The following is a 56,496-nucleotide window of genomic DNA, read 5'->3' on the forward strand; positions in this document are numbered from 1 at the left end:
CGCCCGCCGTACGGCTCCTACAACCAGACGACGCACGAGGTCCTCGGCAGACTGAGAATGCTGTCGGTGCTGTGGTCGGTCGACAGCCAGGACTACACGAAGCCGGGCGTCGACGCGATCGTCAACAACGTCGTCTCGGCGATCCACCCGGGCGCGATCGTGCTGATGCACGACGGCGGCGGCGACCGCACGCAGACGATCGCCGCGGTCAAGCGGATCATCCCCGAGCTGCGCAGACAGGGCTACAGATTCGTGACCGTGCCGCGGCTGCTGCTGGACGATCCGCCGGTCGCCGACGAGCAGGGCCTGCCGTCCGGCTTCAACCCCACCGGCGCCGGCTGAGCCACACGCCGGTCGAGGGGCTACCCTCGAACAGGTGTCCGTGCACGTCGGCGATCTCGACGCCCTTCTCTCAGGTCTCAACGAACCGCAGCGCGACGCCGTCGTCCACGGCGAAGGCCCGCTGCTGATCCTCGCCGGCGCCGGCTCCGGCAAGACGCGCGTGCTGACGCACCGGATCGCCTACCTCGTCGGCACCGGCCAGGCGCGCCCGGACGAGATCCTCGCGATCACCTTCACCAACAAGGCCGCGCAGGAGATGCGCGAGCGCGTCGAGCTGCTCGTCGGCCGCCGCACGCGCGCGATGTGGGTGATGACCTTCCACGCCGCCTGCGCGCGGATGCTGCGCGCCGACGCCCACCGGCTCGGCTACACGCGCCAGTTCACGATCTACGACCAGTCGGACGCGCGCCGGCTCGTCAAGCGCTGCATCGACGAGCTGGACATCGACCCCAAGCGCTTCACGCCGGGCGCGATCCACCACGAGATCTCCGACGCGAAGAACAAGCTGCGTGACGCGGAGGCCTACGCGAGACTGGTCGGCTCCTTCTTCGAGCAGACCGTCGCCGACGTCTACAAGCTCTACGAGGCCGAGCTGCATCGCATGAACGCGATGGACTTCGACGACCTGCTCGTCCGCGCGGTCAACCTGATGGAGCTGTTCCCGGAGGTGCGCGAGCGCTACCAGCGCGCCTTCCGCTGGGTGCTCGTCGACGAGTACCAGGACACCAACCACGTCCAGTACCGCTGGCTGCAGCTGATCGCGGGCGAGCACAGAAACCTCGCCGTCGTCGGCGACGACTCGCAGTCGATCTACGGCTTCCGCGGCGCCGACATCCGCAACATCCTCGACTTCGAGGACGACTATCCGGACGCGAAGGTCGTCAAGCTGGAGCAGAACTACCGCTCGACGCAGACGATCCTCGACGCCGCCAACGCCGTCATCCGCAACAACCGCGGGCAGCGCGAGAAGGAGCTGTGGACCGACCTCGGCGCCGGCGACCCGATCAAGGTGCGCGAGCTGGAGGACGAGCACGCCGAGGCGCGCTTCGTCGCCGGCGAGATCGAGCGGATCGTCGACGAGGGCGTCTCGCGCAACGAGATCGCCGTCTTCTACCGCACCAACTCGCAGTCGCGGGTGCTGGAGGACACGCTCGTGCGGGCGCAGATCGGCTACCAGGTGATCGGCGGCACGAAGTTCTACGAGCGCGCCGAGATCAAGGACGCGATCGCCTACCTGACGCTGCTCGTCAACCCGCAGGACGTCGTCGCCTTCACGCGGATCGCCAACTCGCCGCGGCGCGGGATCGGCCAGACCTCGCTCTCGCGCGTGATCTCGTGGGCCAACACGGCCGGCATCACGATCTGGGAGGCCGCGCTCGACCCGGACGCGATCCCCGCGCTCGGCACCGCCGCCAGAAAGGCCTTCCACCGCTTCATGGGCTCGATGCGGATCCTCAGAGAGCGGCTGGAGAGCGAGCCGCCGGTCGGCGAGCTGCTGAGAGAGGTGCTGGCCGAGTCCGGCTACCTCGACGCGCTGGAGGCCGAGAGGACGATCGAGGCGCAGGGGCGGATCGAGAACCTCGAGGAGCTCGTCAACGTCGCCGTCGAGTACGACCAGACGGTCGACCTGCGCGAGGAGCCGCCGTCGCTGGCCGGCTTCCTGCAGCAGATCGCGCTCGTCGCCGACGCCGACGGCCGCAGAGACGACGAGGGCCTCGTCACGCTGATGACGCTCCACAACGCGAAGGGCCTCGAGTACCCGATCGTCTTCCTGCTCGGGATGGAGGAGGGCGTCTTCCCGCATCAGCGCTCGATCGAGGAGGGCGGCCTGGAGGAGGAGCGGCGGCTCGCCTACGTCGGCATCACCCGCGCGATGCGCGACCTCTACCTGACCTACGCCCGCACCCGCGCCGTCTTCGGCTCGCGCTCCTTCGGCGCCCGCAGCCGCTTCGTCGACGAGGTGCCGATCGGCCTGACCGACCGCAACGAGCGGCCCGCGCTCGGCGTCGGCAACGTGCGTGCGCGGGCGACCTCGTGGGGCGCCCCGTCGCCGAACCTGTCGCCGCTGGGTTCGGGGCCGATCCCCGGCGGGGGTTGGAACAGCGGCGCCGGCGCGGGCGGCAGCGGCGGCTCCGACTACCGCCTCGGCGACGACGTCGTCCACGCGGCCTTCGGCGAGGGCGTCGTCGTCGGCGTCGAGGCCGGCGGGATCGTCGTGATCCGCTTCGCGAGAGACCACTCCGAGCGCAAGCTCGTTGCGGACCTCGCACCGATCGAAAAGCGGTAAATCGGCCGACCGGGCGCGGGTCGCGTCGGCGGCGGCGCGTTCGCGAGGACCGCACGGCCGTGCGCCGCGCGCGGCGCTAGCATCCGCCGCCTATGGCAGCCACTCTCATCGACGGCAGAGCGGTCGCGCGCAAGGTGCGCGACGAGGTCGCTGCCCAGGTCGCAGCGTTCACCGCCGAGACGGGCGTTACGCCCGGCCTCGCGACCGTGCTCGTCGGCGAGGACCCGGCCTCCGCGGTCTACGTCGCGAACAAGCGCAGAGCCTCAGTCGAGGCCGGCATCGCCGATCTCCACCGCCACCTGCCCGCCGACGTCTCGCAGGACGAGCTGGTCGCGCAGCTGCAGGAGCTGAACGCCGACCCGTCGGTCAGCGGCATCCTGCTGCAGCTGCCGGTCCCCAAGCAGCTCGACGAGAACCTGCTGATCGGGCTGATCTCGCCCGACAAGGACGTCGACGGCCTCACCGCCGTCAGCGCCGGCCGCCTCGTCCAGGGCGAGCCGGGCCTGCGTCCCTGCACGCCGTCGGGCGTGATCGAGCTGCTCGACCACCACGAGGTGCCGCTGGAGGGCGCCGAGGTCGTCGTCGTCGGCCGCTCGCTGCTGGTCGGCAAGCCGGTCGCGCAACTGCTGCTGGAGCGCAACGCGACCGTCACGATCTGCCATTCGCGCACCCGCGACCTGCCGGCCGTCTGCCGCCGCGCCGACGTGCTGATCGCCGCCGTCGGCGTGCCGAAGCTGGTCGGCGCCGACCACGTCAAGCCCGGCGCGACCGTGATCGACGTCGGCATCAACCGCACCGACGAGGGCCTCGTCGGCGACGTCGACTTCGACGCCGTCAAGGAGGTCGCCGGCCTGCTGACGCCGGTCCCCGGCGGCGTCGGGCCGATGACGATCGCCCTGCTGATGCGCAACACGCTGATCGCCGCGCGCCTGCAGCGCGGGGTGTAGGGTCGCCGCCATGTCGTTCGACGTCGACCGTCTGCGCACGCCCGAGTGGCTCGTCGGGGCCGGTGCGCTCGTGCTGTTCATATCGCTCTTCCTGCTCGACTGGTACTCGGTCTCGTTCAGGTTCAGCGATGCGATGAGCAGCGAGAGCTTCCACGCGAGCGTCGACGGCTGGCACGGACACACGATCCTGCGCTGGTTCGTGCTGATCGTCGTCGCCGGCGGCGTCGCGCTGTTCGTCGCGACGCTCGTCAGCGAGACGCCGGCGATCCCGTCGGCGATCGCGCCGCCGCTGACGGCCTTCGCGCTGCTGACGACCGTCCTGCTCGCCTACCGCGTGCTGCTCAACGAGCCCGGCCCGAACAAGCTGGTCGACGTCGACTTCGGCGCCTATCTCGGGCTGCTGGCGGCGATCGCGACGACCGCCGGCGCGTGGTGGTCGCTGCGCCGCGAGGGCGGCCCGCTGCCGGACGTGCCGGTGACCGTGCGCGAGCTGCACGAGCCGTCCGCGCCGGCCGCCTGAGCGCCGCGCGGGCCTCCGCGCCGGTCATCTAGACTCCGGCGCCGAATGATCGATCGAGCCCAGGTACTCCACGTCGCCCGGCTCGCCCGCCTCGAACTGACCGACGACGAGGTCGGGACGATGTCGCGCGAGCTGTCCGCAGTCCTCGACCACATCGAGAAGATCGGCGAGCTGCAGCTCGACGACGTGCCGGCCACGTCGCACGTGATCGACGTCGTCAACGCGCTGCGCCCCGACGAGCCGGTCCCGTCGCTGCCGCGCGAGCAGGCGCTCGCGAACGCCCCTGAGGTCGTCGACGACGGCTTCGGCGTGCCGAGCCCGGGAGCCGCGTGATGTCCGCCGACCTGATCGCCCTGTCCGCGCGCGACGCCGCCGAGCAGATCCGCCACGGCCGCATCTCGGCCGACGAGCTGTTCGCCGCCTACCGCGAGCGCGCCGCCGCCGACGCCGCCAAGGGCGAGGACGGCCTCAACGCCTACACCTGGGTCGCCGACGTGACCCCGTCCGCGCCCGCCGCGTCCGACGCGGCGCCGCTGGCCGGCGTGCCGCTCGCCGTCAAGGACCTCTTCTGCACCGAGGGCGTGCCGAGCCAGTCGGGCTCGAAGATCCTCGCCGGCTACCGCCCGCCGTACAACGCGACGGTCGTCGACAAGCTCGCGTCCGCCGGCACGACGCTGCTCGGCAAGACCAACCAGGACGAGTTCGCGATGGGCTCCTCCAACGAGAACTCGGCCTTCGGCGCCGTCCGCAACCCGTGGGACGCCAGCCGCGTCCCCGGCGGCTCCTCCGGCGGCAGCGCCGCGGCCGTCGCGGCTGGGCTCGCCCCGTGGGCGCTGGGCACCGACACCGGCGGCTCGATCCGTCAGCCGGCCGCGCTGTGCGGGATCGTCGGCCTCAAGCCGACCTACGGCTCGGTCTCCCGCTACGGGATGATCGCCTTCGCCTCCTCGCTGGACCAGGCCGGCCCGTTCGCGCGCGACGTGACCGACACCGCGCTGCTCTACCGCCACATGGTCGGCCGCGACGGCCGCGACTCGACCTCGCTCCAGCACCCGGACGAGATCGCGCTGCCGAAGGGCGTCGACCTCAAGGGCATCCGCCTCGGCGTGCCGGAGGAGCTGATCGGCGAGGGCGTCGAGTCGGGCGTGCGCGAGGCCTTCAACCAGACGCTGGCGCTCGCCGAGCAGCTCGGCGCGACGGTCGAGACGACCCACCTGCCGCACGCGCCGCACGCGCTCTCGGCCTACTACCTGATCGCGCCGGCCGAGGCCTCCTCGAACCTCGCGCGCTTCGACGGCGTTCGCTACGGGCTGCGCGCCGACGCCGACGACCTGCTGTCCATGTACACGCGTACACGGGCCGAGGGCTTCGGCCCTGAGGTCAAGCGCCGCATCATGCTCGGCACCTACGCGCTGTCGAGCGGCTACTACGACGCCTACTACGGCCGCGCGCAGAAGGTCCGCACGAAGATCGCGGAGGACTTCAGAAGCGCGTTCGACAGCTTCGACTTCATCGTCACGCCGTCGGCGCCGACGGTCGCCTTCAAGCTCGGCGAGAAGACGGCCGACCCGCTGGAGATGTACCTGCAGGACTTCTGCACGATCCCGATGTCGCTGGCCGGGATCCCCGCGATCTCGATCCCCAACGGCCTCAGCGACGGCCTGCCGGTCGGCTTCCAGATCGCCGGCCCGGCGTTCAGCGAGAACCGCCTGCTCGACGCGGCGTACGTGCTGGAGCAGGCACTCGGCTTCGACGGATCGAAGGTGCGCGCATGAGCGACGGCAGCGGCTACGAGCCCGTCATCGGGCTGGAGATCCACGTCCAGCTGAAGACGAACACGAAGATGTTCTGCGGCTGCGAGCTGTCGTTCGGCGACCCGCCGAACGTGCACACCTGCCCGGTCTGCCTCGGCCTGCCGGGCGCGCTCCCGGTCGTCAACGCGAGAGCGATCCACTACGCGCTGATGGTCGGCATGGCGCTCGGCTGCGAGCTGGCGCCGCGCTCGATCTTCCACCGCAAGAACTACTTCTATCCCGACCTGCCGAAGGGCTACCAGATCTCCCAGTACGACATCCCGATCTGCTCGGGCGGTCGTCTCGGGGACGTGCGGATCCACCGCGCGCACCTGGAGGAGGACGCGGCGAAGCTCGTCCACGTCGGCGCCTCGGGCCGCATCCACGGCGCCGACGCCTCGGTCGTCGACTACAACCGCGGCGGCACGCCGCTGGTCGAGATCGTCACCGAGCCGGACGTCAGATCGGCGGCGCAGGCGCGCGAGTGGCTGACGCTGCTGCGCGAGACGCTGCGCCAGCTCGGCGTCTCCGACGTGAACATGGAGGAGGGCTCGCTGCGCTGCGACGCCAACGTCTCCATCCGCCCGGTCGGCAGCGACGTGCTCGGCACCAAGACCGAGCTGAAGAACATGAATTCCTTCCGCTACCTGGAGCGCGGCGTCGAAGCCGAGATCGCGCGCCAGATCGCGCTCGTGCAGAGCGGCGAGGAAGTCGTGCAGGAGACGCTCCACTACGACCCCGTATCCGGCTCGATCTCGTCGCTGCGCTCGAAGGAGGAGGCGCACGACTACCGCTACTTCCCCGAGCCCGACCTCGTCCCGGTCGTTCTGACCGAGACGATGATCGAGGGCGCGAGAGCGGAGCTGCCGGAGCTGCCGGCGGCGCGCGCGGAGCGCTACGAGTCGGCGCTCGGCCTCAGCGCCGACAGCGCCCGCCTGCTCGCCTTCCGGCCGGAGCTGGGGGCGTACTTCGAGGCCGCGCTGGCCGTCGACGGGGAGTCGCCGCAGGTGCTGGCGAACTGGATCTCCGGCGAGCTGGTCGCGCGCATCGGCGACGAGGACCCGGCCGCCTCCAAGGTCACGCCGGCCGCGATCGCGCAGCTGGTCGCGCTCGTGCGCGGCAGAGCGGTCACGCAGGGCGCGGCCAAGACGGTGCTCGACAGACTCGTGGCAGACGGCGGCGAGCCGCAGGCGATCGTCGACGCCGAGGGCCTCGGCGCGATCGGCGGCGGCGACGAGCTGACCGAGGTCGTCAAGCGCGCGCTGGAGTCCGACCCGGCCGCCGTCGAGAAGCTGAAGGGCGGCAACATGAAGGCGATCGGCCCGATCGTCGGCTTCGTGATGCGCGAGACGAAGGGCCGCGCCGACGGCGGCGAGGTCACCCGCCTCGTGCGCGAGCAGCTCGGGCTCTGACGGACCGCGACCGCTCGCGGCGCAAACAGGCCAGGTAGCACCACCGTCGCGAGCGGTAGCATTGGAGCATGTCCACTCAAGGCAGTGAGAAGAGCGGTCCGTCGCTCGTGCAGAAGGCGATCGCGGCGCTGGTCCTGATCGTCGTCGTCCTGTTCGCGGCGAAGGTCATCTTCAGCTTTCTCGCGGGCATCCTCTGGCTCGTCATCGCCGTCGTCGTGATCGGAGCGCTGCTGTGGGCGCTCAACACGTTGTTGTAGACCCGAGCCGCTGATGGCGTTCCTCGTCATCCTCCTCTGCTTCGGGCTCGCGGGTGGGGTCGTCGGCCGGATCAAGGGCAGCTCGTTCTTCATCTGGTTCCTGGTCTCGTTTTGCATCCCGTTCATAGGGCTCGCGTGCGCGCTGCTCTACCGCTGGGACAACGACGAGCTGCGGCGCGAATGCCCCGGCTGCGGCAAGGTCGTCAAGCTGCACGACGCGATCTGCACCAGCTGCGGCACCGAGCTGGACTTCCCGGAGACGGCGATCGCCTCCGAGGCGCAGGTCCACGCCGCGCGCGCCGAGCGCGCGGCTGCCGCCCGCGCGCACGCCGAACAGCGTTAGGGGCTGCCAGGCGACGGTGCGCGTCCGGCTCGACGCCCGCGCCCGCCGCGCGCTCGCGCGGAGCGGCCGGCTGAAGGTGACGCTGCGGGCGACGCCGCGCGGCGGCGGCGAGGCCGTGGCGCGGACGCTGACGTTGCGGGGGCGCGCTACGATCAGATGATCCCGCGCGCGCCCATTCGACCGGGCGCGCGTTCCAGTTTCCGAGCCCCTTGAGAGGAGGCGAGCGCAGATGCGTGCAGTCGACGCCCTGATGGAGTGTTTGAAAGCGGAGGGTGTCGAGGTCGTATTCGGCCTGCCCGGCGGCGCGAACCTCCCGACCTACGACGCCTTCTACGACGCGGGGATACGCCACATCCTCGTCCGTCACGAGGCCGGCGGCGGCCACGCCGCCGAGGGCTATGCGAAGGCGACCGGCAAGGTCGGCGTCGCCTTCGGCACCAGCGGCCCCGGCGCGACCAACCTGATCACGCCGATCGCCGACGCGATGATGGACTCGGTCCCGGTCGTCTTCATCACCGGCCAGGTCCGCACCGAGCTGATCGGCACCGACGGCTTCCAGGAGGCGGACATGCTCGGCATGACGCTTCCGATCGTGAAGCACTCGTTCATGATCCAGCACCCGCTGGAGATCCCGCGCGCGATCCACGAGGCGTTCCACATCGCCCGCACCGGCCGTCCCGGCCCTGTGCTGGTCGACATCCCGCAGGACCTTAGCCGCGCCGACATCCCGTACGAGCCGGTCAGAGACGTGCGCCTGCCGGGCTACCAGCCCAACGTCGAGGGCAACCAGAAGCAGATCCGCCTCGCCGCGAAGGCGCTCGCGAACGCGCGCCGGCCGGTCCTCTACGTCGGCGGCGGCGTCGTCGCCGCGGGCGCGTCGGAGGAGCTGCGCGCGCTCGCGCTGACCGACCGCTTCCCCGTCACCAGCACGCTGATGGCGCTCGGCGCCTTCCCGGCGCCGCACCACCAGTGGCTCGGGATGCTCGGCATGCACGGCACGCGCGCCGCCAACTACGCGATGGACGAGGCCGACCTGATCGTCGCGATCGGCGCCCGCTTCGACGACCGCATCACCGGCAAGCTGTCGGAGTTCGCCCCGCGCGCGAAGTTCATCCACATCGACATCGATCCGGCCGAGATCTCCAAGAACGTGCCGGCGCACATCCCGATCGTCGGCGACGCGAAGAACGTGCTCGCGAAGCTGACGACCGAGTACGCCACGCTGACGCCCGACGGCGGGCGCCTGGAGGAGTGGTGGGCGCGGATCGACGGCTGGCGCAGAACGTACCCGCTCGGCTACGAGGACTCGGCCGACACCGAGATCGCGCCGCAGTTCGCCGTCCAGGCGGTCTGGCAGGCGACCGGGGGCGAGGCGATCGTCACCTCCGACGTCGGCCAGCACCAGATGTGGTCGGCGCAGTACTACGACTTCCCGGAGCCGCGCCGCTGGATCAACTCCGGCGGCCTCGGCACGATGGGCTTCGGCGTCCCGGCCGCGATGGGCGCCGCCGTCGGCGTCCCGGACCGCACGGTCGTCGCGATCTGCGGCGACGGCTCGGTGCAGATGAACGCCCAGGAGCTGGCGACCTGCGCGCAGAACAGAATCCCGATCAAGGTGATCATCCTCAACAACGGCTTCCTCGGCATGGTGCGCCAGTGGCAGGAGCTGTTCTGGGACAACCGCTACTCGCAGGTCGACCTCGGGCAGTACCCCGACTTCGTCAAGCTGGCGGAGGCGTACGGCGCCACCGGCATCCGCCTGACGGACAAGACGACGCTGGTCGAGGACCTCAGAGCGGCGATCGCGACCGACGGCCCCGTGGTCGTCGACGTGCGCGTCACGAGAGAGGCGAACGTGTACCCGATGATCGCGCCCGGCCAGGCTGCGCGCGACATGGTCGGCTAGGTGAGTGTCATGGGTGAACCCGGAACGCAGGAACTGATCAGCCTCGACGAGCTGGAGGCCGCGGGCGGTCTGATGACCGGCCGCAAGCACATCCTCTCGATCCTGGTCGAGAACAAGCCGGGCGTGCTGACGCGCGTCGCCGGCCTGTTCGCGCGCCGCGCCTTCAACATCGACACGCTCGCCGTCGGCCCGACCGACGACCCGACCGTCTCGCGCATCACGTTGACGCTCGACGGCGCGGTCCATCCGATCGACCAGGTCACCAAGCAGCTGCACAAGCTCGTCAACGTGCTGAAGATCCGCGACCTCGAGCCGGGCGAGACGCTCGCGCGCGAGCTGGCGCTCTTCAAGCTGTCGGCCGACGGCGCCGCGCGCGCCGAGGTGCTGCAGATCTGCGAGATCTTCCGCGCGAAGATCGTCGACGTCGCGAAGCGCTCGGTGGTCGTCGAGATCACCGGCACGACCGACAAGATCGAGGCGTTCGAGCGGCTCGTGCGCCCGTTCGGGCTGATCGAGATGGCCCGCACCGGCGAGATCGCGATCTCCCGCGGCCGCAGCGAGACCTGATCCGCGACGAGAACGGGTAGCCCCGCTTCATGAGGTCCAGCATGCGTGTCCGGCCGGCCAGCCCCCAGTGGCTCGACCGACCGGCACGCGAGCTGCTGGCGCAGCGCCTGCAGGAGGCGGTCCGGCGCGCCCGCGCCGGTGCCGGCACCCGCGGTGGCGCATCCGCCACGGGGGAGGCGCTGGCGGCGGTGACGGTCGGTGTCGCGCGCGGGATCGACCCGACCGCGGTCGTCGTCGCCTCGCGCGACGCCGACGAGCCGTGGTACGCGCTCGAGCAGCCCGACCGCGATGGCACCGCGCTCGCGACGCTCGGCTGCGTGCGCGCGCTGGAGGCGTCCGGGCCAGACCGCTTCGAGACGGTCGCGAGCGCCTGGAGGATGCTCGCCGCGGACGCGGTCAGCGACCCGCCCGAAGGGCCCGCCGGGGCCGGTCTCGTCGCCGTCGGCGGCTTCGCCTTCGCGCCCGGGGGCGGCACCTCGCCGGTCTGGTCGGGTTTCGCGCCGGCCTCGCTGCACGTGCCGCGGATCGCGTTCGCGCGGCGCGGGCGAGACGTGCGGCTGACGGTCGCCGCGCTCTGCACGCCGGACGACGATCCCGACCAGCTGCTGGCGGCGATCGAGGCGCGCCTGGAACGGCTCGTCGCCGCGCCGGCGCTGCCGCTGCTGGACCCGGCGCCGGCCGGCAGATACCGCGTCGTCAGCGCGATGCCGCCGGAGCACTACGAGGGCGCCGTCGCGCGCGCGACCGAGCGGATCAGGGCCGGCGAGCTGGAGAAGGTCGTGCTCGCGCGCGAGGTGCAGGTGCACGCGCCGGTCGCGCACGACGCGGGCGCCGTCTTCGGCGCGCTGCGCGAGGGCTTCCCCGGCTGCTACGTCTACGCCGTCGGCCGCGGCGAGGCGACCTTCCTCGGCGCCACGCCGGAGCTGCTGGTGCGGCGTGAGGGCGAGCGCGCCTCGACCGTCGCGCTCGCCGGCTCGACCCGCCGCAGTGCCGACCCGGCCGTCGACGACCATCTCGGCGAGGCGCTGCTGCGCTCCGACAAGGACCGCGGCGAGCAGGCGATCGTCACGCGCCGGATCGCCCGCGCGCTGCGCCCGCACTCGGTCTGGGTGACGGCCGCGCCGGAGCCGGTCGTCGTCCGCGTCGCCAACATCCAGCACCTCGCGACGCCGATCCGCGCGCAGCTGTCGAAGCCGCTGGCGGCCGTCAGACTGGTCGACCTGCTGCACCCGACGCCGGCCGTCGGCGGCGAGCCGTTCGCGACCGCGGAGCGGCTGATCCCGCAGCTGGAGGGCTTCGACCGCGGCTGGTACGCCGGCCCCGTCGGCTGGATCGACACCGGCGGCGACGGCGAGTTCTGCGTCGCGCTGCGCTGCGCGCTGCTACGCGGCCCGATCGCGCACCTGTACGCGGGCGTCGGCGTCGTGCGCGACTCCGACCCGGCCAGCGAGCTGGCCGAGACGGAGATCAAGCTGCAGGCGCTGCTGCCGGTGCTCGCGGGCTAGCGTCGCCCGCGCGCCGCGTCAGCGCCCGAACGCTCTGTTGGCGTCGTCGCGCTGTCTGTCGTAGTCCGGCGAGCGCGGCGGCGTCCACGGCTTGCTCGGCTGCTCGGGCGCTCCGCCCGACGGCGCCTCCGGGGCGGCGGGCGGCGGGGCCGGGGCGGTGGGCGGCTGCGGCTCCTGCTGCGCGGGCGGTTGCGGCCACTGCGGGGCGGGCGGCTGCGGCGCGGCCGGCGGCGGGCTCCACTGCGGCGGCGACGGCTGCTGCGGCCACTCGCCCGGGGCCGGCAGCGGCTGACCCTGCTGGTCGGGCTGGTGCGGCGCGCTCCAGCCGTCCTCCGGCACCCGCGGAGCGACGACGACGCCCTCCTTGAAGACGAACGTCGAGGCGATGCGGTCGTGGAGCGTCTGACGCCGGTCGGTGAACAGTCCGACGGGATAGTCGACCAGCCAGTAGAGCCCACCGGATATGGCGTTGATCAGCGTCGTGCCGAGCACGTCCCGCTGCGCCGCGCGCCAGAACGTGACCGGAACGCCTTCGCGCGTCACGACCCGCACCCCGAGCGCCTGCTTGCCGAGCGTCTGCCCGTTGTAGCGGCCCTTGCGGGACATCAGCGTCGGGTAGTAGAGCAGCACCATCACGATCCAGACGAGGATGAACAGCCACCCGAGCAGCGTGTCGTTGTCGTCGCTCTCGAAGTCGGTGCCGGTCGCCAGGACGATCACCACCGCGATCACGATGGCGACGATCCCCAGCAGCAACGAGTCGATCAGGTAGGCGGCAAAGCGCCGCCCGCGGCTCGCCAGGCGCGGATCGATGTGGGACACCATCTGGTTGCTGCCGGTGTCGGTTGGATAGGGCTGGTACCCGCTCATTGAGCGGAGAGTACAGCGGTGTTCAGTCGCGTTGGGGAAGCGCGGCCTTGCGCCACAACCCGACGACCTCGCGCACGCTCGCGACGCGATACGAGATGCGGTTGTCGAGCGGCCTCAGCTCGAGCTCGAAACGGCCGCTCTCGCGCTGCTGCAGCGAGATCACGACCGCGTGGAAGCGGCGGCCCTTCTTGTCGACCTCGACCACGTCGCCCGGGGCGATGCCCTTCGAGCTGAGCCGCTGCGGCCCTCTCGCCGCGGGCGCGGGGGTTGGCGGGTCGTCGAATTGGAGAAAGCTGATCTGGGCGTCTGACACGGCGCATGAACGGTAGCCAGCGCTCCGGCGGCGCGCGGGCCTGTGATACACATTAGGCACCCCTAACACACAGGACCGGTGCGGCAGGCCCCGCTGCAACGTTCTCCCCCAAAGCGCGCCGTGACCGCGGTCAGAGTCGGTCGGGCGCGTGGCCTTCCGTGCCGGCAATGACATGGTCTTTGCCGCACTTCCAACCGTCCATTTCGTCATCGGCCTCCGCGAGGGCGTCGAGGCCGCGCTGATCGTCGGGATCATCGCCACCTTCCTGCGCCAGCAGGGCCGCTCCGACGCGCTGCGCTGGATGTGGGCCGGCGTCGCGCTCGCCGTCGCGCTCTGCCTCGGCGTCGCCGTGATCCTCGAGCTGATCGACGAGAACCTGCCGCAGCGCCAGCAGGAGGCGTTCGAGGCGATCGTCGGCGTGATCGCCGTCGCGATGGTCACCTTCATGATCGTCTTCATGCGCCGGCACGCGCGCGAGCTCGGCGGCGAGCTGCGCAGCAACGCCGGCGCCGCGCTCGCCGCCGGCTCCGCCTGGGGCCTCGTCGGGATGGCCTTCCTCGCCGTCATGCGCGAGGGGCTGGAGACCGCGATGTTCATGCTCGCCGCCTTCCAGGCCTCGATAGGCGTCAGCCCGGTCGTCGCGGGCCTCGGCGCCGTCTGCGGCGTGCTCGTCGCCTGCCTGATCGGCTGGCTGATCTACCGCAGCGGCATGAAGGTCAACCTGTCGCGCTTCTTCCGCATCACCGCCGTGCTGCTCGTGATCATCGCCGCCGGCCTCGTCTCGTCCGCGATCCACCACGCCAACGAGGCCGCCCTGCTGACCGCCGGCAGCGACCAGGCGCTCGACCTGTCGGCGATCGTCGTGCCGCGCTCGGACTCGATCACGACCGGCCTGATCACCGGGCTGCTCGGCGTCTACCCCTTCCCGTCGTACGCGGAGCTGATCGGCTGGCTGCTGTACGCCGTGCCGATGCTCACCTACGTGCTGTGGCCGTCCCCCTCTCGAACCGCGATCAGGAGCACAGATGAACCCGAACGAGATGCTGTCGCGAAGCCTGCTGGCAGCCGGCGCCGCCGCGCTGCTGGCCTCCGGCCTCGCCGCCTGTGGGAGCGCGGATGACGGCGGCAGCGCGACGAGCGCCTCGAAGGGGCCCGCGAAGGAGCTGAAGCTGCAGCTGACCGACGACGGCTGCACGCCCGCGAACGCGACCGTGCCGGCCGGCAACGTCAAGGTCGTGGTCGAGAACCCGGGCACGGCCAAGTCCGACGAGGTCGAGCTGAAGAACGGCGAGGGGATCATCATGGGCGAGCGCGAGAACATCGCGCCCGGCCTCGCGACCGACTTCACGCTGACGCTGCAGCCGGGCAGATACGTGCTCAACTGCACCTTCCAGAACGAGCAGCGCGACAACGGCGCGATCACGGTGACGGGCACCGCGGCCACCGCGTCGGACGTGAGCGAGCAGGATCTCGACAGAGCGGTCGTCGCGTACAAGGCGTACGTCGCGGGCGAGACCGAGACGCTGCTGAGACAGACGCGCGCGTTCGTCGCCGCCGTCAAGGCCGGCGACGTCGCGAAGGCGAAGGCGCTGTTCGGCCCGACCCGCCTCCACTACGAGACGGTCGAGCCGATCGCCGAGTCGTTCGGCAACCTCGACCCGGAGATCGACGCGCGCGTCAACGACGTCGCCGACCGCTCCAGATGGACCGGCTTCCACAAGCTCGAGCAGCTGCTGTGGCAGCAGAACACGACCGCGGGCGCTGACAGATACGCCGACAAGCTGCTGGCCGACGTGACCAGGCTGCACGACGCGATCCCGGGCCTGAGACTGCAGGCGGCGCAGGTCGCCAACGGCGCGGTCGGCCTGCTCGACGAGGTCTCCAGCTCGAAGATCACCGGCGAGGAGGACCGCTACTCGCACACCGACCTGTCCGACTTCCAGGGCAACTTCAGCGGCGCGCGCGAGGCTTTCGAGGTGCTCAAGCCGGCCCTGATCGCGCGCGGCGACAGATCGCTGGTCGACGAGATCGAGCAGCGGATGGCGGCCGTCCAGGAGGGCCTCGACAAGTACAGACGCGACACGCCGCTCGGCTTCGCGCCCTACTCGGAGCTGACCGCGAGAGACCGCCGCCAGTTCGCCCAGCAGATCGCCGCGCTGGCCGAGCCGCTGTCGCTGGTGGCCGGCAGAGTGCTGCCGAACCAGAGCTGAGGATGGCTGACGCCCGCCCGTCTGGGGTCACGCGCCGCCGGCTGCTGCTCGGCGGCGGCGGCGCGGCGGCCGGGCTGGCCGCCGCGGCCGCGGCCGGCTATGCGGTCGGCGATGCGCAGGCCGATTCAGGCGCGGGCGGCGGGGACGCGATCGTCCCGTTCGACGGCGTCCACCAGGCCGGCGTCGCGACGCCGGCGCAGCAGCGGCTCGTCTTCGGCTCGTTCGACCTCGTCGACGACGACGCGGTCGCGCTGCGCGAGCTGCTGCGCACGTGGACCGACGCCGCCCGCCTGATGGTCGCGGGCAAGCCGACCGGCACCGTCGCCGGTCAGCCGGAGGTGCCGCCGCAGGACACCGGCGAGGCGCTCGGGCTGGGGCCGTCGTCGCTGACGATCACGATCGGCGTCGGCCCGTCGCTGTTCGCGCGCGGCGGGGAGGATCGCCTCGGCCTGCGCGCCAAGCAACCGGCGAGACTGACGCCGCTCGGCCCGCTGCCGGGCGACCAGCTCGACCCGGCCCGCAGCGGCGGGGACCTCTGCGTGCAGGCCTGCGCCGACGATCCGCAGGTCGCCTTCCACGCCGTCCGCAACCTGCTGCGGGCGGGCCGCGGGACGGTCGAGCTGCGCTGGCTCCAGCTCGGCTTCGGCTCCAACACGGCGACGACGAGCGGGCAGCAGACGCCGCGCAACCTGATGGGGTTCAAGGACGGCACGAACAACCTCAAGGTCGACGATCCCGCCGCGCTGGCGCGGCACGTGTGGGTCGGCGACGAGGAGCCGCAGGCGTGGTTCCGCGGCGGGACCTACGTCGTCGCGCGGCGGATCCGGATGCTGATCGAGAGCTGGGACCGCGACCGCCTGTCCGACCAGGAGGCGGTGATCGGGCGCGAGAAGATCAGCGGCGCGCCGCTGGGCGCGTCACGCGAGCACGACAGGGTCGACCTGGCGGCGAGAGCCGCCGACGGCCAGCCGCTGATCCCGCTCGACGCCCACATCCGCCTCGCCGCGCCGTCGACCAACGGCGGCCACGCGCTGCTGCGGCGCGGCTACGCATACACCGACGGCATCGACCCGCGCACCGGCCTGCTCGACGCGGGCCTCTTCTTCATCGCCTTCCAGCGCGATCCGCAGCTGCAGTTCGCCGCGATCCAGCGGAAGCTGGGGGCGCAGGACGCGCTGACCGAGTACGTCCAGCACACCGGCAGCGGCCTGTTCGCGGTGCTGCCGGGGGCACGCGCGGGCGGGTTCGTCGGTGAGGGCCTGTTCGGCTGAATTTGCCACTTCGGCAAACACCCTTGCCAGTCGAGCTGGCGGTGGGCATGGTGAAGGCATGATCACCCACACCGACGATCCGCCCGAGCAGTTCTGGGAGCAGTTCTACGCCGACGGCGCCCGCTGGAGCGGGAAGCCGAACAGATCTCTCGTGGACGAGGTCGCGGCGCTCGCGCCCGGCAGCGCGCTCGACCTCGGCTGCGGCTACGGCGGCGACGCGATCTGGCTGGCGCAGCAGGGCTGGCGCGTGACCGCCGTCGACATCTCCGCCAACGCGCTCGAGCAGGCGGTCGCGCATGCCGAGGAGGCCGGCGTCGCCGACGCGGTCGACTTCCAGCGCCGCAACCTCGCCGAGTCGTTCCCGCCCGGCCGCTTCGACCTCGTCACGGCCAGCTTCCTGCACTCGCCGGCCGAGCTGCCGCGCGAGCAGATCGTGCGCGACGCCGCGGCCGCCGTCGCGCCCGGCGGGCGGCTGCTGATCGTCGGGCACGCGCCGTCGGAGTCGCACAGACACGCCGATCTGCCGACGCTCGACCAGGTGCTCGGTGCGCTGGCGCTGCCCGCGGACGAGTGGGAGACGATCGCGGCCGAGCTGCGCGAGCTGCGGCACACCTTCAGAGGCGAGACCGAGGCCCACACCCGCGTCGACGTCGTCGTGCACGTGCGGCGGCGCTGAGGCTCGCCCGCCGCGCCGGCCCGCGACGCCGCGCCGGCGTCTCGCCGGACTCGCTGCCCGCTAGCCCAACGCGGAGCTGACGGCCTGCCAGATGCGGCGGTGCAGGCGGACGTTCTCGTCGCGCTCGCTGCGGGCCTCGACGATCGTCACGCCGGCGCCCGGCCGCGTCGCCTCGGCGAGCGCGGCGCGCAGCTCGCCCGCGGTCGCGACCGGCACGTGACGCGCGCCGTACAGCTGCGCGCCGACGGCGAAGTCGAGGCCGTGCGGCGTCGCGACGTGGTGCTCGAAGGCGTCCGCCTGCGAAGAGACAGGCAGGAAGTGGAAAATCCCACCTCCGTCGTTGTTGATCAGCACGATCGTCAGGTCGAGGCCGAGTCGCTTCGCGCTCAGCAGCGCCGACAGGTCGTACGCGAGCGCGACGTCGCCGATCAGCAGCACGACCGGCCCGCTGCTCGCATCGGCCGAGGTGCCCGGCCCATCGCTCGCGCCCGCCGCCGCGGCGCCGAGGGCCGAGGCGACGGTGCCGTCGATCCCGTTCGCGCCGCGGTTGGCGAGGATCCGCGCGGCGCCGCCAGCGTCGGCCGGGGCCGGCGCGAACGTCTCGACGTCGCGGATCGGCATCGAGGCGGCGACGAACAGCGTCGCCTCCGCCGGCAGCCCCGCCGCCACCTCGCGCGCGACGAGCGGCTCGTTCAGCGGCGCGTCCCCGCCCGCAGCGATCGTCGCTCCGATCGCCTCGGCGGCGCGCGCGTCGGCATCGCGCCAACGGGCGAGCCATCCATCCTCTGAGGAGGAAGACGAGGCGAGCGCGGTGAGCGTCGCGACGGGGTCGCCGGCGACGCGTTCGCTGACGACGCCGTCGGGGTCGTGCCAGGTCGCCTCGGGGTCGAGCGCGAGCTGGGGGACCGTGGGGTCGAGGCCGGCGAGCCAGGCGCGCAGCGGCTTCGAGGTCGGCACGTCGCCGAGGCGGATCACCAGCTCCGGCGCCTCCAGCCCGGTGGCGAACGCCTCGTCGCGCAGCAGCGCGTCGTAGTGGGCGATCGCGCTCGCGCCGGCGCGAGCGCCCGAGAGCGGGTCGGCGAGCAGGACCCAGCCGGCCCGCTCCGCCACCTGCGCCACCTCAACGCCGACCCCCGCCCGCTCCGCCCGTCCGGCGACGACGACCGTCCGCGCCGCCGCCGCGAACACTGTGAGATCGGGGCCCTCAGAGGGCTCCGATCTCACAGCGTTCGGCATCCACGCCACCCACGGCCGCCCGTGGGGGCGGCCGGGAAGAGGGTCGGGCGGGAGGGGGGCGTCGAGCACCAGCGGCTCGCGCAGAGGGAAGTTCAGGTGGACGACGCCCGCGCGGCCGGAGGACGCCGTCGCGACCGCGCGGCAGGCGAGCGTGCGGATCCAGCGCAGCCGCGCGACGGTCGCCTCGCCCACCACGCCGACCTCGACGAACTGCTTCGCCGCGCCGCCGAACAGCTTCACCTGGTCGATCGTCTGGCCGGCGCCGACGTCGCGCAGCTCGGGCGGGCGGTCGGTCGTGAGGACGATCAGCGGCACGCGCGCCTCGGCCGCCTCGATCACCGCCGGCGCCAGCTCGGCCGCCGCGGTGCCCGAGGTGACGGTGATCGCGACCGGCCGCTGCGACTGCTTCGCCAGGCCGACCGCGAAGAACCCGGCCACGCGCTCGTCTATGTGCGACCACGTGCGCAGCCCCGGCTCGCGCGCCAGCGACAGCACCATCGGCGTCGAGCGCGAGCCCGGGGAGGTGCAGGCGTCGGTGACGCCGCAGCGGGCCAGCTCGTCGCAGAAGGCCCGCAGCAGCAGGTAGGTGTCGGTCGCGGTTGCGGTCATGTAGACATCCTGGGTGTGACTGAACGGTCGACGCTCGTCCTGCTGCACGGCTTCACGCAGACCGGGCGCAGCTGGGATCCCGTCGTGGCGGCAATGGGCGAACGCTATCGCGCGCTCGCCCCGGACCTCCGCGGCCACGGCGACAACGGCGACGCGCGCCCCGTCAGCTTCGCGGCGATCGGCGACGACGTCCTCCAGCGCGCGCCGCAGCGATTCGCGCTCGCCGGCTACTCGATGGGCGGCCGGATCGCGCTCGACCTCGCCTTGCGCGATCCGCAGACGCAGCGCCGGATCACGCGGCTGACGCTGATCGGCGCCAGCCCCGGCCTCGCGGACCCCGGCGAGCGCGCCGTCCGCCGCGCCGCCGACGAGGCGCTCGCCGACGAGATCGAGCAGGGCGGCGTCGAGGCGTTCGCGCGCAGATGGGCGGCGCAGCCGCTGTTCGCCGGCCAGCCGCCGCACGTCGCGCAGCAGGCCCACGAGGAGCGCTTGCGCAACGGCGCGCCCGGCCTCGCCGCCTCGCTGCGCGGCGTCGGCACCGGCGCGATGGAGCCGCTCTGGGAGCGACTCCACGACCTGCAGCTGCCGGTGACCCTGATCGCCGGCGCGCGCGACGCGAAGTTCCGCGCGCTCGCGCAGCAGATGGCGGAGCGGATCCCGCACGCGACGATCCACGTCGTCGCGGACGCCGGCCACGCCGTGCAGCTCGAGAAGCCGGCAGAAGTCGCCGCGCTGCTCTGACCACGACTCATCCCCTTTCCCTCCACAAAACGCAGCAAAGCGGCGTAGCGTCGCCGCATGACTCCCTCCGTTTCGCGGTCCGGTCTGGGGTTGCTCATGGCCGGGGCCGCTGCATGCGCGCTGCCGGCGGTCGCCGCGGCCGCGCCATCGCTGTCGGTCGTCGCCAGAGGCTTCGACAATCCCCGCCACGTCGCGCTCGCGCCCGACGGCACGCTCTACCTCGCCGCCGCCGGCAAAGCGGGCGGCCAGTGCATCGGCCCCAGAAGAGACCCGACCTGCATCGGCTTCAGCGGCAAGATCTGGGCGCTGAACCCGGGCAGCGGCGCCAAGCGCGTCGTCCAGGCGGGCCTGCTGTCGCTCGGCGGCCAGGACGGCACCTTCACCGTCGGGCCCGACGGCGTCTCGGTCGCGCCCGACGGCGCGCTCTACACCGTGATCGCCTCCGGCACGCCGAGACAGGTCGCCGGCGCGCCGAGAAGAGCGCAGGCGCAGGCCGGCGAGCTGTGGCGCGTCAGGCCGAGACCGCTGACCGACGTCGCCGCGATCGACAGCTTCGAGTGGAGACACAACTCCGACGGCGTCAACGGCGACCTCAACTCGGATCCGTACGACGTGCTCGCGCTCGCAGACGGCCGTCAGATCGTCGCCGACGCGGGCGCCAACGCGATCCTGGAAGCCCACGGCGGAGCGGTCAGACTGCTCGCCGTCATCAGAGGTCCCGGCAGAGCGCAGCGCGTGCCGACCTCGCTCGCGCTCGGTCCCGACGGCGACATCTACGTCGGCGAGCTGGCCGAGGGCGCGGGCAGCGGCAGAGCGCGCGTGCTGAAGATCCCGCCGAGCGGCGGCACGCCCACCGTCGTCGCGTCTGGCTTCAGCGCGATCACCGGCCTCGCCTTCGGCGGCGACGGCAGCATGTACGTGACCGAGCTGAGCACGAACCTCAGATCGCAGAGCGCGCCCGGCCGCATCACCCGCATCAAGCCCGACGGCAGCCGCACCAGCTTCAGCAGAGGTCTGCTGTTCCCGCAGGGCGCGGCGGTCACCGCCGACGGCGACGTCTACCTGTCGAACTTCTCGGTGCTGCCGGCCAGAACGCCGAGCAGAAGCCCGTTCAGAGGTGCCGGCGGCGAGGTGGTGAAGGTGAGCGGGCTGTGACTTGTTGACAGTGCGTCATTGACCGGGAAGCAGAATATCGGTATTCAACAATCCGTTCCGGGACCGAACGCGAGGACGGCGGTAGACGATGACGGGCGCGCTGTACCGGCTGGGCAAGCTGTGCGTACGACACCGCCTCGCGGTGCTGCTCGCGTGGATCGTCATCGCCGTCGGCCTGGTCGCGCTCGCGGGCGCGCTCGGCTCGCAGGCGAGCGACAACATCAGCCTCCCGGGCACCGGCTCGCAGCAGGTGACCGACCTGCTGCAGCGCGGCTTCCCCGACCAGGCCAACGGCTCCAGCCCGATCGTGCTGCGGGCGCCGAAGGGCGCGAAGATCACCGACGGCAGATACAGCACGCCGATCCAGCAGACGGTCGACGGGCTGACGAAGGACGAGTACGTCGCGAAGGTGATCAGCCCGCTCGACAGAGCGGGCGCGGCGCAGATCTCCAGAGACCAGACGATCGCGTACGTCTCGGTCTTCCCGAACCGGTCGCTGGGCGACATCACGCTCGACGACGGCCAGGCGATCCTCGACAAGGCCGACCCGGCGAAGGCGGCCGGGCTGAGCACCTCGGCCGGCGGCCCGCTCGGCTCGAAGCTGAGCAAGCCGGAGACGGAGCAGAGCGAGGTCGTCGGCCTCGCGATGGCGCTGATCGTGCTCGCCTTCACGTTCGGCTCGCTCGTCGCGATGGGGCTGCCGATCCTCTCGGCGCTGGTCGGCGTCTTCGCGGGCGTCTCCGGGATCACGCTGCTGAGCCACGTGACGGAGGTGCCGACGACCGCGCCGACGATGGCGATCATGCTCGGGCTCGGCGTCGGGATCGACTACGCGCTGTTCATCGTCACGACCCATCGCGACACGCTGTCGAGAGGGATGGACCCGGGCGAGTCGGTCGCGCGCGCGGTCGCGGCCTCCGGCGGCGCGGTCCTGTTCGCCGGCAGCACGGTCGTCGTCGCCGTCTGCTCGCTCGCGGTCGCCGGCATCCCGCTGGTGACGACGCTCGGCCTCACGACCGGCCTGATGGTCGCGATCGCGATCGTCTGCGCGCTCACGCTGCTGCCGGCGATCCTCGCGCTCGTCGGGCCGCGCATCAACCACCTCCCGCTGCCCGGTCGCAGACCGGACGCGGCCGTCGACATCGAGCACAACCGCTGGGCGCGGCTGGCGCGCTGGATCACCCACCATCCGGCGATCGCGGTCGTCGGCGCGCTGGCGATACTGATCCCGCTGACGATCCCCGCGCTCTCGCTCGAGTTCGGCCAGGCCGACACCGGCGCGCTGCCGCAGGAGGAGACGGCGCGGCAGGCCTACGACGACATCACGACCGGCTTCGGCGTCGGCGCCAACGGCCCGATCGTCTTCGCCGCCAGACTGGCGAGAGCGGCGCAGCCGGACGACCCCCAGCTGGCGAGCCTGCAGCAGGCGATCGGCAGAGTCGACGGCGTCAAGGCGGTCACGCCGGTCGCGCTCGACGGACCGGGCCAGATCGCGACGTTCAACGCGATCCCGACGACCGCGCCGTCGGACTTCGCGACCCAGGACCTCGTCAACACGCTGCGCGACACGACGATCCCGAACGAGACCAGAGGCGAGGGGATCGACGCCTTCGTCGGCGGCTCGACGGCCGCCTCGATCGACCTCGGCGAGGAGATCTCCGACAAGCTGCCGGAGACGATCGCGGTGATCATCGGCCTCAGCTTCATCCTGCTGACGATCGCCTTCCGCTCGCTGCTGATCCCGTTGAAGGCGGCGGTCTGCAACCTGCTCTCGATCGGCGTCGCCTACGGCGTCGTCGTGATGGTCTTCCAGTACGGCTGGTTCGCGGGCGCGGTCGGGCTCGACGGGGCGGTGCCGATCGTCAGCTACCTGCCGCTGCTGATGTTCGCCGGCCTCTTCGGGCTCTCGATGGACTACGAGGTCTTCCTCATGAGCCATGTTCAGGAGCACTACAAGGAGGGCCGCAGCGCGCGTGACGCGATCGTCGTCGGGCTGGCCGAGAGCGCGCGCGTGATCACCGCGGCGGCGCTGATCATGGTCTCCGTCTTCGCCTCGTTCGTGCTCAACGGCGACCCGACGATCAAGCAGTTCGGCATCGGCCTGTCGATCGCGGTGATCGTCGACGCGACGATCGTGCGCTGCCTGCTCGTGCCGGCCGTGATGGTCGTGCTCGGCAGAGCGGCGTGGTGGATCCCCGGCTGGCTCGACCGGATCCTGCCGCACATCTCCGTCGAGGGCCACGGCTACTTCGAGAACGAGGACCGCCGCGGCGGCCCGCCGTCGACGCCGACGCCGCCGAGCGCTACGCCCGGACCCCCAGCCCCGGTCCCGTCGGAACCCGCATGAAGCCGTCCTCGACCGCCAGCGCGGGGTCGAGGTCGAGGTCTGCGAACGCTGAGAGGGTGGCGAGGCCGCACGGCCGCGTCGGCTCGATCGCGGCGGCGGCGTGCAGCGCGCCGGCGATCCCGAGCGGCCCGTCGAAGGTCGAGGCGAGGAAGACCTCGCTGCCGGCCGCGCGCGCCTGCTCGGCCGCCTCGACCAGGCCGGAGATGCCGCCGCAGCGGGTCAGCTTGAGGCAGACGAGCCGCGTCGCCCCGGAGCCGACGGCGCCCGGCTCGACGCCGCTCTCGTCCATCGCCACGGCCGTCTGCGGCAGCGCCGCCTGCAGCTCGCGCAGCGCCGCGACGCCGTGGACCGGCTCCTCGACCAGCTCGAACGGCGCCAGCGCGCGCAGCGCCCGCTCCGCCTCCGCCGGCGTCGCCCAGGCGCCGTTGGCGTCGAGCCGCAGCGCGACCGCCGGCCCCAGCGCCGCCCGCACGGCCGCGACCCGCGCGACGTCGTCGCCGACGCCGACCTTCAGCTTCACGCAGCGGTGGCCGGCCTCCGCCGCGGCGGTCGCGGCGCGCGCGGCGGCGGCGGGATCGGTCGCGCCGACGACCGCGTTGACGGCGACGTTGGCGCCCGCCTTCCCGCCCAGCAGCGCGGCGACCGACGCTCTCAGCCGCCGCCCCTCGCGGTCCCAGAGGGCGAGGTCGAGGGCGGCGACCGCCTGCGGCAGCACGGCCGCCTCGCGGCAGTCGGCCAGCACCTGGTGCAGCGGCCGGCCGTCGGCCTCGCGCACGATCGCGCGGCAGTCCTCCAGCGCGGCGCGGACGTCGTCGAGCGCGACGCCGTCGTAGGACTCCAAGGGCGCCGCCTCGCCGGCGCCGGCGATCCCGTCGGCGCCGATCACGAGCACGTCGAGCAGCTCGCGCTCGGCGATCGTGCCGTGCGCGGTCTCCAGCGGCCGCTTCAGCCGCAGGCGGCGCGGGGCGATGGCGAGATGCATCGTCCGCGCCGTGCCCGGCCTAGGAGAGCAGCACGCCGGCCGACAGCAGGACGCAGAAGATCAGCTCGAGCATCCCGGTTCTGGCGAGCGCCTCGTTGAGCGTCGGCCCGTCGGTGCGGTTTCTGACGATCCGCACCGCCTGCGCGGCCAGCGGCACCGTCAGCAGCGGCAGCAGCACCCACGGCGCCAGCGAGCCGAAGAGCCACGTGACCGGCGTCAGCAGGTAGGAGCCGTAGACCATCGCCGCGTAGAGCACGCGGGTGCGCGTGCGGCCGAGCCGCACCGCGAGCGTCTTCTTGCCGGCCCTGCGGTCGGTGTCCATGTCGCGGTAGTTGTTGACGACGAGCACCGCCGAGGCGAGCAGGCCGACCGGCACCGCGAGCGCGAACGCCTCCCATTCGAGCGTCTCCGTCTGCACGAAGTAGGAGCCGGCGACGGCGACGATCCCGAAGAAGAGGAAGACGAACAGCTCGCCGAGGCCGTCGTAGCCGTACGGCCGCGGGCCGCCGGTGTAGAGCACGCCGGCGATGATCGAGGCGACGCCGACGAGCAGCAGCTCCCAGCCCGCGACGGCGATCAGGTACGCGCCGCAGACGGCCGCGAGCGCGAACGTGACATAGGTCGCGATCAGCACCTGGCGCGGCGGCACGAGCCCGCCGGCGGTGACCCGCACCGGCCCGAGGCGGTCCTCGGTGTCGGCGCCGCGGCGGGCGTCGGAGTAGTCGTTGGAGAGGTTCGCCCCGACCTGGATGAAGAGCGCCCCCAGCACCGCCGCGACGAACCGCAGCGGGTGGAAGGTGTCCTCGAAGCCGGCCAGCGCGGTGCCGACCAGCACCGGCGCGAGGCCGACCGGCAGCGTGCGCAGGCGCGCCGCCATCAGCCAGATGCGGATCGGGTTGGCGGATGCGGTGTCGGCGGACATCGTGCTCAGCGTACGGGCTACGGGCGGCGCGGGAAGTTGGAGAAGTCCGGCTGGCGCTTCTCGAGGAAGGCGGTGCGGCCCTCTCTCGCCTCGTCGGAGCCGTACAGCAGCAGGTTCGTGTCGTGCGCGAGCTGCTGGATGCCGGCGTAGCCGTCCTCCTGTGCGTTGAAGCTCGACTTCACCAGCCGCAGCGCGAAGGGGGAGAGCGCGAGCATCTCACGGCACCACTTGACCGTCTCCTCCTCTACCTGGTCGAGCGGCACGACGGCGTTGACGAGGCCCATCTCCAGCGCCTCCTGCGCGTCGTACTGACGGCACAGCAGCCAGATCTCCTTCGCCTTCTTGGTGCCGACGAGGTCGCGCAGGACGCTGGCGCCGAAGCCGCCGTCCCACGAGCCGACTCTCGGGCCGGTCTGGCCGAAGCGGGCATTGTCGGCCGCGATCGTCAGGTCGCAGATGACGTGCAGCACGTGGCCGCCGCCGATCGCGAACCCTCTCACCATCGCCACGACCGGCTTCGGCAGCCGGCGGATCTGGACGTGCAGGTCGGTCACGTGGAAGCGCCCGACTCTCGCGACGCCGCCGACTCTGTAGCCGGAGTCGCCGCGCACGCGCTGGTCGCCGCCGGAGCAGAACGCCTTGTCGCCCTCGCCCGTGAGGATGATCGCGCCGACGCTCGTGTCCTCGCGGGCGCGCTCGAACGCGTCGGACAGCTCGATCACCGTCTCCGGCCGGAAGGCGTTGCGGACCTCCGGGCGGTCGATCGTGATCTTCGCGATCCCGTCTCCGCTCAGCTCGTAGCGGATGTCCTCGTAGTCGGCGGCGGATGTCCAGGTCGCGGGCAAGTCGGGCGTCTCCTTCGTGCGGGGCTGCGATCAGGGACACTAGATGGTCGATGGTCGATCTCGACGCATGGCTCCCGCGCAGCGCCGCGCGCCGGCCCGATCACCCGGCCCTGATCGCCGCCGACGGCACCGTCGTCACGTACGCCGAGCTGCACCTGCGCGCGCGCCGCGCCGCCGCCGCGCTGCACGCGCGCGGGGTCGGTCCCGGCGACCGGGTGGCGCTGCGGCTGGCGCCGGGGCCGGGCTTCGCGACCTGCGTCCACGCGGTGCTGGGGCTGGGCGCGGCGGTCGTGCCGATCGACCTGCGGCTGAGCGGGGAGGAGCAGGCATTGCGGGCCGCGGGCGCGCGGACGGTCGTGGAGGAGCCGCTCGACGGACCCTCCTCCGCCGAGGCCGCCGCCCTGCGCGGGGCGCCCGAGCGCGCGCTGCTGGAGCGCTTCGACCCGTCGGCGGTCGGGACCGTCCTGCACACCTCCGGCACGACCTCGGCGCCGAAGCCGGTCGAGCTGACGATCTCCAACTGGCTCTGGAACGCGCTCGGCTCGGCGCTCGCGCTCGGCCTCGACGCCGAGGACCGCTGGCTCTGCACGCTGCCGCTGAGCCACGTCGGCGGCCTCTCGATCCTGCTGCGCAGCGCCGTCTACGGCACGACCGTCGTGCTGCACGAGCGGTTCGAGGCGGCGCGCGCCGCCGCCGCCCTTGCCGACCCGGCGCTGCGCGTGACGCTCGTCTCGCTCGTCGCGACGACGCTCCAGCGCACGCTCGACGCCGGCCTGACGCAGCCGCCGGCGCTGCGCTGCGCGCTGATCGGCGGCGGGCCGCTCGCGCCGGCGCTGGCCGCGCGCGCCGCCGCCGCCGGCATCCCCGCCGCGCAGACGTACGGCATGACCGAGGCCTGCTCGCAGGTCTGCACCGGCGCGCCGGGCGAGCCGGAGACGGTCGGCCACGCGCTGCTCGGCCAGCGCGTGACGCTCGCGCCCGACGGCGAGATCCTCGTCGCGGGGGAGACGGTCGCGCGCGGCGCGCTCGCCGCCGACGGCTGGCTCCACACCGGCGACCTCGGCCGCTTCGACGCGAACGGCCGCCTGATCGTCAGCGGCCGCAAGTCCGATCTGATCGTCAGCGGCGGCGAGAACGTCGCGCCGCAGGAGGTCGAGGCGGTCCTGCTCGCGCACCCGGCCGTCGCCGACGCGGGCGTGTACGGGCGTCCAGATGACGAGTGGGGGGAGGCGGTGGCGGCGGTGGTGGTCGTCCACTCCCCGGTGGGGGAGGCCGACCTGCGCGCCCACGTCGCCGCCCACCTCGCCCGCTTCAAGGTGCCGAAGTCGATCTCCTTCTCAGCCGACCCGCTGCCGCGCACCGTCTCAGGCAAGCTGCTGCGCCGGCAGCTGAGATAGCCTCGCCCGATGACCGCCTCACCGCCCGATCCCGACGAGCTGCGCGCCTCGATCCGCGCGCTGTGGGAGCGCTCGGCCGACGGCTGGGCGCAGAGCAACGGCCGCTTCACCGCCGCGACGCTCGCCGTCTCGCACTGGCTCGTCAACGCGATCCGCCCGCAGCCCGGCCAGCACCTGCTGGAGCTGGCCGCCGGCATCGGCGAGACCGGCTTCCTCGCCGCCGAGCTGATCGAGCCCGGCGGCGTGCTCGTCTCCAGCGACGGCGCCGAGGCGATGGTCGAGGCGGCGAGAGCGCGCGCCGAGGAGCTGGGGCTGAGCAACGTCGAGTTCCGCCCCGTCGACCTCGAATGGATCGACGCCAGAACGGCCGAGTTCGACGGCGTCCTCTGCCGCTGGGGCTACATGTTCGCGGTCGACCGCGAGGCCGCCCTGCGCGAGACGCGGCGGGTGCTCCGCCCCGGCGGCCGGGTCGCGCTCGCGACCTGGACCGCGCCCGAGCGCAACCCGTGGGCGATGCTGATCCGCGAGGCGCTCTACGACGCCGGCCTGACCGACGCGCTTCTGCCGCCGAGCCCGAGCCCGTTCGACCTCGCGACGCCCGCGATCCTCGGCACGCTGCTGGAGGACGCCGGCTTCGCCGAGATCGAGACGGCCGAGGTCGAGCTGACGTTCCCGTACGCCGGCGTGATCGACTACTTCAGCGAGGCCGTCGCGATACTGCGACCGCTGACCGATCTCGTCAGCGGCCTCAACGAGGCACAGCTGAAGGACCTGCGCGCGCGGCTGGAGCAGAAGGCCGCCCCGTACGAGCACGCCGACGGCAGCCTCTCGCTCCCCGGCGTCGCGCTCGTCGCGGTCGCGGAGGCGTAGGCCGCCGGGCTGCGGCCCGCGCGCCGCGCCTCAGCTCGCGCGCGCCGGCACCGGCTGGAGCGTCCCCGGCTCCGGCACCTGCGGCGTCGGCCGCCCGTCGCGCAGCCGCGCCCGCTCGACCGCCGCCGTCTGCACGTAGCTGACGTGGCAGGAGCCGTGCGTCAGCACGCGCGGCGCGAGCCGTCGGCCGGCGCGCACGAAGGCGACGCAGGCGCGGAAGCGGCGCGCGTCGGCGGCGCTCCAGCGCAGCCCGTACAGCTCGCGCACCCGCGGCGGCAGCGCGCCGCGCATGATCGCGTCATGGATCCGCTTCGCGAGCGCGCGACCGCGGCCCATCGGGATCTCGAACGCGATCGCGCGGCCGGTGTAGCGCGCCTCCGGCGTCAGGTGCATCTCGTCGCTCGCGAGCCGCTGGCCGAACCACGCGCGGAACTCGGCGTAGGAGCGCGGCGCGGCCGATGCCGGCATCCCGAAGAGGATCCCGAAGCGGCGGTACTCCTGCCACAGCTGGTCGCGCTCGGCGGCGCTCAGCTCGCGCACGAACAGCTCGTAGAAGACCTGCGCCGAGTCGAACGTGACCGCGACCGTCCACAGCATCAGCTCGGGGTCGAAGGCGGCGAACGGCGTGCCCGCGGCGTACGGGCCGGAGTCGTGCTGCAGCTCGCCGCTGACGCGCTCGTGCATGCGGTCGACGCGCGCCAGCATCCGGTCGGCCTCGGCGCGGCTGCCGAAGAAGACCGTCTCGAACGCGTCGGCGGTGCGCTGCAGGCGGCGGAACGGCGCGCGCCGGCCGGCTGAGGACTGGATCGTGCCGACGAAGTTGCGCGGGTCGAGCGCGCCGACGGCGAGCGCCCGCTGACCGTAGAAGAGGCCGACGACGCGCTCCTCGTGCACGGCGCGCAGCAGCGACCGCCCGCGCGGGAAGTAGCCCTCGTCCGTCATCTGCCGCTCGATCTGACCACGGGTGCTGTCAGTCTTGCGCGTCGGCGCTGTCGCTGTCAATGGCTGACGCTCCGGAAGCTGTTGCCATGTGGGCTTCCGCTACCCTGCCGCGTCATGTACTACGACGACGACGCTGATCTCAGATTTCTCGACGGCAAGACCGTCGCGATCATCGGCTACGGCTCCCAGGGCCACGCGCACTCGCTGAACCTCAAGGACTCCGGCGTCCAGGTCGTCGTAGGCCTTCGTCCCGGCTCGTCGAGCGTTGCCAAGGCCGAGGCCAACGGCCTCGAGGTGCTGTCGCCGGTCGACGCCGCCAGCAAGGGCGACGTCATCATGGTGCTCGTCCCCGACGAGCTGCACCACGACGTCTACGAGGACATCAAGGACGGCGTCGCGACCGGCAACATGCTGCTGTTCGGCCACGGCTTCTCGATCCACTACGGCGAGATCGTGCCGCCGGAGGACGTCGACGTCGCGCTCGTCGCCCCGAAGGGCCCGGGCCACCTCGTCCGCCGCCAGTACACCGAGGGCTCCGGCGTCCCGGGCCTGATCGCGATCCACCAGGACGCGACCGGCACCGCGAGAGACATCGCGCTGGCGTACGCGAAGGGCATCGGCTGCACCCGCGGCGGCGTGATCGAGACCTCGTTCCGCGAGGAGACCGAGACCGACCTCTTCGGCGAGCAGGCCGTCCTCTGCGGCGGCACCTCGGAGCTCGTCCGCGCCGGTTACGACACGCTCGTCGACGCCGGCTACGACCCGCGCCTGGCCTACTTCGAGGTCCTGCACGAGCTGAAGCTGATCGTCGACCTGATGTACGAGAAGGGCATCGCGGGCATGCGGTACTCGATCTCGAACACGGCCGAGTACGGCGACATCACCCGCGGCAGACGCGTCGTCACCGACGAGACCCGCAAGGCGATGAGAGAGATCCTCGGCGAGATCCAGTCGGGCCAGTTCGCGCGCGAGTGGATCGCCGAGAACCGCGCCGGCCAGGAGAACTTCAAGCGCATGCGCGAGGAGCAGGCCGGCCACCAGGTCGAGGTCGTCGGCAGAGAGCTGCGCGCCCAGATGGACTGGATCGACACGGCGTTCCACGAGTAGCGCCCACACTCTCGCGAGAGCGCGGTCGCTCCGCCGCTCTCGCAGATCCTTTGAAAGTTCCCGACGGGCGCCCTTCGCGGGCGCCCGTCGTCGTTCTAGGCCCCCGCCCGCGCCAGCGCGCGGTCCATCGCCGCCGGCGGCGACTCCAGCACCGGACCGTGGCCGGTCGCCAGCCGCGCCGGATCCAGCCCCCGCAGCGCCCGCGCGCTCGCCAGCGCCGTCGGCCGGTGCCAGGACGAGGCCGGGCAGGCGCGCGTGCAGCGCGTCGAGCGAGCCGGCGTGGTCGACGTGGCCGTGCGTCAGCACGATCCGCGCGATCGGCTCGCCGAGCCCCTCCGCGGCGGCGACCAGTGCGTTCGCGCTGCCGCGCACGAGCGTGTCGACGAGCGTCAGCCCGTCGTCCTCGCGCACGAGGTAGGCGTTGACGGCACCGAAGCGCGTTAGCTGTGTGAGATGCGCACCGTGGCTGCTGGTCTTCATGACCGAGACGCTAGTCTCTGCGCGCCGCCAATGACGACGATTGAGGACATCCCGGGCATGACCGACAGACTGAAGATCCTGGTCAAGGAGAAGCTCGCCGACAGCGGCGTCGCGATGCTCAGAGAGCACTTCGACGTCGACCTCGGCGACAGCTGGTCCGACGAGGAGTTCCGCACCAGACTGCCGGAATACCACGGCATCCTGATCCGCTCCGCGACGAAGATGACCGAGGAGTACATCTCGCTCGGCACGAGCCTGCGCGTGATCGGGCGCGCCGGCGTCGGCGTCAACAACGTCGACGTGCCGGCCGCGACCAGACGCGGGATCGTCGTCGCCAACGCGCCGCAGTCGAACGTGATCACCGCCGCCGAGCACACGATGGCGCTGCTGACCTCGCTCGCGCGCAACGTGCCGCAGGCCGACGCCTCGCTCAAGGCCGGCAAGTGGGAGCGCTCGAAGTTCGGCGGCGTGGAGCTGTTCGAGAAGACGCTCGGCGTCGTCGGCTTCGGCCGCATCGGCCAGCTCGTCGCCGAGCGCGCGAAGGGCTTCGGCATGAGAGTGGTGGCGTATGACCCGTTCGTCGGGGCCGACCGCTACCGCGAGCTGGAGGTCGAGAAGGCCGACAACAGCTCCGACGTCTACAAGGTCGCCGACTTCATCACGATCCACCTGCCGGTCACGCCCGACACGAAGGGCTGGCTCGACGCCGAGGCGTTCGCGCAGATGAAGGACGGCGTGCGGATCATCAACTGCGCCCGCGGCGAGCTGGTCGACGACGCCGCCCTGCAGGCCGCGCTCGACTCCGGCAAGGTCGCCGGCGCCGCGCTCGACGTCTTCCCGAGCGAGCCGATCACCGACTACCCGCTGTTCGACGGCTACCCGCAGGTCGTCGTGACGCCGCACCTCGGCGCCTCGACCGCCGAGGCGCAGGACCGCGCCGGCGTCCAGACCGCCGAGCAGGTGATCGCCGCGCTGACCGGCGGCACCGTCACGACCGCCGTCAACATCCCGGCGATCGCGCCCGAGGACATGGAGGTCCTGAGCCCGTTCGTGCCGCTCTGCCAGCAGCTCGGCAAGCTCGCGATCTCGCTCGTCGACGGCACGATCGACAAGCTGGAGCTGGAGTTCTTCGGCCGCATCGGCGCGCGCGACACGCGCCTGCTGTCGATCGCCGTCCTGCAGGGCGTCCTCACCGGTCACACCGAGGAGGAGGTCAACCAGGTCAACGCGCCGTCGATCGCCGAGCAGCGCGGGATCGAGGTCGTCGAGTCCAAGCGCGAGACCGCGCAGGACTTCAACGACCTCGTGCGCGTGACGGTCGTCTCCGGCGGCCTGCGCCAGCGCGTCGTCGGCACCAACGTCGGCCGCCGCAACCGCCCGCACCTGCTCGAGATCTGGGGCCAGCGCTTCGATCTGCAGCTGGAGAAGAACCTCGCGCTCTTCTCCTACTCGGACGTGCCGGGCATGATCGGCCGCGTCGGCTCGGTCTTCGGCGACAGAGGGATCAACATCGTCTCCGCCGCCGTCGGCCGCACGCCCGGCGACGACGACGGCCCCGGCGAGCACGCCGTGATGGTCGTCACGACCGACGCGCCGGTCGATCCGACGGTGATCGACGGGATCGTCGCCACCGACGGCTTCGTCTCGGGCCGCGCCGTCAACCTCTAGGACGGCAGGGCCAACAGGGCGGCGCGAGATGGGACATCCGCGCCGCCCACCCGCGGGAACACTCGCTCAGGGGCTTCTCTAGACCAGGAGCAGGAGCGATGGAGACAGCGACCGCGGGTGAGAGAGCCGGCACGCCGCCGGCCGAGCTGAAGCAGAACGCGCTCGGCTACCTCTCCAACCTCGTCATCGGCGTCGCCTCGACGGCGCCCGCCTACTCGCTCGCGGCGACGCTCGGCTTCGTCGTCGCGGTCGCCGGGGTGGGGGTGCATGCGCCTGCGGTGCTGCTGGTCTCGTTCGTGCCGATCCTGTTCGTCGCGGCGGCCTACCGCTACCTCAACAAGGCCGACCCGGACGCCGGCACGAGCTTCTCGTGGGTGACGCGCGCGATGGGCCCGCACCTCGGCTGGCTCAACGGCTGGGCGATCTTCGTCGCCGACGTGATCGTGATGGCGACGCTGGCGCAGATCGCCGGCCGCTACACGTTCCTGCTCGTCGGCTGGCACTCCGCCGCCGACTCCAACGGCGCCCAGATCGCGGCGGCGGTCGTCTGGATCGCGCTGATGACGTGGATCTGCTGGCGCGGGATCGAGCTGTCGGCGCGGATCCAGACCGCGCTGCTGTCGGCCGAGATCGCGATCCTCGCCGCCTTCTCGGCCGTCGCGCTGACGAAGGTCTACCTCAACCACCCGGCCGGCTCGCTGACGCCGCAGCTGGACTGGTTCAACCCGTTCGCGCTCGGCTGGGGCGCGCTCGTCGACGGGATCCTGCTCGGCGTCTTCATCTACTGGGGCTGGGACTCCGGCGTCGCCGTCAACGAGGAGTCCGAGGACAAGGCGGAGGGGCCCGGCCGCGCCGCGGTCGTCTCGACGCTGCTGCTGCTGGCGATCTACCTCGTCGTCTCCGCCGCCGCGCAGGCCTACAGCGGCACGGCGACGCTGACCAACAACCCCGACGACGTGCTGAGCGTGCTCGGCACGCAGGTGTTCGGCTCGCCGTGGGACAAGCTGCTGATCGTCGCCGTGCTGACGTCGGCGTCGGCCTCGACGCAGACGACGATCCTGCCGACCGCCCGCACGATGCTGTCGATGGCGCGCCAGCGGGCGATCCCGACGCGCTTCGCGCACATCCACCCGCAGCACCAGACGCCGGACACCGCGACGCTCTTCATGGGCGGCCTGTCGATCGTCTGGACGGTCGGCGTGATGGCGCTCAACCCGGCGCAGAGCGTGCTCGGCGACTCGATCACGGCGCTCGGCTTCGCGATCTGCTTCTACTACGGCTTCACCGGCATCGCCTGCGCGATCTACTTCCGCCACGAGCTGCGCCGCAGCGTCCGCAACCTCGTGCTGGTGGGGATCGTCCCGCTGCTCGGCGGGCTGATGCTGTTCGGCATCTTCGTGAAGGCGCTGACGTACTACTCGAAGGCCGGCGCCAACTACGCGCCGCCGATCCTCGGCATCCAGGTGCCGATCGTGATCGGGATCGGCTCGCTGCTGCTCGGCGTCGTCGCGATGCTGCTCGCGACCGCTCCCTACCGCGCCTTCTTCCGCCGCAAGCCGGAGGTCGCGCCGCCCGGGTTCCTCGACGTACCCACTTCTGGCCGTGGCGGGGCGCCCGCTTCGACGCCATCGTCGGCTGGATGAGCATCTCGTCCCGACGCATCGCGGGCGCGCTTGCGGGCGCGCTCGCGACCCTCACGGCCGTCGCCGTCCCGGTCGCGCTGGCCGCACCGGCCGCCACCACGCCGCCTTCGATCAGAGGATCGGTCGCCTTCGGCGCGACCGTCAGCTGCGAGCCCGGCCAGTGGAGCGGCGGCCCGGTCTCCTTCCGCTACGACTGGATCGTCAACGGCAGCTCGCGCGGCAGCGGCAGGACGTTCGCGATCGACGACCCGTACTACAAGGGCTATCCGCTCGCCTGCCAGGTGACGGCGACCGACGCGGCGGGGGAGAGCGCGACCGCCAGCTCGCCGGGCGTCCAGCCGGGGCTCGGCACGATCACGGTGACAGGCGTCCGCTTCAGAGCTGCGAAGAGAGGGCGGATCGTCGTCACCGGGAAGCTCGGGCCGAGAGCGGTCTTCACCAGATGGGGCGGCGCCGAGGTGATCCTGCGCCGCAGCGTGCCGCGCCGCAGAGACGGCGCCTTCTTCCAGCTCAGCGCCAGCGTCAGAGCAAAGCGCGACGGCAGCTTCCGCGTCGTCGGGATAGACGCGCCGGGAAGGTGGGCGATCCACCTCGACGTGATCCCCGCCGCGATACAGCTCTACAGCGCGCCGCGGGTCACGCGCACGGTGACGGTCACGCGCGGCGGGCTCGGCTGCGGCGGCTGCTCCGTGCTCGGCTGAGCTGGTAAGCTCGGCGCACTCATGTCGCGCCTGCTTGCCCTTCGACTTCTTCTCCTCCCCCCTCGGGGGGAATAGTGCGTGGCGGCCGCGTAGCCGCAAACCCAGCGAGAAGATTCGAAGCACCGAGCCGATAAGGAAGAGCACGACATGACTCCCGCAGAGCAGGACCCCAACCGAGTACTGATCTTCGACACGACGCTGCGCGATGGCGAGCAGTCGCCGGGCATCTCGCTCAACACGAGCGAGAAGCTGGAGATCGCTCAGCAGCTCGCGCGGCTCGGCGTCGACATCGTCGAGGCCGGCTTCCCGATCGCCTCGCCGGGCGACTTCGAGGCGGTCCAGACGATCGCCCGCCAGGTCGAAGGTCCCGTCATCGCCGGGCTCGCGCGCATCCACGTCGGCGACATCGACGCCGCAGCGAACGCGATCAGAGACGCCGCGCGACCTCGGATCCACACGTTCGTCTCGACCTCCGACATACACATCGAGCACCAGATGCGCTCGACGCGCGAGGACGTCAAGGGCCTCACGCGCGCCGGCGTCGCGCACGCCAAGTCGTACGTCGACGACGTCGAGTTCTCGCCGATGGACGCGACCCGCTCCGACGTCGAGTTCACCGCCGAGGTGCTGCAGATCGCGATCGACGAGGGCGCGACGACGATCAACATCCCGGACACCGTCGGCTACACGATGCCGCACGAGTACACGGCCTTCCTGACGCGCCTCTACGAGCTGACGCCGAGCCTCAGAGACGTCGTGCTGTCGGTCCACTGCCACGACGACCTCGGCCTCGCGGTCGCCAACTCCTTCGCCGGCGTGCTGGCCGGCGCGCGCCAGGTCGAGTGCGCGATCAACGGCCTCGGCGAGCGGGCCGGCAACGCCTCGCTGGAGGAGATCGTGATGCTGCTGCGCACGCGGCAGGCGGACATCGGGTTGAGCACCGGCGCGGTCACGACCGAGATCGCCCGCACCAGCCGCCTCGTCTCGCGCATGACCGGCTACGCGGTCCAGCCGAACAAGGCGATCGTCGGCCGCAACGCCTTCGCGCACGAGTCCGGCATCCACCAGGACGGCGTGCTGAAGAACCGCGAGACGTACGAGATCATGGACGCCCGGTCGATCGGGCTGGAGTCGAACTCGCTCGTGCTCGGCAAGCACTCCGGCCGCCACGCGCTGAGAGACGCGCTGGCCGACATGGGCATCGTCGTCGACGGTCAGGCGCTCAACACCGCCTTCAAGCGCTTCAAGGAGATCGCGGACAAGAAGAAGCAGGTCACCGCGATGGACCTGGAGGCGCTCGTGACCGACGAGCTGCGCGAGGAGATCCCCGCGTTCGGCCTCGAGTGGTTCGAGGTCGAGGCGTCGTCGAGACGCCCGCCGCACGCGACCGTCGCGATCTCGATGCCCGACGGCAGCGAGGCGACCGGCAGGTTCACCGGCGACGGCCCGATCGACGCGGTCTTCCACGCGATCAACGCGGCGACGAACATCGACGCGAAGCTGCGCGACTTCCGCATCGACGCGATCACCAGCGGCCAGGACGCGCTCGGTGAGACCTCGGTCGTGCTGGAGGTCGACGGCGTCAGCGGCTCAGGCCAGGGCGTCTCGACCGACATCATCGAGGCCGCCGGCCGCGCCTACGTGCGCGCGCTCTCCAACGCCGTCCGCCGCCGCTCGATCGCGGCCGAGGCGGAAGAGGCGACGGCCGCCGCCGCAAACCGCATCACGACGCCGTAGCCCGGCTCGCTCGCTCGTGCCGCCGGCGGTCTGCCGCGGGCGGCACGCGACGCGTCAGGCGAGCGCGGCGCCGCTGCAGCCGCGGTGCGGCGCGAGCCGCACCGCCTCGCGCTCGATCGCGCTGAGCGCCCGTCTCGACAGCGGGCGCTCGGCCAGCGGCTCGACCGCGACCTCCAGCGTTCTGCCGCGCTTGCGTCCGCGCCACAGCGCCGCGGCCGCGCCGTCGAGCAGGACGACGCCGGGCCCGTTGATCGCCGCGAAGGCGCGTCTGCGCTGTGCCGGATCGGGCAGCAGCAGCTCGCGGTCGCGCGCGAGCAGCAGCGGATCGCCGGGGGCGAGCAGGATGGCGCCGGCCTGCGGCTCGGCGTCCGCGAGCGCTTGGACGTCGTCGGCGAGCAGCCAGGCGCGGCGAGGTCTGGCACTGCCGTCGTCGCTCGCGATGCCGACCTCCGCCAGCTCCGTCTCGACCAGCGCCCACGCCGCCCGCGCCTGGCTCGGCGTGATCCCCGCCCATGGTGCGAACAGCGCCGGCGTCGAGGGTCCGTACCAGCGCAGGTAGCGGCGGACGAGGTCGGCGGCGGCGCTGTCCCCGTCGACTGGGCCCGCGCCGGATGTGTCGCCGTCGCCCGCGTCGGACGCGCCGTCGCCCGCGCCAGCCGCGCTGGACGCCCACGCGCCGGCCGCGCTGGACGCCCACGCGCTGGGCGCGCTGGCGAGCCATTGGTCGGTGCGGGCGAAGAGCGGCTGGCGGCCGGCTCTGCCGGCGATGCAGAGGAGGCCGTGGAGGCCGGCGGCGACCAGCAGACCGCGGCGCGCGTGGTGGGACTGGCAGCCGTCGCACCACGGCAGCAGCGGCTGCGGCAGCCGTTCGCGCAGCTCGGCGTGGAGGTCGTCGCGGCTCAGCTCGGCGCCGTCGAGCGCGGCCGCGAAGGCCGGCAGCGCGGCGTCCAGCGCGGCCGCGGGCTCGGCCAGCTCGCCCGCGTCTGGCAGCACCCGCGGGCCGAGCACGGCGCGCCAGCCGTCGGCGTCGGCGCCGGCCGGTCGCAGCGCGCGCGTGTAGGCGACCACCTCGGCCGCGGGCACGATCGCCGTCGCCGTGCGCGGGTTGTAGAGCGCGACCGCGCTGCGCTCGTCGTGCAGCGCGGTGTCGAGCGCGCCCGCGTCGAGCGCTTGCGACCGCGCCGCCAGCGCGACCGCGGCCGTCCCCGGCGGCGAGTCCTGCAGCGCCCAGCTCGCGAGCGGCGCGAGCGGATCGCCGCCGTCGCCGCGCGGTGCGAGACCGTGCGCGGCGAGCCGGAACGCGACCGCCTGGGCGGGGGAGATCTCCATCGTCGCCACGCTACCCGGCCCGCCGTCGCGGGCGCTTGGAGGAACGCGACAGCGTCACCGTTAACGCTGGCGCAACCTGACGCCGACGCGCTGTCACTAGCGTCGCGCTCGCGATGAGGCGACAGCCGTCCACCCACCTCCGGCGCGCGACGATCGGCGCTGTCGTCGCCGTCTCCGCCGCTGCCGTCCCGGCCGTCGCCGCGGCCGTCCAGCCGACCGCGACGTTCCAGGCCGGCGGCGTGACGATCGCCTCGTTCGGCAGCTTCGACGAGTGGTGCGAGCCGACCGCGACGGAGGAGCAGTCGCAGCTGTGCATGACCGGCGACCTCGACGCCGAGCCGCTCGAACCGCCGCTGCAGACGACCTTTCCGCTCAGCGGCATCGTCGACTTCAGCGCGGCGCCCGAGCAAGTCGACGGGGCGCTGCTGGACGAGCAGGAGGTCGAGCTGCCGCAGCCGGTCACGCTCACGCGAGTCGACGCCGACAGCTGGGCGGTCGCGGTCGCAGGGCCGTACGCGGCGCCGGTCAAGCTGCGGCTGTGGGCTGACTTCGTCGTCACTGGCGAGGCACAGGACGGCGGCGGCTCGTGGGAGGGGACGCTTCTGCTGAAGCCGCCGGCCCCGGTCGCGAAGACGCCGGCCGCGGACACGCCGCCCGCACCGGCACCCTCGGGCGAGAGCCCGCAGAGAGCGGCGATCGTGCTCGTCGGCGCGGTGCTGCGCAAGCGGGCGGTCGTCGCGAGGGTGCGCGTCAACGTCGCCGGCGAGCTGCGCGCGCGGCTGAGCCAGGGCCACGCGACGCGCAGGGTCCGCCGCCGCGCCGGAGGGCCGGGCGTCCACCGCATCGTCGTCCCGCTCCCGCGCCCCGAGGACCGCACCGCCCCGACGCTGAGCATCCGCCTCACCGCCGCCGACGGCACCACCGCCCGCGTCAGACGCCTCGTGCGCTGACCCACCGGCACGCCCCGCGCGTCGCTGTGCGTCGGGAGCCGCCGCCCGCCACCCGCCGTCGCGACGCCGCTGCTCCGCCACGCGCCGAGAGCCGGGCGCCCGCGCGCGCCCTCAGTCGCCGCGCGCGAGCGCGAGGCCCTGGCGGTAGCCGGCGGCGAGCGCCTGCTCGGCGGGTGCGTCGGGCTCGTGGCCGATCCAGCCGCCGGAGAGCGCGGAGGCGGCGACGCGATCGGGCGCGACGACGGTCACGCGGGCGCCGCGGCGGCGCAGCGTCAGCGCCTCCAGCGCCGCCGCCGAGCGCGAGGTGGTGCGCACGACGCCGTGGGGCGCGGCGTCGCCGCCGGTCGAACCGGTCGGGTTGAGCACCAGCACGCGCGTCTCGCGAGCGGCGGGCGCGACGTCGATGCTGGTCGGGCTCCAGAGGCCGCCGTCGACGTACTCGTGCCCCTCGATCGTGACCGGCCGATACAGCCACGGCACGCTGCAGGACGCCTGCACCGCCTCGGCGACCGTCGCGTTCGGCGCGCCCGGCGCGCCGAAGACGACCCGTCGCCCGCTCTCGCGCTCGACGCAGACGATCCGCAGCCGTCCGTCGAAGCGCAGCCCGTCGCGCGCGATCCGCGCGCCCAGCTCGTCGAGCGTGGCCGTCGGCGTCTCCAGCCTGCCGAGCACCCCGGCCCGCACGAGCGCACCCGGCGGCCGCGTCGCCGCGAGCGCGTACGGCGCCAACGGCCCACCCGCCGCGCGCGCGACCTTGCCCGCCCCCGCCGGCAGCGCCCCCAGCAGCCGCCGCGCCCGCCCGCGCCGCGCCACATCCGCGCCCGCCTCAGCATCGTCCGCGTCCGCGCCGGCATTTGCGTCATTCGCGCCGTGGTTTGCGTCAGTGGCGCCGCGATCTGCGGGATCCGCGCCGGCTGTTGCGGCATTCGCGCCGCGACCTGCGCCATCCGCGCCGGGCTCGCGCGCGGGCCGCGCCGGCTCGCGTCCCGCCAGCAGCCCCGCCGCGACGATCGCGCCGGCCGAGGTGCCGATCGTCTGCTCGACGGCGGCGAAATCGAGGGAGGCGCCGTCGGCCAGGCCCGCCAGCACGCCCTCCATCCAGCGCTGCGCCAGCGCGCCGCCCGCGCCGAGCACGAGCACGTCGGGCTGGGCGATCACGGAAGGGGGGTGTCGGCGGCCGGCGCGTCGGCGGCCGGCGGCGTGCGCGCGTCGGCGCGCTCGGCGCTCGCAGCGGCCGGCGCGTCGCCGCCGCGCGGGGCGCTCAGTCTCGCCGCCCAGGCGGCGTGCTCGTCCGCGCTCATCGCGAACGGGATGAACAGCTCCAGCAGCGCGCCGGCCAGCTCCTCGGGCGAGTGCTCGGCGCCGGACGCGGCGAACGAGTTGTGCAGCCCGAGGCCGTCGGTCATCGCGACGAACAGGCGCGCGCCCTCGGCCGGGCGCGGGGAGCCGGCGGCCTCGAGCGCCGCCTCGGTCACCTCGGCGTAGGTCGCGACGCACTGCTGCGCCGCCGCCTGCAGCCGCGGCCTGCGCGACGCCTCCAGGTACAGCTCCCACTGCACGCGCTTCAGCGGCACCGGCCACGGCGAGCCCTCGGCCAGCTCGCGCGCGAACAGCGTCGCGATCTCCAGCGGCGCCATCGTGACGCCGCGCAGCTGCTCGGCGAGCGACCTCAGCCGCGCCGCCTCCTCGCTGACGAACAGCAGCAGCGCGTCCTCCAGCAGGTGGTCGATCGACTCGAAGTAGTAGGTCGTCGTCGCGAGCGGAACCCGGGCCGCTTCGGCGACGGCGCGATGGGTCGTCGCCTGGACGCCGCGCTGGTCGATCACCACGAGCGCGGCTTCGAGCAGCTCGCGCCGGCGGCGCTCGCCGCGCGCCCGGCGCACCTTCGTCGCACTGGCCATCCCGTCGGATCTTAGAGGGAACGCAACAATCATTGCTGGACTTTTGTCCAGCTAACCGCTTAGAGTCTCCCGGGCCGGTCGTGCGATCCCGCACATCGCGGGCTGGTCGAGTCACAATGGCACGCACGGGCGACGGCACCGCCGCCGCCCGTGATTGGAGGAAGACGTGGAAGAGGAACCGCGAGAGCGCGGGGCGCAGCCGCCCCGCGAGGTCCCGATCGCGCGCGACGGCATCCCCACAGGGGATGAGCGCCCGCCTGCCGATCCGCATGCGGAATTGGCCAAGCTCGACGCCGAACTGGGCGCCGCGACGTCCGGCGCGGGCTTCGACCGCCGCCGCTTCCTCGCGCTCGGCGGCGCCGGCGCGCTCTTCTGCAACCTTGCCGCCTCCGGCAACCTCACGGGCGATCCGAAGACGACCCGCAAGGCGGTCGCCGCGGCCGACAGAGCGGCGGCGAAGGTCAAGCGCCCCAGACGCGTCGCGCTCGACCCGCGCGACAAGGACAGATACCCGACGCCGCAGCCGCAGCCCGGCGGAACCGCGCGCGAGTACTGGATCCAGGCCCGCTCGGTGATGTGGGACTGGGCGCCGACCGGCCGCGACGAGTGGATGAACGCGCCGATCCCGAAGAAGAGCAAGCGCCAGTTCCGCGGCTTCGTCTACCAGCTCTACAGCCCCGGCTTCGCGGAGCCGGTCGCGCCCGCCTCGATCCCCGGCCCGACGCTCCACGCCGAGGTCGGCGACACGCTCGTCGTCCATCTCCGCAACGGCGACAGACACTTCAACCAGGCGATCACGATGCACCCGCACGGGGTCAAGTACAACCCCGACTACGACGGCTCGTACTTCGGGCCGTTCACGCGCGTCGGCGGCTTCATCGCGCCCGGCGAGGAGTTCACCTACACGTGGGAGGCGACGCCCGACTCGGTCGGCGTCTGGCCCTACCACGACCACGGTCCCAACCACACGCTCAACAGCTTCCGCGGCCTCTTCGGCGCGATCGTGATCCGCGAGAAGGGGGCGAAGGCGCCGGACGTCGAGGAGATCGTCTGGTTCCACTCCTTCGGCCCCGAGGTGACCGGCCTCAACCGCTTGATCCACTGCATCAACGGCCGCGCCTACGCCGGCAACACGCCGACGTTCCGCGCGAAGGTCGGGCAGGACGTCGCCTTCCACGTGATCGGCGGCAACAACGACTTCCACACGTTCCACATCCACGGCCATCGCTGGAAGGACTCCGGCGGCGTCGTCAACACGGACACGCCGACGGTCGGCCCGTTCGAGACGATCAGCGCGCGCTTCCACGAGGACAACCCGGGCCGCTGGATGTACCACTGTCACGTGATGTCGCATCAGGACGCCGGCATGGCCGGCTGGTACATCGTCGATCCGGCATGAGCACGAGCCGGGTCCACATCGAGAGGAGCAGGTGCATGCGACGGTCAACCCGTCTCTCGCGGCTCGCGGTCGCCTCGCTGGCGATCGCGCTGGCGACGCCGGCCGCGGCGCTCGCGGCCGATTATCCGGCGCCCGGGGATCCGGGCAGAGTCAAGCCCCGTCCGGGCGGCTCGAAGGTCTTCAAGGTCTGCACGCCCAAGCAGGCGAAGGTGCTGAAGAAGGCCAGAAGAGGCAAGGGCCCGAACTGCTCGCCGACGATCCAGGCCGCGGTCGACAAGACACTGCCGGGCGACACCGTCAAGGTCCCGGCCGGCAGCTGGAAGCAGACGGTCGTCATCAACGGCCACAGACACGACGGCATCAAGCTGATCGGCTCGCCGTCGAACCCGAGAAAGACGATCCTCGACCTCACCTCGCTGCCGAAGGCCAAGCGCCAGAACGGCGTGATGATCAACAGTGCCGACGGCGTCACGGTCAAGGGCTTCTTCGCGCGCGGCTACCTCGGCAACGGCTTCTTCGCGATCAACGTCACCGGCTACCTGTTCCAGAACCTGATCGCCGGCGGCAACGGCACCTACGGGGTCTACGCCTTCAACTCGAAGGGCGGCACGATCAAGGACTCGGAGGCGTACTACAACAACGACTCCGGCTTCTACATCGGCCAGACGCCGAAGCAGAGCAAGCCGATCCGCTCGATCGTCACGAACGTCAGCTCGTGGGGCAACCAGCTCGGCTTCTCCGGCACCAACATGCGCTACGTCACGATCACGAAGTCGCGCTGGTACAACAACGGCCTCGGCATCGTCCCGAACGCGCTCGACTCGGAGAAGTTCCCGCCGCCGGAGCAGAACGTCATCGCCGACAACGACGTCTTCTGGAACAACTTCAACTACTTCAAGGGCGCTCCGTTCGAAGTTCGCAGAGGCGCGAAGGGCCTCGTCTACCCGGTCGGCGCCGGCATCCTGCTGTACGGCTCCCGCACGACGACGATCGAGAGAAACCGCGTCTTCGGTCACTTCCTGCTCGGCATCGGCGCGGTCGGCGCGCTGGAGCTGAGAAGCGGGGAGGAGGGGGCGATCCGCGGCGTCACGGTGAAGGACAACGTCTTCGGCCGCGACGGCACCGATCTCAACAACTACGACCTCTTCTATCCGGGCACGATCGTGTCGGCGAGCGACAGCGACAACTGCTTCTCCGGCAACGTCGGCGTGCAGAAGACGCTCCCGGCCGCTCCCGCTGCCACCATGCACGAGTGCCCCTTCAGAGGTCCGATCCCGGTCGACGGCACGGCCTTCGGCACGGCCGCCGGCTGGCTGACCGACCCGACCCACGAGGCCGCGTGGGTGCGGCACGACCACCCGCCGTACGAGGGCATCACGCCGCTCGTGTATTACAGAAAGTAAGGAGTCAGAGATGTCCCGTCGCCTCACCATCCTGCTCGTCCCGGTCCTGCTGCTGGTGGCCGTCTTCGCGCTGCCGGCGCAGGGCGCCAAGCAGAAGGCGAAGACGGTGGGCGTCATCGACTACGCCTTCACGCCGAGAAGACTGACCGTCAGACCGGGCACGAAGATCGTCTGGAAGTGGGACAGCGCCAACAGCGCCCCGCATGACGTGAAGCTCACCTCGGCGCCGAAGGGCGTCAAGAAGTTCACCTCGCCGACCGCCACGGCCGGCATCACGTTCGCGAGAACCCTGACCAGAAGAGGCACGTACAGACTGGTCTGCACGTACCACGAGAACGTGATGAGAGAAGTGATCGTCGTCAAGTAGACGACGAGCGCGGTACGCCTGTACGTGATAACGTACAGGCGTACCATGGCCTCCGTCGACGTCAGCTCCGTCGCCCTGATCGGCTCCCGCGTCCGCGCGCTGCGCGAGGCGATGGACCTGTCGCTGCGCGACCTCGCCGAGCGCTCCGGCGTCTCGGCGCCGATGCTGTCGCAGGTCGAGCGGGGGGAGACGAGCCCGACCCTGCAGGTCGCCGCCCGCATCGCCAACGGCCTCGATCTGAAGCTGTCGCAGCTGCTGCGGCTGGACGAGGACGGGGCCGTCACGATCGTCCGCCAGGACGAGCGCCGCAGAGGGCCGTCGAGCGTCCGCGGCCACCGCTACGAGGTGCTGACGCCGCCGCTGCCCGGTCAGCGGTCGGAGCTGTCGCGCCACGTCATCTCGCCCGGCACGGCGACCGGCGGCCCCGGCGACCCGCCGGTGCACGAGCCCGGCAGCCGCGAGACGGCGCTGGTCGAGACCGGCCGCCTGACGCTCCACTGCGACGGCGCGCAGTACGCGCTCGCAGCCGGTGACACCGTCACCTTCGACGCAGACCTTCCGCACCACTTCGAGAACCCCGGCTCGGAGGAGGCGACGCTGCTGGCGATCGTCTCCGCCGGGCTGCGGCGCAGCTGAACCCCCCGACGCAGAACCGCCCGCCCGCAGACCCGCCCAAGGAGCACGACGCCCATGCCCACGACCCTGTTCGACAAGATCTGGGCCGCCCACGAGGTGGCGCCCGGCTTGATCTACGTGGACCTCCACCTCGTCCACGAGGTCACGAGCCCGCAGGCGTTCGACGGGCTCCGGATGGCCGGCCGCAGAGTGCGCCGGCCCGACCGCACGCTCGCGACCGCCGACCACAACACGCCGACCGACGGCACGCCCGTCGCGAGACTGATCGCCGATCAGCTGTCACGCGTGCAGGTCGAGACGCTGGAGAGAAACTGCGCCGAGTTCGGCGTGCCCGTCTACTCGCTCGGCTCCGAGCGCCAGGGCATCGTCCACGTCATAGGCCCGAACCTCGGCGTCACGCAGCCGGGCATGACGATCGTCTGCGGCGACTCCCACACCGCCACCCACGGCGCCTTCGGCTCGCTCGCCTTCGGCATCGGCACCTCCGAGGTCGAGCACGTGCTGGCGACCCAGACGCTGGTGCAGAAGAAGCCCAAGTCGATGCGGATCCGCTACGAGGGCGACCTCGGCTTCGGCGTCACCGCGAAGGACCTGATCCTCGGCACGATCGGCCAGATGGGCACCGACGGCGCGACCGGCTTCGTCGTCGAGTTCGCCGGCCCCGTCATCGAGAAGCTGTCGATGGAGGGCCGCATGACGATCTGCAACATGACGATCGAGGGCGGCGGCCGCGCCGGCATGATCGCCCCGGACGAGACGACGTTCCGGTTCGTCGAGGGCCGCCCGGCGGCGCCGCAGGGCGCCGACTTCGAGGAGGCCGTGCGCCAGTGGGCGACGCTGAAGACCGACGACGGCTCGGTCTTCGACCACGAGATCGTCGTCGACGCCGCCGCGCTCGCTCCGCAGGTCACCTGGGGCACCGCGCCTGACATGGTCACCGACATCGCCAGCGTCGTCCCGGACCCGCAGAGCGAGAGCCACGAGCGCGCGCTGCACTACATGGGCCTGACCGCCGGCCAGCCGATCCAGGAGCTGAGACTGGACCGCGTCTTCATCGGCTCCTGCACCAACTCGCGCATCGGCGACCTGCGCGCCGCCGCCGAGGTCGTCAAGGGCCGCAGGGTCGCCTCCAGCGTCAACGCGATGGTCGTGCCGGGCTCGCAGGAGGTCAAGAAGCAGGCCGAGGCCGAGGGTCTCGACGAGATCTTCAAGGCGGCCGGCTTCGACTGGCGCGTCGCGGGCTGCTCGATGTGCCTCGGCATGAACCCCGATATCGCCGCCCCCGGCGAGCGCGTCGCCTCGACCTCGAACCGCAACTTCGAGGGCCGTCAGGGCCGCGGCGCCCGCTCGCACCTGGTCAGCCCGCAGATGGCGGCCGCGGCCGCGATCGAGGGCCGTTTCGTCGACATCCGCGACTGGACCTGAGGAGAGGCGTGATGCCGAACATGTCAATCAGAGCGCTGGGCCGGATGCCCAGCGGAGGTGCCCTCTAATGGAACCGTTCGAGACGATCACGTCGAGACCGTCGGTGCTGATGCGCGACGACGTCGACACCGACCAGATCATGCCCAAGCAGTTCCTGAAGCGGGTCGAGCGCACCGGCTTCGGCGAGTTCCTCTTCGACGACTGGTCGAGAGAGGACGGCTGGGACCTGCCGAGAACGCAGGTGCTGGTGACCGGCCGCAACTTCGGCTGCGGCTCCTCGCGCGAGCACGCGCCGTGGGGCCTGGAGGACTACGGCTTCAAGGCGATCGTCGCCGAGAGCTTCGCCGACATCTTCAGATCGAACTGCACGAAGATCGGCCTGCTGCCGATCCAGCTCGACCGCGCGACCGTCGAGTCGATCGCCGACTCCGACTCGGTCCAGGTCGACCTCGCCGCGCAGGAGGTGCGCTGGGAGGGCGGCCAGGCGTCGTTCGAGATCGACGAGCAGATCAAGCACCGCCTGCTGAACGGCCTCGACGACATCGCGCTGACGCTGCAGCAGGGCGACGCGCTGAGCGCCTACGAGTCCGACCGCGAGCGCTCCGGCCCCGTCACGACGGCGCTCTAGAGATATGACCAAGACCATCGCACTGCTGCCCGGTGACGGCATCGGGCCGGAGATCACCGCGCCGACGGTCGAGCTGCTGAACAAGCTCGGCGACTTCGCCTTCGAGGAGCACCTCTTCGGCGGCGTCTCGATCGACGCGCACGGCACCGCCCTCACCGACGAGGTGACGGCCGCCTGCCAGCGCTCCGACGCCGTCCTGCTGGCGGCCGTCGGCGGCCCCAAGTGGGACACGACCGACCCGAGCAGGCCGCGCCCGGAGCAGGGCCTGCTGGGCCTGCGCAAGGCGCTCGGCCTGTACGCGAACCTGCGTCCCGTGCGGCCGCTGCCGGCGCTCTACGACGCCAGCCCGCTGAAGCGCGAGATCATCGACGGGACCGACCTGCTGGTCGTGCGCGAGCTGACCGGCGGCCTCTACTTCGGCGATCGCGGCCGCAGAGACGACGTCGCCTGGGACACGATGATCTACTCCGTCGAGGAGATCGAGCGGATCGTCCGCGCCGGCTTCAGAGCGGCGAGAAAGAAGCTGACGAGCGTCGACAAGGCGAACGTGCTCGAGTCCTCGCGCCTCTGGCGCGAGGTCGTGCTGCGGATCCACGCCGAGGAGTTCAGCCACATCGAGCTGGAGCACGTGCTCGTCGACAACGCCGCGATGCAGCTGATCTCGAACCCGACGTCGTTCGAGGTGATCGTCACCGAGAACATGTTCGGCGACATCCTCAGCGACGAGTCGGCGATGCTGACCGGCTCGATCGGCCTGCTCCCGAGCGCCTCGCTCGGCGGCGACGGACCGGGCCTGTTCGAGCCCGTCCACGGCTCCGCGCCGGACATCGCCGGCAAGGGGATCGCGAACCCGCTCGCGATGTTCCTGTCGGCCGCGCTGCTGCTGCGCCACGGCCTCGGCATGGAGGCGGAGGCGGCAGCGGTAGAATCGGCCGTCGACCGTGCGCTGGCAGAGGGCCTGCGCACTGCGGACCTGGGCGGCGACGCGAACACCGCCGCGGCCTCCCAGGCCGTTCTGAACTACCTGTAAGGAGCAGTCGTGGACCAAGCGGACCTCATCTGGATGAACGGAGAGCTCGTCGCCTGGGAGGACGCGAAGGTTCACGTACTGACGCACGCGCTGCACTACGGCACCGGCGTCTTCGAGGGAATCCGCGCGTATGAGACGGAGCGCGGGACGGCCATCTTCCGTAATCAAGAGCACATCGAGCGGCTCTTCAGATCGGCCGACCTCTACTACATGCCGGTGCCGTACACGCAGGAGCAGATCAAGGCCGCGACGCACGAGCTGATCACGGCCAACAACCTGCCCGCCTGCTACATCCGGCCGCTCGTCTACCGCGGCGCGGGCGTGATGGGCCTGAACCCGCTCGACGCGCCCGTCGAGGTCGCGATCGCGGCCTGGTCGTGGGGCGCCTACCTCGGCGACGAGGGCAAGACGAAGGGCGTGCGCGCGAAGGTCTCCTCGTGGCGGCGGATCAGCGGCGAGTCGCTGATCCCGCATGCGAAGGCCTCCGGCCAGTACCTCAACTCGGTGCTGGCGAAGATCGAGTCGCACAAGGCCGGCTACGAGGAGGGCATCCTGCTCGACAGCCAGGGCAACGTCTGCGAGGGGACGGGCGAGAACCTCTTCCTCGTGCGCGACGGCAAGATCTTCACGCCGACCGAGACCGGCGGCATCCTCAACGGGATCAACCGCCGCTCGGTGATGCAGATCGCCGCCGACGAGGGCTTCGAGCTGATCGAGAGAGACCTCGCGCGCGCGGAGCTGTACCTCGCCGACGAGATCTTCATGACCGGCACCGCCGCCGAGCTGACGCCGATCCGCGAGATAGACGACCGCCCCGTCGGCGGCACGGGCGTCCCCGGCCCGGTCACCCAGCGGCTGCAGAAGGTCTTCGACGACGCGCTGCACGCGCGCGACGAGCGCTACCTGGCGTGGAACGACGTCGTGCCGGTGCGCGCCACGTCATGAGCGCCATCCAGCTCTACGACACGACCCTCCGCGACGGCATGCAGGGGGAGGGGATGTCGCTTTCGGCCGAGGAGAAGCTGCGCGTCGCGCACCGCCTCGACGCGCTCGGGATCGATCTGATCGAGGCCGGCTTCCCGAGCTCGAACCCGAAGGAGCTGGAGCTGTTCGAGCTGCTCTCGCGGGAGCGCTTCACGCACGCGCAGATCGCCGCCTTCGGGATGACCCGGCGGCGTGACGCGCGCGCCGAGGACGACGCCGCGCTGCGGGTGCTGGTCGACTCGTTCGCGCCCGTCTGCACGATCGTCGGCAAGACCTGGAGCCTCCACCTGGAGAAGGTCGTCAAGGTCGACCGCGACGAGAACCTGCGCATGATCGAGGAGTCGGTCGCCTTCCTGCGCGCTGAGGGCAAGCGCGTCGTCTACGACGCCGAGCACTGCTTCGACGGCTGGTACGCCGATCGCGACTACGCACTGCGCTGCCTGCGCACGGCGGCCGAGGCCGGCGCCGAGACGATCGTCATGTGCGACACCAACGGCGCCCACCTGCCCGGCCAGATCTCGGCCGCGGTCGCCGACGCCGTCGCCCACCTCGCCGACACCGGCGTCCAGGTCGGGATCCACTGTCACGACGACGCCGGCGTCGGCGTCGCCAACTCGCTCGCGGCGGTCGAGGCCGGCGCGCGCCAGGTGCAGGGGACGATGAACGGCTACGGCGAGCGCTGCGGCAACGCCAACCTCGTCTCGATCGTGCCCAACCTGCAGCTGAAGCAGGGCCGCGAGTGCATCTCCGAGCAGCAGCTGGCGTCGCTGACGGAGACCGCGCACTACCTCGACGAGCTGCTCAACCGCACGCCGAACGCCGACGCCCCGTACGTCGGCAAGAACGCCTTCGCGCACAAGGGCGGCATGCACGTCGCCGGCGTGATGGCCGACGCGACGACCTTCGAGCACATGGACCCGGCGCTCGTCGGCAACCAGCGCGAGCTGCTGATCTCCGAGCTGGGCGGCAAGGGCACCGTCGCGGCGCGCGCGGAGGAGGCCGGCATAGCGCTGGACGACGCCGCCTCCCGCCGCGTGATCGACCGCGTCAAGGAGCTGGAGCACCGCGGCTACGCCTACGAGGCGGCCGACGGCTCGTTCGAGCTGCTGCTGCGCAAGGAGTCGGGCCAGTACGAGCCGCTCTTCACGCTCGAGTCGTGGCGCGTGATCGTCGAGCAGCGCGCTGACGGCAAGGTCGAGACCGAGGCGACGATCAAGATCTGGATCGACGGCGAGCGCTACGTCCGCACCGGCGAGGGCAACGGCCCCGTCCACGCGCTCGACAACGCGCTGCGCTCGGTGATCGGCGATACCCACCCGCACATCGCCGACACCGGCCTCGTCAACTTCAAGGTCCGCATCCTCGACGAGACGAAGGGCACCGAGGCGGTCACGCGCGTGCTGCTCGACGCCTCCGACGGCCATGACGTGTGGGGCTCGATCGGCGTCTCGGAGAACGTCATCGCCGCCTCCTGGGACGCGCTCGTCGACTCGCTCGAGTACGCCGTCCAGCCGGGCCGCGAGCTGGCGCCGCCGGCCAGCCGCGACGCCGCCGGGTCCGCTTCGTGAGCGCCGCGACCGACGTGATCCCGGTCGCGAAGCCGTTCCTCGGCGTCGAGGAGGAGGAGCGCGTGCTGGAGGTGCTGCGCTCCGGCTGGCTGTCGCTCGGCCCGCGCGTGCCGGAGTTCGAGCAGACGTTCACCGACCGTCTCAGCGTGCCGCACGCCGCCGCCGTCTCCAGCGGCACGGCGGGCCTGCACCTCGGCCTGCGCGCCGTCGGCATCGGCGAGGGCGACGAGGTCGTCACGAGCCCGTTCTCGTTCGTCGCCTCCGCCAACGCGGCCGTCTACGAGCGCGCCAAGCCGGTCTTCGCCGACATCGATCCGGTCACGCTCAACCTCGACCCGCAGGCCGCCGCGGCGGCGGTCACCGACCGCACACGCGCGCTGCTGCCGGTCCACATCTTCGGCTACCCGGCTGATCTGCCGGCGTTCGAGGCGATGAAGCTGCCGATCGTCGAGGACGCCTGCGAGGCGCTCGGCGCGGTCCACGCCGACGGCCTCCCGGTCGGCGGCCGCGGCCATCCGGCCGTGTTCGCCTTCTACGCCAACAAGCAGATCACGACCGGCGAGGGCGGCATGGTCGTGCTCGGCGACGCGGCGATGAAGGAGCGGATCGACTCCGAGCGCAACCAGGGCCGCGCGCCCGAGATGGGCTGGCTCGACCACGACCGGCTCGGCTTCAACTACCGCCTCTCCGACATCGCCTGCGCCGTCGGGATCGTGCAGATGCAGCGGCTGCCGTTCCTGCTGGAGCAGCGCGCCCGCGTCGCCGCCGCGTACCGCGCCGCGTTCGCCGCCGAGCCGGTCGAGGACCTCGTGCTGCCGTGCGCCGACGCCGACGGCAACACGCGCGGCTGGTTCGTCTTCGTCGTGCAGCTGCCGCGCACGGTCGACCGCGACGAGACGATCCGCGCGCTGTCGGCGCGCGGGATCCAGAGCAAGCCGTACCTGCCCTCGATCCACCTGATGAGCTTCTACAGAGAGCAGTTCGGCTACCGCGAAGGCCAGTTCCCGGTCGCCGAGGCGGTCTCGGCGCGCTCGATCGCGCTGCCGTTCTTCCCGCAGATGACGGAGGGCCAGGTCGCCCGCGTCGTCGCGGAGCTGCGCGGCATCCTGACGACGCCGAGCTGACGCGGCTCGCCATGAGGCTGGCTTTCGCGCTCGGCACGTAGACTCGCGGGCATGTCCCGCTTCTCCGAGCCCCAGCACCCCGTCTTCCAGCAGCTCAACGCGTCGATCGGCTTCGACTGGCGCCTCGGCCCGTACGACGTCGACCTCTCGCGCGCGCACGCGAAGATGCTCGCGGCGCAGGGGATCATCGGCTCCGACGACCGCGACGCGCTGCTGCGAGCGCTCGACGCCGTCGAACGGGAGCTGGGCGACGGCTCGTTCCCGTTCGAGCCCGACGACGAGGACATCCACATGGCGATCGAGCGGCGGATCACGCAGCTCGCCGGCCGTGTCGGCGGCAAGCTCCACACCGCCCGCTCGCGCAACGACCAGGTCGCGACCGACGTCGCGCTCTTCACGCGCGCGCACGCGCAGGCGGCGCAGACGGCGATCAGAGCGCTGATGAGCGCGCTCGTGAGCAGCGCCGAGCGCCACCTCGACTGGAAGATGCCCGGCTACACGCACCTGCAGCGGGCGCAGCCGGTCTACCTCAGCCACCACCTGCTCGCGTACGTCTGGATGCTGGCGCGCGACCTCGACAAGTTCGCCGCCGTCGAGCGCGCGACGGCGAGACTGCCGCTCGGCGCCGGCGCCCTGGCCGGCGTCAACTTCGACACCGACCGCCAGCTGGTCGCGCGCGAGCTGGGCTTCGCGGCGGTCGCCGAGAACTCGATCGACGCCGTCTCCAACCGCGACTTCGTGCTCGACTACCTCGCCGCCGCGGCGACCTGCGCGACCCATCTGTCGCGCCTCGGCGCGGAGATCGTGCTGTGGTCCAGCAGCGAGTTCGCCTTTGCCGAGGTCTCCGACGCGTGGGCGTCGGGCTCCTCGATCATGCCGCAGAAGAAGAACCCCGACGCGGCCGAGCTGCTGCGCGCGAAGGCGCCGCGGATCGCCGGCCACTTCGTCGCGCTCCAGGGCGTGATGCACGCCCTCCCGCTGACCTACAACAAGGACATGCAGGAGGACAAGGAGCACCTCTTCGACGCTGTCGACACGCTCGAGCTGATCCTTGCGGCCGCGACCGGCATGATCGAGGGGATCAGATTCGACCGCGCGCGGATGGCCGACGCCGCCTCCGACGAGTTCCCTGCCGCGACCGACGTCGCCGACCTGCTCGTGCGCAGAGGGATGCCGTTCCGCGAGTGCCACGGCGTCGTCGCCGGCCTCGTCAAGAAGGCGGTCGACAGCGGCCGCACGCTGACGCAGCTGACGCCGGAGGAGATCCGCGAGCAGTCCGAGCTGCTCGACGCGGAGTACTACGAGGTGCTGAGAGGCGACCGCTGGCTGGAGTCGAAGGACTCCGAGGGCGGCACCAGCCTCCGCCGCGTCCGCGAGCAGCTCGACAAGGCCCGCGCGCTGCTGGCGTGACACGCCTCGCGCCCGCGACCCCGCGCCGCACCGCGCCCGCGACCCTCGAGCCCGCGCGCCGACGCCTCCTGACGCGATGACGCAGCCCCTCGCGCGCGACTTCTACGACCACCCCGTCGTCGACGTCGCGCGCGACCTCGTCGGCTGCGTGCTCGACCACGCCGGAGTCAGCGGCGTGATCGTCGAGACCGAGGCCTACCACGACTCCGAGCCGGCCTGCCACGCCTACGTCGGCCTGACCGAGCGCACGCGACCGCTGTTCGGCCCGCCTGGCCGCGCCTACGTCTACCGCTCCTACGGCATCCACGCGCTCGTCAACGCCGTCTGCGAGCACGAGGGCGTCGGCGCCGCCGTGCTGATCCGCGCGCTCGAGCCGCTCGCCGGCGTCGAGCAGATGCGCGCCCGCCGCGGCCTCACCCGTGCGGAGGACCTCTGCTCCGGCCCCGGCAAGCTGACGCAGGCGCTCGACGTCGAGCTGCAGCTCAACGAGGCCGACCTGCTCACGAGCCCGTTGCGGATCCTCCCGCGCCCCGCTGACCGCCCGGTGCCCGAGCTTGTCGCCGGCACGCGGATCGGGATCAGAAAGGCGGCCGACCTGCCGTGGCGCTTCTGCGCCCGCGGCAACCGCAACGTCTCGAAGCCGTGGCCTGAAGGCCTCGCGGTCGCTCCGCTTCGCGGCAACGCCGCAACGCGCGTCAGCTGACTCGCAGCGCGCCGCCCACCGGCTCAGCCGGTCGGGACGCCCGCGCCGCCGCCTTCGGCACCGGCTCCGCCGGTGTCACCGCCGCCTCCGGCGCCGGTGTCTGGCGGGGGAGCTGCAGGCGTGTCGGTCCCCCCGCCGGCGCCGGTGCCTCCACCGCCGCCGGTGTCGGGCGCGGGTGTGACCGGTGTGTCGGTTCCGCCGCCGGCGCCGGTGTCGCCACCGCCGCCAGCACCTGTCGTGCCGCCGCCGGTCGTCCCGCCGCCGGTGCCGGTGTCGCCTCCGCCCGTGCCGGTGTCACCGCCGGTCCCGCCGGTCGTGCCGCCGGTCGTGTCGGTTCCGTCGGTGCTGGGGGCGCTGTCGCCGCTCGCGTCGGAGGACGAGGTGTCCGGGCCGCTGTACAGCTCGCCGGGCGTCGTCGAGGTCGTGTCGACCGAGTCGTCGCCGTTCTTGCGCGCCTCGTCGGCGAGTCTGCGCTGCTCGTAGATGCCCAGCGCGGAGGTGAGGAAGTTGTGGAACAGCTGCGCCGGGTAGGTGCCGCCCGCGACCGGCTCGCCGCCGTACTGGGTCAGCATCGGCACGAGTCTGTCCGGGTAGCCGACCCAGATCGCGATCGTCAGCTGGTCGTTCCAGCCGACGAACCAGGCGTCGCCGTAGTTCTCGGTCGTGCCGGTCTTGCCCGCGACGATCGTGCCCGAGACCTGCGCCTTCACACCGCTGCCGTAGGCGACGACGCCCTCCATGATCGATCTCGTCTCGGCCGCGATCGTCGGGTCGATCACCTGCTTCTCTCTCAGCGATCTGACGTTGTCGTCGACGACCTTGCCGGAGCTGTCGACGACCTTGTGGACGCCGATCGGGCCGCGGTCTGGCGCGCCCAGCTCCGGGTTCCAGATGCGCTTGCCGCCCGTCGCAATCGTCTCGTACGCGTGCGCCATGTCGAGCGGCGTGACGCCCTCTCTGAGGCCGCCGAGCGTCATCGCGAGGTTGGTCGAGATCGGCGTGCGGATGCCGAGCTTCCTGGCCGTGCGGGCGATCTTTCTCGTCCCGACCTGGATGCCGACCTCGGCGTAGACCGAGTTGTCGGAGTTCGCCGTCGCGCTGCGCAGCGAGGAGGAGCCGGAGTAGGCGTCGCCGTAGTTTCTGACGATGAACGCCTCCTTGCCGTTGGTCCCGGGAACCGGGAACTCCTTCGGCTGGGAGGAGTAGACGTTGTCGGGCGAGATCCCCTGCTCGAGCGCGGTCACGAGCGTGAACGGCTTGAAGGTCGAGCCGGGCTGGCGCTGGCCCTGCGTCGCGAGGTTGAACGGGCGCGTCGCGTAGTCGGGCCCGCCGACCATCGCGCGCACCTCGCCGGTCTTGTTGTCGATCGCGACGAGCGACGCCTCCGGCAGGCCGGAGCCCGCCGGCAGCATCTCGCTGATCGTCTGCTCGGCCGCGTTCTGCAGGTCGAGGTCGAGCGAGGTCGTGATTCTGAGACCGCCGTTGAACGCTCTGAACGCGCCGTAGTGGTTGACGATCTGCTGGCGCACCCAGCTGGTGAAGTACGGCGAGGCCGACGTCTCCTGCGGCGGCGTCAGGTCGCCCTGCGTCGGCAGCGGGTCCTCGATGTCTCTCGCATACTCGCTGGCGGTGATGTAGCCCTGGTCGCGCATGTAGCGGAGCACGATGTCGCGCCGCATTCTCGCGTTTCTGGGATTGACGACCGGGTCGTATGCGCTCGGCGAGGCGACGACGGCGGCGATCAGCGCCGCCTCCGGCGTCGTCAGCTGCGAGGCGCACATGTTGCGTCTCGTCGCGCCGCAGCCGCCGGGCTGGCCGTACCCGTGGCGGCTGCCGAAGTAGACGCGGGCGGCGGACTCGATCCCGTGGGCGCCGTTGCCGAAGTAGATCTGGTTCAGATACTCGGTGAGGATCTTCTCCTTCGGCCACTGCTTCGTCAGGTGGTACGCGAGCGCAGCTTCCTTCAGCTTGTTGAAGAGCGTACGGTCGTTCTGCGCCTCGAGCGCGTTCTTGACGAACTGCTGCGTGATCGTCGAGGCGCCCTGGACGGCGCCGCCCCTCGTCACGTCCTGCACCACCGCGCGCGCGATGCCCTGCAGGTCGAAGCCGTTGTTCTGGTAGAAGCGCTTGTCCTCGATCGCGATGATCGCGTGCTGCATCGCCGGCGCGATCTGTCTGAAGCTGACGAGGACGACGTTGTTGTTGTTCTGCAGGATCCCAAGTCTCCGCCCGCGGTAGTCCAGCAGGACGGAGTTGTTCTTGTTGTCCTTGTACTGCTCTCTGTTCTCCAGGTTCGGCAGGTCGGACGCGACCGCCATCATCATCCCGAAGACGGTCGAGACGACGGCCAGTATCGAGAGGCCGAAGAGGATCGAGAGCAGCCGCAGCTTCTTGATGCGGGGCTTGCCCTCACGACGTCGCCGACGGCGCGCCTTGAGGCGGGCTCGCAGCGAGCCGCTGCCCTGAGTGGGTGTGTTCCCGTCGAAGCTCATACGTCGTGCCGGCGGCCGCGGCCTCGACTGGTCCAAGGCTGCGCCGCCGGTGTGGCAGGCCTGACGAAAGGGGCCTCACCGGGAGTTTCAGTCTAGCATTGGGGCTGCATGTCCCTGGAAACGTCCACGCCCGCGGCGACGGCCGCCTGGCTCGCCCGCAACGCGGTCGACTGCCTGCCCGCGGGCGGGCTGCAGCGCAAGCTGGAGGAGGCCGCGCGCGAGGGACGGCCGCTGCGGATCAAGCTCGGCATCGATCCGACGGCGCCGGACATCCACCTCGGCTTCACGGTCGTGCTCGGCAAGCTGCGCGAGTTCCAGGACCTCGGTCACACGGTGGTGCTGATCATCGGCGACTACACCGCGCGCGTGGGGGATCCGTCCGGGCGCTCCGCGACCCGGCCGGTGCTCTCAGGCGAGCAGATCGACGCCAACGCCCAGACCTTCCAGGCGCAGGCGATGAAGGTGCTCGACCCGGATCGGCTGGAGGTCCGCCGCAACGGCGAGTGGCTCGACATGCGGACGGAGGAGCTGTTCAGCCTCGCGCGC

The 56,496-nt window shown here is 71.9% G+C and carries 51 protein-coding genes and 1 pseudogene (2 of these 52 cut by a window edge); 40 read left to right on the forward strand and 12 right to left on the reverse strand.

Features of this window, described 5'->3' with window-relative positions; all coding sequences use genetic code 11:
- From Q7L73_RS13220 to Q7L73_RS13275, 12 genes are all read left to right on the forward strand, one after another.
- On the forward strand, positions 1-342 hold the 3' end of the coding sequence (locus Q7L73_RS13220; RefSeq protein ID WP_304690079.1) for a polysaccharide deacetylase family protein. It extends 633 nt beyond the left edge of the window; 342 of the gene's 975 nt are visible here — the last part of the coding sequence; its start codon lies beyond the left edge, outside the window; it ends in the stop codon at positions 340-342.
- 34 nt (positions 343-376) lie between these two features.
- Positions 377-2,629, forward strand: a complete 2,253-nt coding sequence (locus Q7L73_RS13225; protein ID WP_304690091.1) for an ATP-dependent helicase — start codon at positions 377-379, stop codon at positions 2,627-2,629.
- A gap of 92 nt (positions 2,630-2,721) precedes the next feature.
- Positions 2,722-3,576, forward strand: a complete 855-nt coding sequence (folD, locus tag Q7L73_RS13230) for a bifunctional methylenetetrahydrofolate dehydrogenase/methenyltetrahydrofolate cyclohydrolase FolD (RefSeq protein WP_304690094.1) — start codon at positions 2,722-2,724, stop codon at positions 3,574-3,576.
- Positions 3,577-3,586: 10 nt separating this feature from the next.
- Positions 3,587-4,096, forward strand: coding sequence for a hypothetical protein (locus Q7L73_RS13235; protein ID WP_304690098.1), 510 nt, complete (start codon positions 3,587-3,589; stop codon positions 4,094-4,096).
- A gap of 45 nt (positions 4,097-4,141) precedes the next feature.
- Positions 4,142-4,429 (forward strand): Asp-tRNA(Asn)/Glu-tRNA(Gln) amidotransferase subunit GatC, encoded by a 288-nt coding sequence (gene gatC, locus Q7L73_RS13240; RefSeq protein ID WP_304690101.1) that lies wholly within the window; start codon positions 4,142-4,144, stop codon positions 4,427-4,429.
- The gene (gene gatA, locus Q7L73_RS13245) at positions 4,429-5,871 is read left to right on the forward strand and encodes an Asp-tRNA(Asn)/Glu-tRNA(Gln) amidotransferase subunit GatA (protein ID WP_304690104.1); all 1,443 of its coding nucleotides are present in this window, start codon (positions 4,429-4,431) and stop codon (positions 5,869-5,871) included. The genes gatC and gatA overlap by 1 nt, the downstream gene beginning before the upstream one ends.
- Positions 5,868-7,301, forward strand: coding sequence for an Asp-tRNA(Asn)/Glu-tRNA(Gln) amidotransferase subunit GatB (gatB, locus tag Q7L73_RS13250; protein ID WP_304690106.1), 1,434 nt, complete (start codon positions 5,868-5,870; stop codon positions 7,299-7,301). The genes gatA and gatB overlap by 4 nt, the downstream gene beginning before the upstream one ends.
- 68 nt (positions 7,302-7,369) lie before the next feature.
- On the forward strand, positions 7,370-7,558 hold the full coding sequence (locus Q7L73_RS13255) for a hypothetical protein (RefSeq protein WP_304690111.1): 189 nt from the start codon (positions 7,370-7,372) through the stop codon (positions 7,556-7,558).
- A 13-nt stretch (positions 7,559-7,571) separates the two neighbouring features.
- Positions 7,572-7,901 (forward strand): hypothetical protein, encoded by a 330-nt coding sequence (locus Q7L73_RS13260; protein WP_304690116.1) that lies wholly within the window; start codon positions 7,572-7,574, stop codon positions 7,899-7,901.
- A gap of 229 nt (positions 7,902-8,130) precedes the next feature.
- Positions 8,131-9,807 (forward strand): biosynthetic-type acetolactate synthase large subunit, encoded by a 1,677-nt coding sequence (gene ilvB, locus Q7L73_RS13265; RefSeq protein WP_304690129.1) that lies wholly within the window; start codon positions 8,131-8,133, stop codon positions 9,805-9,807.
- Positions 9,808-9,816: 9 nt separating this feature from the next.
- The gene (gene ilvN, locus Q7L73_RS13270; protein WP_304690143.1) at positions 9,817-10,374 is read left to right on the forward strand and encodes an acetolactate synthase small subunit; all 558 of its coding nucleotides are present in this window, start codon (positions 9,817-9,819) and stop codon (positions 10,372-10,374) included.
- Positions 10,375-10,415: 41 nt separating this feature from the next.
- A complete protein-coding gene (locus tag Q7L73_RS13275; RefSeq protein ID WP_304690145.1) occupies positions 10,416-11,879 on the forward strand; it encodes an isochorismate synthase MenF in 1,464 nt (487 codons plus the stop codon).
- Positions 11,880-11,897: 18 nt separating this feature from the next.
- On the opposite strand, the gene Q7L73_RS13280 is transcribed toward Q7L73_RS13275, so the two are convergent.
- Positions 11,898-12,749, reverse strand: a complete 852-nt coding sequence (locus tag Q7L73_RS13280; protein ID WP_304690148.1) for an RDD family protein — start codon at positions 12,747-12,749, stop codon at positions 11,898-11,900.
- A gap of 22 nt (positions 12,750-12,771) precedes the next feature.
- Positions 12,772-13,062, reverse strand: a complete 291-nt coding sequence (locus Q7L73_RS13285) for a hypothetical protein (RefSeq protein WP_304690150.1) — start codon at positions 13,060-13,062, stop codon at positions 12,772-12,774.
- A 172-nt stretch (positions 13,063-13,234) separates the two neighbouring features.
- On the opposite strand from Q7L73_RS13285, the gene efeU reads away from it, so the two are divergent.
- Genes efeU through Q7L73_RS13305 form a run of 4 tightly spaced genes read left to right on the forward strand, consistent with a single transcriptional unit; the run spans position 13,235 to position 17,219 of the window.
- A complete protein-coding gene (efeU, locus tag Q7L73_RS13290) occupies positions 13,235-14,182 on the forward strand; it encodes an iron uptake transporter permease EfeU (RefSeq protein WP_304690152.1) in 948 nt (315 codons plus the stop codon).
- A complete protein-coding gene (gene efeO, locus Q7L73_RS13295; protein WP_304690156.1) occupies positions 14,088-15,272 on the forward strand; it encodes an iron uptake system protein EfeO in 1,185 nt (394 codons plus the stop codon). The genes efeU and efeO overlap by 95 nt, the downstream gene beginning before the upstream one ends.
- A gap of 2 nt (positions 15,273-15,274) precedes the next feature.
- Entirely contained in the window at positions 15,275-16,543 is a 1,269-nt protein-coding gene (efeB, locus tag Q7L73_RS13300) for an iron uptake transporter deferrochelatase/peroxidase subunit (RefSeq protein ID WP_304690159.1), read from the forward strand.
- 58 nt (positions 16,544-16,601) lie between these two features.
- Positions 16,602-17,219, forward strand: coding sequence for a cyclopropane-fatty-acyl-phospholipid synthase family protein (locus Q7L73_RS13305; protein ID WP_304690161.1), 618 nt, complete (start codon positions 16,602-16,604; stop codon positions 17,217-17,219).
- Positions 17,220-17,279: 60 nt separating this feature from the next.
- On the opposite strand, the gene menD is transcribed toward Q7L73_RS13305, so the two are convergent.
- Positions 17,280-19,064, reverse strand: a complete 1,785-nt coding sequence (menD, locus tag Q7L73_RS13310) for a 2-succinyl-5-enolpyruvyl-6-hydroxy-3-cyclohexene-1-carboxylic-acid synthase (RefSeq protein WP_304690166.1) — start codon at positions 19,062-19,064, stop codon at positions 17,280-17,282.
- 15 nt (positions 19,065-19,079) lie between these two features.
- On the opposite strand from menD, the gene menH reads away from it, so the two are divergent.
- The 3 genes from menH (at position 19,080) to Q7L73_RS13325 (ending at position 23,307) form a co-directional block, all read left to right on the forward strand.
- Positions 19,080-19,805, forward strand: coding sequence for a 2-succinyl-6-hydroxy-2,4-cyclohexadiene-1-carboxylate synthase (gene menH / locus Q7L73_RS13315; RefSeq protein WP_304690169.1), 726 nt, complete (start codon positions 19,080-19,082; stop codon positions 19,803-19,805).
- Positions 19,806-19,901: 96 nt separating this feature from the next.
- Positions 19,902-20,960, forward strand: coding sequence for a ScyD/ScyE family protein (locus tag Q7L73_RS13320; protein WP_304690174.1), 1,059 nt, complete (start codon positions 19,902-19,904; stop codon positions 20,958-20,960).
- Between the two features lie 88 nt (positions 20,961-21,048).
- Positions 21,049-23,307 (forward strand): MMPL family transporter, encoded by a 2,259-nt coding sequence (locus tag Q7L73_RS13325; RefSeq protein ID WP_304690176.1) that lies wholly within the window; start codon positions 21,049-21,051, stop codon positions 23,305-23,307.
- Here Q7L73_RS13325 and Q7L73_RS13330 read toward each other — a convergent pair.
- The 3 genes from Q7L73_RS13330 to menB are packed head-to-tail and all read right to left on the reverse strand — an operon-like array spanning position 23,264 to position 26,056.
- Positions 23,264-24,289, reverse strand: coding sequence for a mandelate racemase/muconate lactonizing enzyme family protein (locus Q7L73_RS13330; protein WP_304690178.1), 1,026 nt, complete (start codon positions 24,287-24,289; stop codon positions 23,264-23,266). The two genes, Q7L73_RS13325 and Q7L73_RS13330, sit on opposite strands and share 44 nt — an antisense overlap.
- Positions 24,290-24,308: 19 nt before the next feature.
- Positions 24,309-25,211, reverse strand: coding sequence for a 1,4-dihydroxy-2-naphthoate polyprenyltransferase (locus Q7L73_RS13335; protein ID WP_304690180.1), 903 nt, complete (start codon positions 25,209-25,211; stop codon positions 24,309-24,311).
- A 17-nt stretch (positions 25,212-25,228) separates the two neighbouring features.
- Positions 25,229-26,056: a 1,4-dihydroxy-2-naphthoyl-CoA synthase gene (gene menB, locus Q7L73_RS13340; protein ID WP_304690183.1), complete on the reverse strand. Its 828-nt coding sequence runs from the start codon at positions 26,054-26,056 to the stop codon at positions 25,229-25,231.
- A 50-nt stretch (positions 26,057-26,106) separates the two neighbouring features.
- Between menB and Q7L73_RS13345 the strand changes: the two genes are divergently transcribed.
- A complete protein-coding gene (locus tag Q7L73_RS13345; RefSeq protein ID WP_304690186.1) occupies positions 26,107-27,453 on the forward strand; it encodes an AMP-binding protein in 1,347 nt (448 codons plus the stop codon).
- A gap of 9 nt (positions 27,454-27,462) precedes the next feature.
- Positions 27,463-28,323, forward strand: coding sequence for a class I SAM-dependent methyltransferase (locus Q7L73_RS13350; protein ID WP_304690190.1), 861 nt, complete (start codon positions 27,463-27,465; stop codon positions 28,321-28,323).
- 30 nt (positions 28,324-28,353) lie between these two features.
- On the opposite strand, the gene Q7L73_RS13355 is transcribed toward Q7L73_RS13350, so the two are convergent.
- Positions 28,354-29,265 (reverse strand): oxygenase MpaB family protein, encoded by a 912-nt coding sequence (locus Q7L73_RS13355; protein ID WP_304690196.1) that lies wholly within the window; start codon positions 29,263-29,265, stop codon positions 28,354-28,356.
- Positions 29,266-29,379: 114 nt separating this feature from the next.
- On the opposite strand from Q7L73_RS13355, the gene ilvC reads away from it, so the two are divergent.
- Positions 29,380-30,372 (forward strand): ketol-acid reductoisomerase, encoded by a 993-nt coding sequence (gene ilvC, locus Q7L73_RS13360; RefSeq protein ID WP_304690199.1) that lies wholly within the window; start codon positions 29,380-29,382, stop codon positions 30,370-30,372.
- 234 nt (positions 30,373-30,606) lie between these two features.
- Here ilvC and Q7L73_RS28740 read toward each other — a convergent pair.
- Positions 30,607-30,852, reverse strand: a pseudogene (locus tag Q7L73_RS28740) (MBL fold metallo-hydrolase); the annotation flags it as partial.
- Positions 30,853-30,882: 30 nt separating this feature from the next.
- Here Q7L73_RS28740 and serA point away from each other — a divergent pair.
- The 4 genes from serA (at position 30,883) to Q7L73_RS13385 (ending at position 36,601) form a co-directional block, all read left to right on the forward strand.
- A complete protein-coding gene (serA, locus tag Q7L73_RS13370) occupies positions 30,883-32,520 on the forward strand; it encodes a phosphoglycerate dehydrogenase (protein WP_304690205.1) in 1,638 nt (545 codons plus the stop codon).
- Positions 32,521-32,618: 98 nt separating this feature from the next.
- Positions 32,619-34,163 carry an APC family permease gene (locus tag Q7L73_RS13375; protein WP_304690207.1) on the forward strand — a complete coding sequence of 515 codons (1,545 nt, stop codon included), beginning with the start codon at positions 32,619-32,621 and terminating at the stop codon, positions 34,161-34,163.
- Positions 34,160-34,864, forward strand: coding sequence for a hypothetical protein (locus Q7L73_RS13380; protein WP_304690209.1), 705 nt, complete (start codon positions 34,160-34,162; stop codon positions 34,862-34,864). Before Q7L73_RS13375 ends, Q7L73_RS13380 begins: the two co-directional genes overlap by 4 nt.
- A 147-nt stretch (positions 34,865-35,011) precedes the next feature.
- Positions 35,012-36,601 (forward strand): 2-isopropylmalate synthase, encoded by a 1,590-nt coding sequence (locus Q7L73_RS13385; RefSeq protein ID WP_304690210.1) that lies wholly within the window; start codon positions 35,012-35,014, stop codon positions 36,599-36,601.
- A gap of 54 nt (positions 36,602-36,655) precedes the next feature.
- Here the strand turns inward: Q7L73_RS13385 and Q7L73_RS13390 are convergent, their stop codons facing one another.
- On the reverse strand, positions 36,656-37,930 hold the full coding sequence (locus Q7L73_RS13390) for a DNA glycosylase AlkZ-like family protein (RefSeq protein ID WP_304690212.1): 1,275 nt from the start codon (positions 37,928-37,930) through the stop codon (positions 36,656-36,658).
- A gap of 113 nt (positions 37,931-38,043) precedes the next feature.
- On the opposite strand from Q7L73_RS13390, the gene Q7L73_RS13395 reads away from it, so the two are divergent.
- On the forward strand, positions 38,044-38,880 hold the full coding sequence (locus Q7L73_RS13395) for a hypothetical protein (protein ID WP_304690215.1): 837 nt from the start codon (positions 38,044-38,046) through the stop codon (positions 38,878-38,880).
- A gap of 111 nt (positions 38,881-38,991) precedes the next feature.
- Here the strand turns inward: Q7L73_RS13395 and Q7L73_RS13400 are convergent, their stop codons facing one another.
- Positions 38,992-40,038 (reverse strand): patatin-like phospholipase family protein, encoded by a 1,047-nt coding sequence (locus Q7L73_RS13400; protein ID WP_304690217.1) that lies wholly within the window; start codon positions 40,036-40,038, stop codon positions 38,992-38,994.
- A complete protein-coding gene (locus Q7L73_RS13405) occupies positions 40,035-40,781 on the reverse strand; it encodes a TetR/AcrR family transcriptional regulator (RefSeq protein ID WP_304690219.1) in 747 nt (248 codons plus the stop codon). Before Q7L73_RS13405 ends, Q7L73_RS13400 begins: the two co-directional genes overlap by 4 nt.
- A gap of 166 nt (positions 40,782-40,947) precedes the next feature.
- On the opposite strand from Q7L73_RS13405, the gene Q7L73_RS13410 reads away from it, so the two are divergent.
- The 12 genes from Q7L73_RS13410 to Q7L73_RS13465 all read left to right on the forward strand — a co-directional run bounded on the left by Q7L73_RS13410 (position 40,948) and on the right by Q7L73_RS13465 (position 53,458).
- Positions 40,948-42,180 (forward strand): multicopper oxidase domain-containing protein, encoded by a 1,233-nt coding sequence (locus Q7L73_RS13410; protein WP_304690223.1) that lies wholly within the window; start codon positions 40,948-40,950, stop codon positions 42,178-42,180.
- Positions 42,181-42,215: 35 nt separating this feature from the next.
- Complete coding sequence (locus Q7L73_RS13415; protein WP_304690224.1) at positions 42,216-43,583, forward strand: right-handed parallel beta-helix repeat-containing protein; 1,368 nt, start codon at positions 42,216-42,218, stop codon at positions 43,581-43,583.
- A gap of 10 nt (positions 43,584-43,593) precedes the next feature.
- Complete coding sequence (locus Q7L73_RS13420; RefSeq protein ID WP_304690226.1) at positions 43,594-43,950, forward strand: plastocyanin/azurin family copper-binding protein; 357 nt, start codon at positions 43,594-43,596, stop codon at positions 43,948-43,950.
- Positions 43,951-43,995: 45 nt separating this feature from the next.
- Positions 43,996-44,586 (forward strand): helix-turn-helix domain-containing protein, encoded by a 591-nt coding sequence (locus tag Q7L73_RS13425; RefSeq protein WP_304690228.1) that lies wholly within the window; start codon positions 43,996-43,998, stop codon positions 44,584-44,586.
- A 54-nt stretch (positions 44,587-44,640) separates the two neighbouring features.
- On the forward strand, positions 44,641-46,011 hold the full coding sequence (leuC, locus tag Q7L73_RS13430) for a 3-isopropylmalate dehydratase large subunit (RefSeq protein WP_304690229.1): 1,371 nt from the start codon (positions 44,641-44,643) through the stop codon (positions 46,009-46,011).
- Positions 46,012-46,078: 67 nt separating this feature from the next.
- Complete coding sequence (gene leuD / locus Q7L73_RS13435; protein ID WP_304690231.1) at positions 46,079-46,639, forward strand: 3-isopropylmalate dehydratase small subunit; 561 nt, start codon at positions 46,079-46,081, stop codon at positions 46,637-46,639.
- A gap of 4 nt (positions 46,640-46,643) precedes the next feature.
- Positions 46,644-47,669 carry a 3-isopropylmalate dehydrogenase gene (gene leuB, locus Q7L73_RS13440; RefSeq protein WP_304690233.1) on the forward strand — a complete coding sequence of 342 codons (1,026 nt, stop codon included), beginning with the start codon at positions 46,644-46,646 and terminating at the stop codon, positions 47,667-47,669.
- Positions 47,670-47,678: 9 nt separating this feature from the next.
- Positions 47,679-48,614 carry a branched-chain amino acid transaminase gene (locus Q7L73_RS13445; RefSeq protein ID WP_304690234.1) on the forward strand — a complete coding sequence of 312 codons (936 nt, stop codon included), beginning with the start codon at positions 47,679-47,681 and terminating at the stop codon, positions 48,612-48,614.
- Positions 48,611-50,221 (forward strand): citramalate synthase, encoded by a 1,611-nt coding sequence (cimA, locus tag Q7L73_RS13450; protein ID WP_304690240.1) that lies wholly within the window; start codon positions 48,611-48,613, stop codon positions 50,219-50,221. Before Q7L73_RS13445 ends, cimA begins: the two co-directional genes overlap by 4 nt.
- Entirely contained in the window at positions 50,218-51,345 is a 1,128-nt protein-coding gene (locus tag Q7L73_RS13455) for a DegT/DnrJ/EryC1/StrS aminotransferase family protein (protein ID WP_304690244.1), read from the forward strand. Before cimA ends, Q7L73_RS13455 begins: the two co-directional genes overlap by 4 nt.
- A gap of 51 nt (positions 51,346-51,396) precedes the next feature.
- Positions 51,397-52,755, forward strand: coding sequence for an argininosuccinate lyase (gene argH, locus Q7L73_RS13460; RefSeq protein WP_304690246.1), 1,359 nt, complete (start codon positions 51,397-51,399; stop codon positions 52,753-52,755).
- 76 nt (positions 52,756-52,831) lie between these two features.
- The gene (locus Q7L73_RS13465; RefSeq protein WP_304690248.1) at positions 52,832-53,458 is read left to right on the forward strand and encodes a DNA-3-methyladenine glycosylase; all 627 of its coding nucleotides are present in this window, start codon (positions 52,832-52,834) and stop codon (positions 53,456-53,458) included.
- Between the two features lie 23 nt (positions 53,459-53,481).
- Here the strand turns inward: Q7L73_RS13465 and Q7L73_RS13470 are convergent, their stop codons facing one another.
- Entirely contained in the window at positions 53,482-55,950 is a 2,469-nt protein-coding gene (locus tag Q7L73_RS13470; RefSeq protein WP_304690250.1) for a transglycosylase domain-containing protein, read from the reverse strand.
- 108 nt (positions 55,951-56,058) lie between these two features.
- Here Q7L73_RS13470 and tyrS point away from each other — a divergent pair, with 108 nt between their 5' ends.
- Positions 56,059-56,496, forward strand: the start of a protein-coding gene (tyrS, locus tag Q7L73_RS13475; protein WP_304690252.1) for a tyrosine--tRNA ligase. 759 nt of this gene lie beyond the right edge of the window; only the first 438 of its 1,197 coding nucleotides appear in the window; the start codon lies at positions 56,059-56,061; its stop codon lies off the right edge, out of view.

The sequence above is a fragment of the Conexibacter sp. CPCC 205762 genome (genome assembly GCF_030646155.1).
In the GTDB taxonomy this organism is placed as follows: Bacteria; Actinomycetota; Thermoleophilia; order Solirubrobacterales; family Solirubrobacteraceae; genus Conexibacter.

Bases quoted from the DNA above. Each gene is read 5' to 3' on its own strand.
- Q7L73_RS13305 (WP_304690161.1), top strand. From the start codon at position 16,602: ATGATCACCCACACCGACGATCCGCCCGAGCAGTTCTGGGAGCAGTTC.
- folD (WP_304690094.1), top strand. From the start codon at position 2,722: ATGGCAGCCACTCTCATCGACGGCAGAGCGGTCGCGCGCAAGGTGCGC.
- Q7L73_RS13280 (WP_304690148.1), bottom strand. From the start codon at position 12,749: ATGAGCGGGTACCAGCCCTATCCAACCGACACCGGCAGCAACCAGATG.
- Q7L73_RS13390 (WP_304690212.1), bottom strand. From the start codon at position 37,930: ATGGAGATCTCCCCCGCCCAGGCGGTCGCGTTCCGGCTCGCCGCGCAC.
- Q7L73_RS13380 (WP_304690209.1), top strand. From the start codon at position 34,160: ATGAGCATCTCGTCCCGACGCATCGCGGGCGCGCTTGCGGGCGCGCTC.
- serA (WP_304690205.1), top strand. From the start codon at position 30,883: ATGACGACGATTGAGGACATCCCGGGCATGACCGACAGACTGAAGATC.
- menD (WP_304690166.1), bottom strand. From the start codon at position 19,064: ATGACCGCAACCGCGACCGACACCTACCTGCTGCTGCGGGCCTTCTGC.
- Q7L73_RS13320 (WP_304690174.1), top strand. From the start codon at position 19,902: ATGGCCGGGGCCGCTGCATGCGCGCTGCCGGCGGTCGCCGCGGCCGCG.
- gatC (WP_304690101.1), top strand. From the start codon at position 4,142: ATGATCGATCGAGCCCAGGTACTCCACGTCGCCCGGCTCGCCCGCCTC.
- Q7L73_RS13470 (WP_304690250.1), bottom strand. From the start codon at position 55,950: ATGAGCTTCGACGGGAACACACCCACTCAGGGCAGCGGCTCGCTGCGA.
- Q7L73_RS13325 (WP_304690176.1), top strand. From the start codon at position 21,049: ATGACGGGCGCGCTGTACCGGCTGGGCAAGCTGTGCGTACGACACCGC.
- Q7L73_RS13465 (WP_304690248.1), top strand. From the start codon at position 52,832: ATGACGCAGCCCCTCGCGCGCGACTTCTACGACCACCCCGTCGTCGAC.
- Q7L73_RS13420 (WP_304690226.1), top strand. From the start codon at position 43,594: ATGTCCCGTCGCCTCACCATCCTGCTCGTCCCGGTCCTGCTGCTGGTG.
- Q7L73_RS13335 (WP_304690180.1), bottom strand. From the start codon at position 25,211: ATGTCCGCCGACACCGCATCCGCCAACCCGATCCGCATCTGGCTGATG.
- leuD (WP_304690231.1), top strand. From the start codon at position 46,079: ATGGAACCGTTCGAGACGATCACGTCGAGACCGTCGGTGCTGATGCGC.
- Q7L73_RS13275 (WP_304690145.1), top strand. From the start codon at position 10,416: ATGCGTGTCCGGCCGGCCAGCCCCCAGTGGCTCGACCGACCGGCACGC.
- ilvC (WP_304690199.1), top strand. From the start codon at position 29,380: ATGTACTACGACGACGACGCTGATCTCAGATTTCTCGACGGCAAGACC.
- leuB (WP_304690233.1), top strand. From the start codon at position 46,644: ATGACCAAGACCATCGCACTGCTGCCCGGTGACGGCATCGGGCCGGAG.
- Q7L73_RS13350 (WP_304690190.1), top strand. From the start codon at position 27,463: ATGACCGCCTCACCGCCCGATCCCGACGAGCTGCGCGCCTCGATCCGC.
- efeU (WP_304690152.1), top strand. From the start codon at position 13,235: ATGGTCTTTGCCGCACTTCCAACCGTCCATTTCGTCATCGGCCTCCGC.
- Q7L73_RS13330 (WP_304690178.1), bottom strand. From the start codon at position 24,289: ATGCATCTCGCCATCGCCCCGCGCCGCCTGCGGCTGAAGCGGCCGCTG.
- Q7L73_RS13395 (WP_304690215.1), top strand. From the start codon at position 38,044: ATGAGGCGACAGCCGTCCACCCACCTCCGGCGCGCGACGATCGGCGCT.
- ilvB (WP_304690129.1), top strand. From the start codon at position 8,131: ATGCGTGCAGTCGACGCCCTGATGGAGTGTTTGAAAGCGGAGGGTGTC.
- argH (WP_304690246.1), top strand. From the start codon at position 51,397: ATGTCCCGCTTCTCCGAGCCCCAGCACCCCGTCTTCCAGCAGCTCAAC.
- gatB (WP_304690106.1), top strand. From the start codon at position 5,868: ATGAGCGACGGCAGCGGCTACGAGCCCGTCATCGGGCTGGAGATCCAC.
- Q7L73_RS13235 (WP_304690098.1), top strand. From the start codon at position 3,587: ATGTCGTTCGACGTCGACCGTCTGCGCACGCCCGAGTGGCTCGTCGGG.
- efeB (WP_304690159.1), top strand. From the start codon at position 15,275: ATGGCTGACGCCCGCCCGTCTGGGGTCACGCGCCGCCGGCTGCTGCTC.
- ilvN (WP_304690143.1), top strand. From the start codon at position 9,817: ATGGGTGAACCCGGAACGCAGGAACTGATCAGCCTCGACGAGCTGGAG.
- Q7L73_RS13345 (WP_304690186.1), top strand. From the start codon at position 26,107: ATGGTCGATCTCGACGCATGGCTCCCGCGCAGCGCCGCGCGCCGGCCC.
- Q7L73_RS13385 (WP_304690210.1), top strand. From the start codon at position 35,012: ATGACTCCCGCAGAGCAGGACCCCAACCGAGTACTGATCTTCGACACG.
- gatA (WP_304690104.1), top strand. From the start codon at position 4,429: ATGTCCGCCGACCTGATCGCCCTGTCCGCGCGCGACGCCGCCGAGCAG.
- Q7L73_RS13425 (WP_304690228.1), top strand. From the start codon at position 43,996: ATGGCCTCCGTCGACGTCAGCTCCGTCGCCCTGATCGGCTCCCGCGTC.
- Q7L73_RS13405 (WP_304690219.1), bottom strand. From the start codon at position 40,781: ATGGCCAGTGCGACGAAGGTGCGCCGGGCGCGCGGCGAGCGCCGCCGG.
- leuC (WP_304690229.1), top strand. From the start codon at position 44,641: ATGCCCACGACCCTGTTCGACAAGATCTGGGCCGCCCACGAGGTGGCG.
- cimA (WP_304690240.1), top strand. From the start codon at position 48,611: ATGAGCGCCATCCAGCTCTACGACACGACCCTCCGCGACGGCATGCAG.
- Q7L73_RS13260 (WP_304690116.1), top strand. From the start codon at position 7,572: ATGGCGTTCCTCGTCATCCTCCTCTGCTTCGGGCTCGCGGGTGGGGTC.
- Q7L73_RS13375 (WP_304690207.1), top strand. From the start codon at position 32,619: ATGGAGACAGCGACCGCGGGTGAGAGAGCCGGCACGCCGCCGGCCGAG.
- Q7L73_RS13415 (WP_304690224.1), top strand. From the start codon at position 42,216: ATGCGACGGTCAACCCGTCTCTCGCGGCTCGCGGTCGCCTCGCTGGCG.
- Q7L73_RS13255 (WP_304690111.1), top strand. From the start codon at position 7,370: ATGTCCACTCAAGGCAGTGAGAAGAGCGGTCCGTCGCTCGTGCAGAAG.
- efeO (WP_304690156.1), top strand. From the start codon at position 14,088: ATGAACCCGAACGAGATGCTGTCGCGAAGCCTGCTGGCAGCCGGCGCC.
- Q7L73_RS13355 (WP_304690196.1), bottom strand. From the start codon at position 29,265: ATGACGGACGAGGGCTACTTCCCGCGCGGGCGGTCGCTGCTGCGCGCC.